We start from the raw sequence: 57,671 nt of genomic DNA, 5'->3' as shown, positions 1-57,671 counted from the left end.
ATGACGGCACCTATTCCATGACCAATAAAATCACGAACAACGGATAAGCCTTCTCCTTCTACATAGGTTTGAATAGCATGACCGATGTCTCCAATCCTATTTCCAGGGACAGCCTGCTCAATTCCTTTATAAAGCGCCTCTTTTGTAACCTTTAATAAATGCTCAGTTTCCTTAGATAGGTTCCCAACAGCATAGGACCATGCTGAATCCGCTAATCCTCCATTATAATTGACGACCATATCTACGGTGACGATATCGCCTTCCTTTAATGGTTCCTTTCTTGGAAACCCATGGCATACTTCGTCGTTAATACTCGCACAAGTGGCGTATTCATAGCCCTTATAGCCCTTTTGCTGTGGAGTGGCATTGTGTTTTAAAAGGTAATCATCAACAAATTCATCAATCTCCCAAGTTGTTATACCTGGTTTAATCATTTTTGCAATTTCTTTATGGCATGAAGCAAGAATTTCCCCTGCTTTTTTCATTGCTTCGATTTCCCGCTGTGATTTAAGAACAATCATGATCTTCCCAACCTTTTTATATTATTTTTATGTATTCTTACAGAATTGGAAACACACTTTAATATTATAGCTATGCTATCATTTTTTCAAAAAATTATCATTTTAAGAAATATTTTTGTCATTATAGGCCGTTCTTAATATGGAACTTTCCCTGCATTTCTGATAAAATTATTATAGTAATAATAAAAACTAGGTGTGTGAGCCCATGATAGGTGATCGTGTAAAGAAACTACGGTTAGAAAAAAAGATGTCATTATCAGAACTTGCCGAGCAAGCAGGGGTTGCTAAATCTTATTTAAGCTCTCTGGAAAGAAACCTGCAAAGAAATCCATCTATTCAATTCCTTGAAAAGATATCTTCTGTATTAAATGTTCCTGTTGATCATTTAATACATGAACACATTAATAAAGAAGAATTAGATAGTGATTGGATGAGCATTGTAAAAGAAGCGATGGATTCAGGTGTCTCAAAAGAACAATTTCGCGATTTTATTGAATTCAATAAGTGGCGAATTGGCCAAAACAATAATAATGAATAATAAAAGAACAAAGCATACTACCTTGTTTGTTGTAGTATGCTTTGTTCTTTTATGTATCTTAGCGATTCTTTAGGACTACCTCTTTGACTTCGTTCTGATGGAGAAAATTTAGGATTGTTTCCTTTGAAATCCCCGCCTCTTTTGCCTCTAAAATAAGAGCTAACCATTCGGCGTCGATACCATTATTCAAACTATCAGCTATTGCCACTCACATTCACTCCCAAAATACATATTCGTATTCCAGGCAGCCCGGCCATCATAGTAAAATCTGTACCTTAGATCCTCGGCTTTGCGTCCCCATTTTTCAATAGGTTTGCCCTTTTCTGCTCCTTATTGCCCATAAACCTTTGATTATTCAGTATATTTGGTGTACAAGTTTTCCTGATTCATAATGACTAAGTTCATTATACCTAGTACTTTTTTAGTAACGTGTTGTATTTTGTCAAAAATTTCATTTTTTTGAACCTTTTTTTCACACAAATTATTCCAATTTTCTACAAAATACCCTTAAAGTATCATGGATAGTGACTAAAGTTTCCAAATCAAGTGGAAATTTATTGGAAAATAGACAGAGTTACAGTCGAAAATAGTTTTTTTACCTAGGGAAGGAATTTGTAAATGAGATGAAAAGACTAGAAGAAACTGTGAAATTTGTCTATTTTGTGACAGTTGACTTCACCTATAAACACCATTACAATATACTAAATATTACAAATATTCAAATAATGGCGGTGAATCTTATCAATGACAACCATTCATGTGTTGAATTACGCTATTCCGATTGTCTTTATTGTATTTTTTGGTTACCTACTTGATCGTATATGCAAACCTGCGGAGTCTGATGAAAAAATAGAAGGTGAATAATACACTAACCTTCTCGTCTTCACTCATAAATTTCCTTCGTTTGGGAATGATACATTCGAAGACGAAAGGAGTGTTTAATTTGGCACGTGGAGAACATTTTAACCATAAAAAGAAAGGTCATCCTGGAGATTTACCAAAAGATAACTTAGTTGAGAGACACTCAAAGGATGCCATTGGAGACGAAGAGTTTATTGTGGTACAAGAAGCATTTAAAAATCGAGTTGAAACGAAAGACGTAGAATAAAAGGCGTGAATTTCACGCCTTTTTTGTTTACTTAACATTATCAAATTTTTGAATGAGTTTTCCTAAGTCCAATTCTTTTAGACCTTCTGCGGCCCTTTCGATATCTTTAGAAAAGATTCGATCCTTTTTTATGGAAGGAACAAGCTCCCTCCCCTTCTCATACACCTTCCTGGTCTGGCTGGCCATTTTTTCTACTCCGCGAATTTCAACCGCCTGCATGGCACAAATTAGTTCAATCGCCAGTACTCTTCGAGCATTCTGGATAATTTGATACGCATGTCTAGAGGCTATGGTTCCCATACTCACATGGTCTTCTTGATTTGCAGAAGAGGGAATGGAATCAACACTTGCAGGGTGAGCAAGTGTTTTATTTTCTGATACTAGTGACGCCGCGGCGTATTGCATAATCATTGCACCAGACTGCAAACCTGGCTCAGGACTTAAGAAAGGCGGCAGATCATTCAACTGTGGATTTACTAATCTCTCAATCCGTCTTTCAGAAATATTCGCAAGCTCGGCAACTGCAATTTTCATAAAGTCCATTGCAAAAGCAATCGGCTGTCCATGAAAATTACCGCCCGAAATAACCTTTTCCCCGTCATCGAATATTAATGGATTATCCGTTGCAGCGTTCATTTCAATTTCCAATTTTTCCTTTACATAATCAAGTGCCTGCCAGGAAGCACCATGAACCTGTGGAATACACCTTAATGAGTAAGCATCTTGGACACGGTATTCCCCTTGGACCGTCATTAATAAACTGTCACTTACGTAGCGGCGGATCCGTGCTGCCGTATCAATCTGCTGCTGGTAGCCTCTTGCTAAATGGACTTCCTCAGCAAACGCATCAATGATTCCGTTCAACCCTTCAAGAGTCATCGCTGCGATCAGTTCACTTTCATATGCCAGCTGCTCTGCCTCTAAATACCCAACAACACCCATTGCTGTCATCGCCTGTGTACCATTTATTAATGCAAGACCTTCTTTTGCTTCTAAGGTAATTGGTTGAATCCCCTCAATTTGCAGGGCATGAATGGAATCCATCCGTGTTCCTTTATAAAAAACCTCTCCCTCACCAATCAACACTAATGCTAAATGGGAGAGCGGGGCTAAATCCCCACTTGCACCAAGTGATCCTTGCTGCGGAATAACCGGGTTAATATCTTTATTCACCAGCTCTAATAAACTGTCGATAACAATCGGCCTGACCCCTGAAAACCCTTTTAAAAGTGCGTTTGCTCGTAAAAGAACCATTGCCTTCGAAACGATTTCCGGAAAAGGCTCACCCACTCCGCAAGCATGGGAGCGGATTAAATTAAGCTGCAAATCCCTTACATGATCCTTATTAATTAGTAAATCACTGAACTTTCCAAACCCAGTATTAATTCCGTAGACCACTTTGTTCTCAGAAACGATTTTCTCAACTGCTTCACGGCTCTTTTTTACAAGATCCATACTTTTCTCCGAAGCAAAAACCTTTTCCTTACGAAATAAAATCTCTTTCATTTGTTCCAACGTTAAACTTTGACCTGTTAGCATAATCATATTTCTCACCTCTACCACTTTAATAGAATAAAGAAAGAGGCTGGATTCCAATTCGATTAGATTTGGAGTCCAGCCTCTTTTTTAAATAATAAATCAGTTTGTGTTTTTGGATGCAGCATTGGTTATCATTCCATTCGATAATTTCTATTAGTTCAATAATTATTGTATGTGATAAAAAGCTTGATTGTCAACATAATTGTCAGAATTTTAGCACGATATCACTTTAGCGAGATAATATATGAAAGGTTGCCTCTGTTTACAATTAAAGGGGTCCGTTTTGAGGTGATTTTCTTAAAATACCCGTCGAAATGACAGTCGTATTGGCTAGCGTTATTGGTATGAGTAACCAGCAAAAAGTAAAATAAACGGAAATTTTCCGGTTAGCTGCAAAATGGAGCTCGTTTCGGGGTAAATAAGCGGAGGTTTTCCGCTTATTCCAAGCAAAATCCCTCATTTTCGAATTTTCCGAGCCAATAGGCGGAATTTCTGATTGAGTCCATATAATTGTGTAAAAAGAAAATGAGTCAAATTAACTCCTCATGGTTACAATGTTAACGGCGAAGAAAACAATGTGGAGGAATTAATTATGACTCAAATACAGTTTAACCTAAATATCAATGATTTAAAAGATTCCGTTATGAACTCTGATATAGACGCTGTGATCAAAGCGTCTATCGTCTTGGTTTTGAATTCTGTGATGGAAAAAGAACGGGATGATTTTTTAAAAGCTGGTTCCTACGAACGTTCCATTGAACGTCGTGACTATCGAAATGGCTACTATGAACGTGATTTATTATTAAGTATTGGAAAAATAACTTTAAGAGTACCTAGAACGCGTAACGGTGATTTTTCGCCATCAGTATTTGAAAGGTATGCACGTTGTGATCAAGCATTTGTCCTCTCTATGCTTGAAATGGTTGTGAATGGGGTTTCCACCCGGAAAGTAAAGAATGTTGTCCAACAGTTATGTGGGGAAACTGTCTCAAAATCGTTCGTTTCCTCTCTAACAGAAAAGCTTGACCCAGTTGTTAATCAGTGGGCTAATAGGCCAATTAATACGATGTATTATCCCTATATTTTTGCAGATGCCATGTATATTAAAGTGAGAGAACATCACCGAGTGGTTTCTAAAGCAGTTTATATTGCAACTGCAATTAATGAAAACAATGACAGAGAAATTCTTGGCTTAAAAGTGGACCACTCTGAAAGCTATGAAGCTTGGCAAAGATTTTTCCAACACTTACAATCACGCGGTTTACAATCGCCAAAATTAATCATTTCTGATGCACATAAGGGCCTAAAAAAGGCAATTGGCAGTGAGTTTGTGGGAACCACTTGGCAACGCTGCACGGTACATTTCAAACGAAATATTTTTAATAAATTGCCGAAAAAAGATATGGAAGAAGTGAAATTAGGTTTAAAAAGGATTTTCGAGGGATTGAAAATTGAGGATGCTCGGAGATTTAAAGAGGAGTTTTTGAATCAATTTGGTGATAATCCAAAGCTACAAAATGCAATAGATATATTAGAAGATGGCTTCGAAGATGCCATTCAATATTTCAATGAACCTCAGAAATATCATCAATTTATTCGTAGTACAAATTCATTGGAGCGGTTAAATCAAGAAGTAAGAAGAAGGGAAAGAGTGATCCGTATTTTTCCTAATACACAATCTGCGTTCAGATTAATTGGAGCGGTCTTAATCGACTTAGCCGAAGAACAAACTACGAGAAAAGTAGTGCAAGAAAAACAATAGGCGCGAAGCGCGCGAAATTTTGATGTTTTGGAAGGGGGGTACCCCCCTTCCAAAACATCAAAATTCTATACTCCTGTTAAACATTGTAATGATGAGGTAATGAATTTACACAATAACATGGACTTGACTGAATTTCTCCGTCTATTTGAAGCTCTTTTTAATACTAATTACGAATTAAGCGGAATTTCTCCGTTTATTTAATAACTCAGGTGCTCAACCTGATCCCCCAACCGATAAGTGCGTACGTCTTTTAAATGAATACACCCAAAAACGGAACCCTTTGTTTACAATATGGGCTTTATATACAAACTAGTATATAGAGCCCAATTTTCTACAGGGGATTGTTATTGATTTTCCTTACTTCAAATTCAACTTCTTTAAGGCATCTGCCAAAGCTGTATTAATCGGTTCTTCTTCCTTGTTTTGGTTTTTCAGATACTTTTGCACCGTACGTTTATCTACTTTACCACCAGATTCTTTTTTGCGACGTGCTTCAAATGCGGATAATTTTTCACGATGTCCACATTTACATGCAAAGACTTGGCCCTCACCTTCACCACGCAATTCCAGTTTTTTATGGCATTGTGGGCATCGCGCATTTGTGACGCGCGAAACGTTTTTACGATGTCCACACTCACGGTCTTGGCAAACAAGCATTTTACCTTTTTTCCCATTTACTTCAAGCATTGGTTTTCCGCAGTCCGGACAACTTTTTGTAGAGATATTGTCGTGCTTATACTTTTTATTACTCGCTTTAATTTCAGCAACAATTTCTTTTGTGTACTTTTTCATTTCACTGATAAAAACATCTTTTTTCAACTTGCCTTTGGCAATTTGATCAAGCTTTTGCTCCCACTCAGCAGTCAATGCAGGAGATTTTAGTTCTTCAGGTACCAAATCTAACAATTGGCGCCCTTTAGAAGTTAGGTAAATGTCTTTGCCTCGCTTTTCGAGTAGAAATGAATTGAAAAGCTTGTCAATAATATCAGCGCGTGTAGCCACAGTTCCTAACCCGCCAGTTGATTTTAATGTCTCTGCCAGTTGTTTATCATTGGTTTCCATATATTTCGTTGGATTTTCCATTGCCGTCAGTAATGTTGCCTCATTAAAACGGGCAGGAGGACTCGTTTGACCAGATGTTTGCGCGATTAATTTCAGGTTAAGGATATCGCCTTTTTCGATACGTGGCAATATCTGTTCCTTTAGATCGTCTGCTCCATCTTCGTCTTCAAAGCGATTCTGGTATACTTCTTTCCATCCAGATGATAAAATCGTTTTTCCCCTTGCAACAAAGTTCTCCTCCCCGATTTTTGCACGAAGCGTAAGCTGCTCATACTCAAATGCTGGGAATAACACGGCTAAGAATCGTTTTATCACTAAGTCATATATTTTCCGCTCTTTATCTGTGAAGGCTGAGAAGTTGACATAACCTTCTGTTGGAATAATCGCATGGTGATCGGATACTTTGCTGTCATCTACAAATGATTTTGAAACTTTTATTGGCTTGCTTAAAATCTTATTTGTTAACGGACGATACTCTCCTACTCCACATGCTCTCAAACGTTCTGCAAGCGTTCCTACAATATCTGAAGAAAGGTAACGTGAGTCTGTACGAGGATAAGTTAAAACTTTATGCTGCTCGTATAGTTTTTGCATGATATTTAACGTTTCCTTAGCAGAATACCCAAAAATTTTATTCGCATCGCGCTGTAGTTCGGTTAGATCATAAAGCCCAGGAGAAAAGGATTTTTTCTGTTTTTTCTCAATTTCTTTTATTAAGGCGTTTTGTTTGCCAAGTTTTTTCACAATCGCGTCGACTTTCTCTTTATCAAAGCTTCGGCTATTTCCGCTTGCGTCCTGCCATGTCAATTTTAAATTCTCTGAGGTTTGCGCTTCGATTCCGTAAAAGTTTAGAGGTTTGAAGTTTTTTATTTCATCCTCACGTGCTGCAATGATTGCAACCGTTGGGGTTTGAACCCTTCCGCAGTTTAGCTGGGCATTAAAACGAGTTGTTAATGCACGGGTTGCATTCAGACCGATATACCAATCCGCTTCTGACCGCGCAACAGCAGATGCAAATAAATTTTCATAGGCTTTGCCGGGCTTCAGGTTGGCAAAGCCATCTTTAATTGCTTTATCCGTAACGGAAGATATCCATAGACGTTTTGTAGGTTTATTAACCTTTGCCTTAGCCATTATCCATCTAGCAACTAGTTCTCCCTCACGGCCACTATCTGTTGCAATAACAATCTCCCCGACATCAGAGCGTTGCAGTTGGCTTTTCACAGCATGAAACTGCTTACTCGTTTGCTTAATGACAACAAGTTTTAACTCGTTTGGAAGCATCGGTAAATCTTCTATTTTCCAGGTTTTATACTTATCGTCATACACTTCCGGATCTGCAAGGGTAACTAAATGTCCTAGTGCCCATGTAATAATATATTTATCTCCTTCTAAAAAACCGTTTCCTTTTTTATGACAATTCAATACTCGTGCTAGATCACGAGCGACAGAAGGTTTTTCTGCTATAACTACACTTTTTTTCATTAATAAACATCCTTTCAGTGAACCATTGAATAATAATATAGCATATTATGACTTGATTTACAGAAATGCATTGCTTAAACCAAGCTTTGAAAGTTAGGACTAAATACCGGATAGGTACATTCATTTTTACCTATCTTTTTTTCTTGTATTTATCTCTTTGGTGATAGTATGATGGAAAAGCGCTATCATACATATTGGCTCCGGAGGTACACATGAGGATTAGAGATTGGGATCCTAACTTAAAGGTTCGCTTATTTAGCGAAGCCATGATGAACATTACGTTTTGGATGTTCTTTCCGTTTTTAACTATTTATTTTGCAGACGAATTCGGTAAAAGTAAAGCCGGTTTTTTGTTGGTATTTTCACAGATATTTTCAGTCCTCGCGAACCTAATGGGTGGCTACTGCGCCGATCGTTTCGGGCGTAAACGGATGATGGTTCTTTCTGCTTTTGGCCAAGGCCTTTCTTTCTTAGCTTTTGCTGTGGCAAGTTCTCCTTGGCTTCAATCACCTTGGTTGGGATTTATCTCGTTCACCATTGCTGGCGTTTTTGGTTCGTTTTATTGGCCAGCCAGTCAAGCCATGGTGGCAGATGTCGTTGACGAAAAGGATAGAAGCAATGTATTTGCCATTTTCTACACCTCGATAAACATTGCGGTCGTGATTGGTCCAATTTTGGGTGCCATTTTTTACGTCAACTATCGTTTTGAAACGTTACTGTTTGCTGGTATTGTTTGTATATTACTAGGCTTAATCTTAGCAAAATGGACTAGGGAAACAGCACCGTTACAAAAGGCCGATCCCTTGGAAGCTGAAGGTAAATGGTATTATTTCCTACAAAACCAGCTGAAGGATTACACCTTAATCATAAAAGATAAAACCTTCCTTCTTTTTATCATTGCGGGTGTCTTAGCTAATCAAACATTTATGCAGTTGGATTTATTATTTCCTGTTTATATGAAAGATGTAATCGACCTTCAAACTCTGTTTTCAATTGGAGACTGGTCATTTACTGTTAAAGGAGAGCAAGCCTTTGGAATTGTGCTTGCTGAAAATGGCTTTCTTGTAGCTTTATTAACGGTTGTCATTACAAAATGGATGGGTAAGTATAAAGAACGGAGTGTATTTGTTTTTTCCTCGGTTATTTATGCAATTTCGATTGTCCTCTTTAGCCAAACTCATTGGATTTGGGGATTTATCATCGCGATGGCGGTGTTTACTTTTGCTGAGTTAATGGGGGCTGGCATTCAACAAAGCTTTGTTTCGAAGCTTGCACCTGAGCATATGCGGGGACAATATTTTGCTGCTGCGAGCTTACGTTTTACAATCAGCCGAACCATTGCTCCATTATCAATCCCACTGACCGTTTTGATTGGGTATGAGTGGACATTTTTCGTTTTATGCCTTTTGGCGCTTGCAAGTGCTGGATTGTATTGGCTCATGTTTTATTCCTTTGAAAAGAAAACTGCATTGGATCCTCATTAGGATCCTTTTTTTGTTCAAAAAATTGTCAATAAATTGTGCTGAATCGTTCACATTTTAGATGTTTACTATTATAATTAATTTGTAATCGTTTTCTAATATAAGGATGGTGATATTAATGGAATTATCCCAATTTATGTCCCCCACTTCATGGTCTGGTTTTATTACATTTTTAGTAATTTTTTCAGCGGGTGTTTATTTTAATATAAAAGTATATGGCAGCAAATTAGAGTAGAGATGTACATCCCTACTTATTTTTTTACCTAATTTCAAAGGGAACAACGGTAAACTGTTATCAGTTTCTTTTTAACATTAAAAGGGCTAAAATTAAAAAGGTAGATTCTGAAAAAGGGAGACTAAACTATGAGTGAATTTCAAAGAAACCTTGAGAAATATGCAGAGCTTGCTATTAAAGTGGGTGTAAATATTCAAAAGGGGCAAATTTTGGTTGTAAATGCGACCATAGACGCAGCAGAATTTGTCCGTCATGTTGTGAAAAGTGCCTATAAGGCAGGTGCAGATAACGTGGTAGTTAACTGGACCGACGATGTTGTATCCAGAACAAAATATGAATTAGCACCAGATCATGCTTTTACTACATATCCTGTATGGCGTGCAAAGGAAATGGAAGACTTTGTTGACCAAGGGGCGGCTTTTATGGCGATTGTTTCTTCCAGCCCAGACTTATTAAAAGGAGTTAATCCAGAACGTATTTCTAATTTCCAAAAAGCTGCAGGGACGGCGCTGGCAAAATATCGTCAAGCAGCACAATCGGATAAAGTCAGCTGGACAGTAATTGCTGCTCCATCTCCTGAATGGGCTAGAAAGGTATTCCCTGACGCACCAAGTGATCAACAAGTTTCATTACTTTGGGACGCCATCTTCAAAGCTGTTCGTGTCGATACTGAAAATCCTGTTGAGGCTTGGAAGAAGCACGATGAAACCTTACATGAAAAGGTTAACTATTTAAATGAAAAACGCTATCAAAAGCTTCACTATACCGCGCCAGGAACTGACTTAACCATCGAACTCCCGCATAACCATCTTTGGGTTGGGGCTGGCAGTATAAATGAAAAAGGCTTTGAATTTATGGCGAATATGCCAACAGAAGAAGTCTTCACTGTTCCTCATCGCGATGGTGTTAACGGTACAGTCGCAAGTACGAAGCCATTAAGCTATGGCGGAAATATTATTGACCGTTTCTCCATAACCTTTGAAAATGGAAGAATTGTTGATTATAAGGCTGAAGAAGGTGAAGAGTTCTTAAAGCGTTTAGTTGAAACGGATGAAGGCTCACATTATCTTGGTGAAGTAGCTCTCGTTCCTTTCAACTCACCAATTTCACAATCTGATGTACTGTTCTATAATACTTTGTTTGATGAAAATGCCTCAAACCACTTAGCAATCGGAAGCGCTTATGCGTTCTGTATTGAAGGCGGTAAGAAAATGTCCGCTGAAGAACTAAAAGAAAATGGTCTTAATGATAGTATTACACATGTTGATTTCATGATAGGCTCTCAAGATATGGACATTGATGGCATTAAAGCCGATGGCACAAGCGAACCGGTATTTAGAAAAGGCAATTGGGCATTTTAATGGTATAATAAATGGAGCAGCTTCTGAATTGGAAGCTGTTCTTTGCTGATTACATGAGGATTTGGAGGTTTTTTTATGTTAAATGAGTTTAAGAAGTTTGCCATGAGAGGGAATGTGATTGATCTCGCTGTTGGGGTTGTCATTGGCGGAGCATTCGGGAAGATTGTTTCCTCACTGGTTGCAGATATTATTATGCCAATCGTTGCCATGCTCGTGGGAAGGGTTAGTGTTGCGGATTTAGCGTTTGGGGAAGTAAGATATGGGGTATTTCTACAATCGATAATCGATTTCTTAATCATTGCATTCTCTATATTTATGTTTATTAGATTCCTTTCTCGTTTTAAAAAGAAAGAAGAAGAAGTTAAAGTGGTGGTTCAAATTGACAAGAAAGAGGAACTACTTGCTGAAATACGAGATTTATTGAAAGCAGAAAAAGATTTTTCTAGATAAATGAAACATCTTGACCTTTCCTTCGTATATTCTAGATATAAACTATTTTCGAGGTGAAGAAAAATTGTATACTCAAACATCTACTGAATTTTTGCCTTCTGTTATTCGGACATTTGCTCTTTCTTTAGCCATCGCCTTCGTTGGGACCATGGCAGGAACCTTTGTACCACCGGCATTATTTTTACCATTAGCAATCCTTGAATTTGTTTTGTTGATGATCGCCTTTTTCTTTAGACGTAAAAAAGCCATTTCTTATACTTTCTTATATATCTTCACATTCATTTCAGGGATTACGTTATATCCAATTGTTTCTTATTATGCAATGACGGCTGGAGCAAATGTGGTCTTGATGGCTTTCGGAACTACCACTGTCGTGTTTACTGGAGTAGCCATTTATGCAACAGTGTCAAAACGAAATTTCTCCTTTTTAGGCGGATTCCTGCTAGCAGCCTTACTTGCGTTAGTTGCCATTTCTATTTTTAATATTTTCATGCCGCTAAGCTCAACAGGTATGCTTGCATTCTCTTTTATTGGCGTATTGGTTTTTAGTGGTTATGTGTTATTTGATTTCAACCGTATGAAGCATTATGGAGTAAGTGCTGAAGAGGTTCCTTTGATGGCATTAAATCTTTACTTAGACTTTATCAATCTGTTTGTTAGTATTTTGAGGATTTTTGGAATTCTTTCATCTAAGGATTAATAATAGAAGCCGGGAGTTCTCTCCCGGCTTTTTATTGTGCAAAGGGTTGGATTCGTTCTAACTTCCTTAATTATTTTTTTGAATAAGCCCTCGCATAAATATAGATACACCTATTTTTTTGCAAATACTTAAGTAATGCATGAGTGCTAATAAGACGGAGCCTGTATTCATCGCAATAATCACGCCGTCCACCCTCCATTCGGGACGCGAGGCAAGGAGAATGATGATAGCAAAGGTAACAATCGTCGACCAAATACCATGAATAAACGTTTCCTTGATTAGTCCTAATCCAATTAAAAATGCCTGCATCGGCATGACAAAAAAATGAAAGAGAAAGAATGGCCATAGCATTTGTAAAAAAACAGCTGCAGTAGATGAGGTAAAGAATATTGATGTAAGAGGCTGGGCAAAAAGATAGAATACCACTACTGCTGGGACCCCATATAGGAAAGTCAGTGTCATTACCTGTGTCAGCATTTTTTGCAGTGTCGAGTAATCTCTCATCGAGTAGGTTTTAGAAACAGCTGGAATTAAGACAGTCATTAAGGAATGAGCAATAAATGCTGGGAAAAATCCAATTGAAACTGCAACCCCCATTAGCATGCCAAAATGCTCGGTTGCGATCGTTTCAGAAAGACCAGACTTGACCAATGCAGCCTTGATTAGAAAGGGTTGTATCGCCCCTGTGAATGCAGAGAATAATCGTAATCCGGTGGTTGGGACAGAGACAGCCATTAAATTTTTCCGAACAGCCTTACGATTTAAATTTGAAAAGGGCATTCGTTTTAGCTGCTGGAATTGAATAATTAACATGTAGCATAAATAAAGAAATACAGCAATTTCACTTCCAATAAAGGAGGCGATTGCAATGAGTACCGAGGCTTCTGAATCAAATTGGAAGAAACGAAATAATGCGAATAACAGCACTAGCTGAATAGATTTTCTTATGAAGTTTGCAATGGCAATCTTACCCATGTGATGCCTGCCCATGAAATAACCGCGAGCTACAGAGGTAAAGGAAATAACCGGAACAAGCAGAATTATGAGCCAGCGGGTATAGGGATGGTATCCATCAAAAACTGAAATAAATGGAATGAGAACCATAGCAAACACCAGCAGAATACATGTAAAAATAATGGTTATTGTAATTGCATGATAAAGGATATTCCGATGAAACTTTTCCTCTTTTTCGGCAACAAACTTTGATATTGAAACTGGCAGCTCAAAGCTCGATAACAGGACTAAGAGATAAATAGATGGAAGGATTGACATATATAAACCTAATCCATGCTTGCCCAATTCTTTCGCTAGAATTAAATTAACTAAGAACTCAACACCTTCCCCTAAAAAGGCGGATAGGGCTAAAAATAAAATACCTTTGTAAAAGATAGCCATTACGAACTCCCCTTTAAAACAATCTCGCTTTTATAAGCTATGAGACAAGTTCTAAGATTAGTAGGGAATTTTAGAAACTAAACATTAAAATAAGCGAACAGTGCAATTCCGTTCGCTGCATGAAAAACTATTTATATTCAAAATTCCACTTCGAACAGTACATTCTTGGTAAATTTTTTGACTGCAACACAAAAACTGGATGAATTTCCAGTATGGTATTTTTCCACACACCATTAATTTTTGCGAAGTTACTCATATCTAGTTTATCCGTCTTATTTGATTAGAACGTCTAAAAAGATTTTATGATGTAGTCTGTTCTTTTCTTATTGTTTTTAATCGCTTCATAGTATCTCTTGTATATTTTCCAAAGTGGTCATATAATGCCGAATATTCACTGTACAAACGATCATATATTTCTTTATTTTCTGGAATTGGATAGTACACCTTATCATCCAATTTCCCCATTACTTTGCCTGCTTCAAAGACATCGTCATAACCGCCTCGATCTGAACCGGCTGCAACAGCACCAAATATTGCACTAGCTAGAGCTGGAGCTTGTGAGGATCCACCGATTTTAACCGGCATATCAAGTACATCGGCATAAATTTGCATCATTAAGGAGTTTTTCCGGGCGATTCCTCCAGCAGCAAAAAATTCATTCACTGGTACACCATTATCCCTAAAAGTTTCAACAATTTTCCTCGTACCATATGCAGCTGATTCGAGTAATGCGCGATAAATTTCTTCCGGTTTTGTTTGAAGTGTCATTCCAACAATCAAACCAGTTAAATCAACATCTACCAAAGTTGAACGGTTGCCATTCCACCAGTCCAAAGCTACTAATCCATTTTCACCTGCATGTAACTGTTGTGCTTTTCTTGTCAAATATTCATATATACCAATTTCTTCATGATGAGCCAGTTTATAATACTCTGCACTTACGCAGTTATCGACAAACCAGCCAAACGTGTCACCAACACAATTCTGACCTGCTTCATATCCGTAAAATCCTGGGCATATACCATCTTCTACAACTCCACAAATACCTGGTACTAACTGTTCTTCCTCGCTAAGGATTAAATGACAACTTGAGGTACCAATGATATTCAGCATTTTACCTGGGCCATCAATTTTAAGTGCTGGGAAGCATACATGGGCATCTGCATGGCCAATTGCTACTGCTGTGCCGACAGTTAACCCGGTCATGTCAGCTGCCCTTTCGGTTATTTCCCCTGCTTTTTCTCCAAGAGGAGTAATTGGCATATTAAGCTTTTCTTCAACAACATTTTCTAAACGGGGATCGAGTTCTTTAAAGAATTCCGGGTCTGGATAACCATCCTGCTTATGCCAAATAGCCTTATAACCTGCCGTACAGGCATTACGTGTATGGTTACCTGTTAGTTGCCAAACCACCCAGTCTGCCGCTTCAATAAAATAATCGGTTTCTTCATAAATATGTGGGGCCTCATCTAAAATTTGCCATACCTTAGGAAATAACCATTCAGAGGAAATTTTTCCTCCATAGCGATCAAGCCATTTCTGCTGATCCATTTTTAAGGCTATCTCATTTAATTGATCTGCCTTATCTTGAGCTGCATGGTGTTTCCATAATTTCACATACGCATGTGGTTCATCTTTATATTCATTCAAAAAGCAAAGCGGGGTTCCATCTGATTTAATAGGAATGATTGTACATGCTGTAAAATCAATGCCTATTCCTATTATATCGTCAGGAGAAACACCGGCTTCTCCTATAACATTCGGTATCGTGGTCGAAAGTACATCGAGGTAGTCTTTTGGGTGCTGTAATGCCCAATCCCGAGGAAGTTTCTTCCCACTTGGTAAAGAATTATCCATAACTGCATGCTTATACTCTAAGGTACTAATCGCTAATTCTTCTCCTGTGTTCACATCAACAAGAATGGCACGCCCAGACAACGTACCAAAATCAATTCCTATTGTATATTTTGACATGAATCATACCTCCAAGCTAAATTTCTCTGTTAAGTTACATATCTTGAACGTCTTCTAGCTCTTTATTTTTTCTCTTTAAAGTATTTCCTACCTTTCCACCTGGATGGATGACAGCAAATTGTTCTTTGGTAAAGCCTCTAAATCTAGTGATGGCAATACAAATTGCATCAAAAACGGCAATCGTTGCTAAAATACTAGACGTAGCCAGCATATTAAAATCATCGGGTTCTTTACTAACCTTTATTTTTAATAGCGCATCAGCTTCTCGTGCAATATATGAACCTTCTGATTCGGTAATAGCGATGATTGTTGCACCTTTAACTTTGCAGCTAGGAATGATATTATTAATTTCTTGAGTTTCCCCACCTTTAGAGAATACAATAACAATATCCTGATTTCGCACTACTCCTAACCCGCCATGGACTGCATCTGAAGGCGATAAAAACAGTGCAGGGCATTCTATGCAACTGAGGGTATGTGCTATTTTTTTAGCCGCTGCTGCAGAAGTTCCACAACCGGTTGTGATAATTTTCCCTTTACAATCCATTACTAGTTCAACAATTTTATTAATTTGCTCTTCATCCAAATTAGCATTAATTTCTTCAATTGCTTCTGATTCTTTAATAAGTGTATCTTTAACAGAATCTATAATTCTTGAAAACAATTTAATCACTTACCTTTCGTCTGGTATCAAATGATAGTTAAAGGTCTTTTAAAGTTATGCCGTTACCATAAACTATCTCCCAATCACTTTTAAAGTTACTAACGGCCTCTTCAATAGCAGGCATTTTAAGCGAATTACTAAGCAAGCTAGGGTCAACGGTTGCACAATGTGCACCACTCTCATACGCACGCATTACTTGTCCGATATTCTTAAAACTAGCTGCTAATATCTTTGTTTCCATATTATATTCTTTAATTAGGTTACTAAAATGGTTAATAACGGAGGTTGGGTTAATGTTAATATTCTCCATTCTATTGAAATATGGAGCTATGTAATCTGATCCAGCCATGATGGCAAAATCACCTTGAGCCATAGTGTAAATCGCAGTTGCTGTTATTTTTAGTTGCTCCCTTTTGAGAATCCGTATCGCTTTTAGACCTTCCTCATTAACAGGAACTTTAATATATATATCTTTACCAAGTCTCTCAGCTATTGTGTACCCTTCTTTCACCATTTCATCACTTGTATTAGTTGTAACCTGGACATGTAAGGACCTATTGGTTCCTATGATGTTTTTGATTTTCTCCAGATGATTAAATACGTCTAAGCGACCTTCCTTTTTAAGGATACTTGGATTCGAAGTTACCCCTTTTATCGGAAAAATTTTTGAATAATATTCAATCTCATTTAAATTTGCAGTGTCAAACATTAATTCCATTTGAAATCATCCTCTTCCACTACTTTTATAATTTCATTTGAAGATTCCTATTTTGTAACTTCATAGAAATTTTCATAAGCTTGACTACATGCTTTCAATAAATCGTCGTCCAAATTGAACAATCCAGAGGAGCCAAGGACAAAAACATCTGCTCCAGCATCTTTTAACCTTTTAAATGTTGTTTTATTAACAGCTCCGTCTACCTGAATTTTATAGGTATATCCGTTCTCTTCCCTTAATTTTGCAGCAGCTCTTATCTTATCAAGCATTTCACTGATAAATGGCTGCCCAGCAAATCCAGGGTCAACGGTTAGAATCGTTAATAACTCAACCCTGCCTAAATATGTTTCCACAAAATTTATTGGTGTTGCTGGATTTAATACAACACCCACTTTACAACCCGCACTCTCTATCATGTTGAATATACGGAAAGCATTATTACTAATTGTTTCCGCATGGGGGGAAATATAGGTCGCTCCTGCCTTTGCACAAGGTTGAATCCAATTCTCAGGATTAGTCGTTGCCAAATGAGCATCCATCGGTTTATTTACTACTTTAGAAAAAGCTTGAATAAGATCAGGTGATAAAGAAAGGTTTTTGCTGTAATGACCGTCAATTATATCAATATGAAAATAATCTACATAATCATTTAATATTTCTATTTGTTCCTTCACATGTAAAAAATCCATACACATTAGCGAAGCTGAAAATCGTGGTTTCATTTTCTTCCTCCTCGAAAGAAACTAACAATAATTATAAAATAGATAAAAAATTATTCGAGATTTGCATGGCATTGCCATAAATCGTCCAATACAATTTGCTTATCTTCTAAAATCATGGCGGCAGTAATATCGCCGAAAAGTAAAAGCGATTGTTCAAACAAAGAAGTCATCGGTTGCTTGGATTGAACTTCATCTAAATTTTTCAATTTACTTGCCACAGGGATTCTTAGGAAAAAATCTGTATATTCCTTTATACTACCCTCTGGGTTGCTTCCGATATGAATGACTGTTGCCCCAATTTTCTTTGCTTTCTTGGCAATTTCTAAAGGGATTAAGGTATTCCCACTTCCAGATCCAACTACTAAGACATCTTTGGCTGTTATAGCGGGCTCCGTTATGTCCCCTACAACAACAGAATGAATGCCGATATGGGCATATCTCTTACAGATCGCTTTTAACGATAGTAATACCCTGCCAACGCCAATAAAGAAAACTTTTTCTGCCTTTTCAATCATCGTTATATACTTAACAACGCTTTCTGAATCTATCGATTTTAGTGCTTGCATACATTCATTAAGGGCAATCTCTCTTTTTTCCTCATACATCTGCACATTTACCATATGAGATCCCTCCTGGTATTCTTCTTTTATCTGACTAAACTAACAATTGTTTTATCATTTTAGCCGTTTTTCTTCTATCATCTTGGCCAGTAATACCATTGCCTACTATCATAATTTCAGGTTTGAATGGGATAACTTTATCTACTGAATGAATATTTATACCTCCCGCTATCGCACTATGCTGCGATCCAACCATGTTCTGAACTTTAGATAGGGAATCAAAGGGACTTTGCTTGTCTTGAACATCAAAGGCAGTATGGACACAAATATAATCAACGCCTAGTTCTACCAATTCTTTCGCTCTTTCTTCTAAATTCTGGACGCACATCATATCTGCAAGTATTTTTCCATTTCCATTTTTAGCGGCTTTGACAGCACCTTTAATCGTTTCATCATGAGTAATCCCCATAACGGTTACGATTTGTGCACCTGCCTTAAAGGCTATGTCCGCTTCATATTCACCTGCATCCATAATTTTCGTATCAGCCAATACTAATTTATTGGGAAACTCCTTTGAAATAGCCCTTACAGGTTCCATTCCATACTCAATAATCATCGGGGTTCCAACTTCGATAACGTCTATAAAATCTGCTACATCATGAAGAATAGCTAGAGCCTCTTTTTGATTACATGTATCTAATGCAATTTGTAGTTTCATAACAATCCCCTCATGAATAGATGATTTCCCTAAATTTATGACAATTCTCAATAATCGAGGATTCCTTGTGAAAAATGCTGGAGGATCCTCCGACGTAAATATTCGCTCCTTTTTCATGCATAAGCTTGGCGTTCTCAAAACTTACATTCCCATCTACTTCTATTAAAATGTTTTGATAACCACTTTCGTCTAACATATTTCGAAGTCTAGCAATCTTATCTAGTGTACTAGGGATTAATTTCTGTCCAGCGAATCCTGGATTTACCGTCATAATGAGAACCGAATCCAAATCAGGCAACAAATCTTCTATCACGCCAATTGGTGTCCCAGGATTCAACGCAATACCAACCTGTGCACCTAAATCCTTTATCATTCCCAGTGCTCTATGTACATGCGTTGTCGCTTCATAATGAATGCAAATGATATCTTCTGGATTGCAATTCTTTAGATAATGAAAGCTGTTCTCAGGATTATTGATCATTAAATGTATATCTAATGGAATCGATGTAATTTTCCTAAGTCCATGAATAAAATCAAAACTAAGCGTAATATTAGGTACAAAGTGGTTATCCATAATATCTATATGGAGATAATCTACTTTAGCCTTTTCCAATAAGCGCAGATCATGCTCAATGTTCATTAAATCGATACACATTAAAGATGGTGCCATCTTCCTTTCCATACCAACACCTCCAGGATAGTATTAAAAAATAATTATTTTTAATCAATTAATTCAAATTAGCACTTCTATTGATTTCATTTAAAAAGACCTGAACTTCTTCCGCATCAGGTATAGAGCTTTGAGCTCCATTACGAGAGACACAAATGGCTGCAGCTGCCTGTGCAGATTTAATACTCATTTCCATTGGATAACCCTGACATAGTTTTATCGCTAATGTCGCATTAAAAGTGTCTCCCGCTCCTGTAGAATCAACAGCATCAACTTTGAACGAGGCATACATTTTACCCTCTATGCCATCGTATACATAAGCCCCTCGACTTCCCATCTTTAAAATGACAAACTTTGGGTTGACCCTCTTATAAAGTTGCTTAGCTGCTTTAAACGCTTGTTCTTCACTATCAATAGATATCCCTGTTAAGGCTTCCGTTTCAGCTTCATTCGGTGAAATAATATAAATCCCTTTTAAGCGATCCAACGGGATATTCATAGCAGGACCCGCATCTAGGAATACTGGAATGTTGTTCTCTTTAGCAATTTCATACGTTCGATAAACGGTTTCTAAAGGCATTTCTAATTGCATTAAAACCATATCATAATCCTTTGCTGCAATTGCTTTCATTACATCATCTGCAATCAAATGATTATTTGCTCCCAGCACCGTTAAAGAAAAGTATTTGCCTTCTTCATCAACCATAATCGGTGCAAGACCCGTTTGCGCTTCTTGATCAGTAACAACAAAAGTTGTATCAATACCAACCTTTTTTAATTCCATTTCAATCGTATGACCATTGGTATCATCGCCTATTCTTCCTACCATACTTACGTTTGCTCCTTGCAATGCCGCGGCATATGCTTGATTAGCACCTTTACCCCCTGTGGCATAGTGATAACTGCCGCAAGCAATTGATTCTCCAAATTTAGGTATTTTAGGAACACCATAAACGATTAGGTCCATGTTAATACTTCCAACGACAAGAATGTTCGTTTGTTTCATATCAGTCACCTTTTTCCTATTGACTCATTCTGATTAACTTTGCTTCTTTCTTCTTATCCAAAACATAGTTGACAATTAAAATAGCAATCAGCGCAATACCAAAAATCATATCTCGGTAGAAATTGCTGATTTGTGGGAACATATTTAAGTAAGAAGAAATAAGTTGGACAATGACTGTAGCAAGGAAAATACCGTATATCTTTCCTTTCCCTCCGTCGGGATTAACCCCACCTAACACGGCAATCAAAATTGTCAGCATGACAAAACTAGACCCAAAGTCTGCCTTTGCCGAATTTATTCTTGCCAAACTTAATAATCCAGCAGTGGCTCCTAACATACCTGATAGCATATAAGCTTTAACGATGATGTTATTATTTTTTATTCCTGCAAACTTAGCTGCTTTGCTATTGGTTCCTAATAAATAGACACGCATTCCGAATTTTGTTTTGGCGATCATATAGGCAACAACGATTACAGCTAAAATATAAATAACAAATGATAGAGGGAAAATTCCAAATACAATCGTCGACCCTAACAGAGTAAAAGGTCTTGGCAAACCACTTACAATCCCTCCACCAGTAATAACAATCGCAATCCCCATATATAATTGCATAGTTCCTAATGTTGCTAACATTGCTGGTATACGGAGGCGGGCGATTAAGAATCCATTAAATGCGCCACATAGAATGCCAGTTAGTATGCCTAGCAAAATGGCGATTACGATAAAAAATACCTGTTCCGGTCCAGTTGCCATTAATGCGAACTTTTGCATAAACATTCCAGATAAGATGGCACTTAGATTAGCAATATAAACAACAGAAAGATCAATCCCTCCTGCAATCATAGCTATACTTACTCCGATTGCCATCAACCCATATTCAACCAGCTGTTTTTCCATTGATAGAAAATTAGCTAAAGATAGAAAGCTGTCGGGTTTGGTCATACTAGCAATCACAAAAATAGCAAGCATGATAGTTACTAATCTGACAATATTTCCATCTAAACCAGTAAGAATAAATGGTTCCCTTTTTTTCAGATAAGGTGTTCTTTTTAATTCAGTATTCATCCTAAGCAACCCCCATCTTCTTCCGTTTTATTCTATTGAAACCCTTTACGTTATAAACTTGAATGACTGAAATGGCAGTACCAATAATAATGATTGCTCCGATAATAAATTTTTGCCAATAAATGGGGACTCCAATAAGAATTAAACTATTCGTAACAATCGTTAGCAATAAAGTACCTAAAACACAACCTGTCAGTGTTCCTACACCACCCATTAACCGGGTACCACCAAGAATAACCGCAGCAATCACGATCATTTCTTCCCCTGCAAACTCAGTAGGTAAAAAATAAGAGGATTCAACGGAGTAACAGACACCTGCGATAGCTGCAAGTCCGCCGTTAATCGTAAACACACCGAACCTAGTTCGCTTAACATTAAAACCGGCCCTTTCTGCTGACGTTGCATCCCCCCCCACGGCAAATACTCCGCGGCCTGCCATCGTATAGTTTAGAATAAGGTACGTAATCAGGTACAATCCAACAGCAATAAGAAATGTTACTGGAAGTGATGATCCTAAACCAGTTTTTGCATTTGTAACGGTTATGAGCGATTGTTGTCCGAATTCAATCATAGAGCTTGGAAGTTTAATACGACCGGCTTCAAAGACGCCTAATAATATTCCACTAAATATGGATGTAGTCCCTAATGTTACAATCAAGCTTGGAAAATTATACTTCGCGATAATAAAGCCATTAATAGCACCCATCATTAAGCCAAAGAAGATGGCTACCAAGAATACCACAACGATTGGACCGCTATATCCAGTCTGAAAAACAAACTCAGTTGCTAAGTATCCACTCAATGCTGCAATTAAAGGAAATGATACATCCGGACCTGTACTAATAAAGCCAAGATAGGCACAAATTGCATAAATTAATGGAACGGTCATGGAACGCAAGAGATCAACGATATTATTATTTGAAAAGAAAAGGCCCGATTTAGCCTGGATAATCATGCTCAACATAATAATAATTAAGAAAACATAGAATTCAGGTCTTGTTGAAATCTTTTTCATGTTCTTTCTGGAGAATACACTCATAATTCACACCCCTTGTTCACTAAATATAGTTAGCTAATACATCTGCATGTAAATTTACACCGGCAATTTCACCTGTTATTTTTCCATTTTGCATAGCAATGACCCGGTCACAAGTAGTTAGTATTTCAGATATGTCATCAGATGCGACGATAATCCCCATACCCTCATTGGCTAATTTACGCAATAATTTATGGATATCATACTTAGCCCCTATATCTACTCCTACAGTGGGGCCATTCAATATTAATACTCTAGGACCAACAGCAATCCAGCGAGCTAAGACCACTTTCTGTTGGTTTCCTCCTGATAAAGTAGATACCGGAAACTCATCATTTTTGGTTGCAACACCAAGATCTTTTACCCCTTTGCGTGATTCTTCATTAAAAGCATGATTATTTATTACCCCTAGGGAATTGGAAAGGTCCTCTAATTTGGTGACGGCTATATTTTGCTTGATAGATTGTGGTAAAAATAGTCCTTCTGTTAATCGATCCTCTGGAACTAAGGCAATCCCAAGCTCTTGAGCTTTTGTAGGATTATGTATATCGACCTGTTTATTTTCGACCAAAATTTCCCCCTCATAGGGTCGTTGTAAGCCAAATAATGCCAATGTTAATTCAGTTCTACCGGAACCGAGCTGTCCAGTAAGTCCAAGAATTTCACCCTTTCGTAATTGGAAACTAACATTCTCAAACCCTTCGGAAGAAAGATTCTTCGCTTCTAGTACTGTTTCTCCAATACTCGTACTTTTACTCAATCCTTCTCCATCAAAATGACGACCAGTCATATGATAACTGAATTTCTCTTCATCCATCTCTGTAACGGGACAAGAGATCACATTTTCACCACTTCTTAAAATCGTAACACTGTCACAAATTTCGAAAACCTCATCTAATTTGTGTGAAACAAAAAGAATTGTAACTCCCTCTTTTTTGAGCCTGTTGATTATTTCAAATAATCGTTTTACTTCCTTCTTTGTTAATGCGGTGGTCGGTTCGTCCATAATAATTAGTTTTGAATCATCAAGTAATGCTCTGGAAATGGCTATTAATTGTTTGTCAGCAACCGGAAGGGTTTCGACTAACGCATCTAAATCAACGTCAAAATTAATTTTACTGACTGCTTCCTCAGCAATTCTCCTAAACTCTTTTCTATTCACAAATTTCTTTTTTCTTGCTAAAACCTGATTAAAAGCTAAGTTTTCGACAACTGTTAGGTTCGGAAATACAGAAAAATCTTGATAAATAATTTGAATGCCTTGCTTTATAGCTTCAGCCGGTGTCATATTGGTAAATTCTTTTCCATTTATTTCAATTACACCTGAATCTGGTTGGTGTACACCAGAAATAACTTTAATAATGGTAGATTTACCACAACCATTTTCTCCAGCTAAGCAGTGTACTTCACCCTTCTTTATTTGTAAGTCAACACCTTTTAAAGCATGAACTCCTCCAAAAGATTTTTGGATGCCTTTTAAAGATAAAATATCTTCTGCCATGTTACCCCTCCTTCAAGCATAGAACGTAATAAAAGCAACTTTTTCTATAAAGAAATACCGTATCCACCTTCTTAAAACAAATAACAAAGGATACGGCACTTCTTTATAGCTCATTATTTAAAATAGAAGATTATGTTTTATGGAATCTTTTTTTAGAAATCGTATTGATCAATGTTTTCTTTTGTAATTTCGAGTGGTGCATTACCGATAAGGGTTTTATTAGCGCCTTTAACGATTTTTACACTTTCATAACCTTTAATGCCTAAGTCTGCGCCTTCAGTAATTTCCTCACCTGCTAGAATCTTGGCAGCGACGGAAACCATTGCATAACCAGCGTCTGCAGGATCCCATAGTAATAGTTTATTAATGGTGCCGGCCTTTACATAATTAGAGAATTCATTTGGTGTTCCTACACCTACAATACTAACTTTTCCGGATAAACCTAACTCCTCTACCGCATTCGCTATCCCAGGACTGTCAGTAGAAGCTACTCCTGTAAAACCTTTCAAATCTGGGTTCGCTTTTAAGATTTGTTTTGCTTTTTCATAAGCTACATCGACACTTTCCTCTGATTCTGCACTTGGAACTTCACCATTATTAATAAGTTCCATGTCCTTAAATGCTTCTTCTTGACGGGCTTTTTGAGCATTTGCATACTCCATGTGTGTGGTACTTGTCGTATAACCTACCATCACGGCATACTTGCCTGCCTCACCCATAGCTTCTGCAAGAGAGTCCATTATCTTTGCACCAAAATCTTCAGATGTAAAGGCTTCAACATCGAATAATGTATTTTTTTGGTTAGAAGCTTCATGTGTCACAACAACGATACCCTTTGATAAAGCGTTTTCTAAAGATGCTTCAATTGCACCTGGATCAATTGGTACAACAGCAAGAGCATCTACACCCTGTGCAATAAGATCGTCAATTACTTGTACTTGGGAAGCTGCGTCAGCATTAGCTGGCCCTTTCTGAATGACCTTAATATTCATTTCCTTACCATATCTATCGACTCCAACTTTCATACGTTTAAACCAAGCTGCCGTGTTATCTTTTGTGACTACACCAATTGTCCATTCTGATTTATCTTTATCTGATTTGTAGTTAGCTGGATCTAATAAATCTCCATTCCCACTTGATGTTGAACCATTTCCTGTTCCGCTTGTTTCTTCATTGGAACACGCTACCATGGCGAACATCATCACCACCATCAGAACCATTGCAAAAAACTTTTTCATTTTAACCCCTCCTGCTAGATTTTATATTTAATTTCAGTTGCCGTTAATTTAACCGCAACTGCCCGTAAAGGCTTCACTCAAGGTTTGCATGATTTTGAAACATATGATTTGCATCTTTCATTTTTTCTGCCATTAGTTCCATAATTAATCCATCCAAACAAATCAATAACGATTGTTCAAACAGTGCACCCATTGGTTGAATAGAAGTAATATCGCTCGTTTTATCAGACTTTGGAGTTGGTGCGGGTATTTGCAGCGTAGTATCTGCCAAATTTCCTAAGGTAGAATCTACGAAGCTAGTTAGAGTAATGACATTTAATCCTAACCTCTTTGCTTTATTGGCATAAGTTATTAAACTTCCCGTTTCTCCAGATCCAGTACCTAAAATTAATAAGTCCTCTGCCCTAGAATTTGGGGTGGTAGCGCCTCCAACCACATGCACATCAAAGCCCAAGTGCATTAACCTCATAGAGAACGCTTTCATCATTAGCCCAGATCGTCCTGCTCCGGCAACAAAAATACGGGGAGCGTTATGAATATAGCTAACAACCTCAGCTACTCTTTCTTGGTCTATTTTGTCAAATACATCAGATAATTCTAGCGCTATTGACTTTAAATTGGATTTAAACATATCAGAAGCCTCCTAAGTACTTTTATTACTGTTAGCGTTTACATCAACTTGGATTAATTCGATTATAGATGGAATATGTCCCTGTTCCTAGGAGGTGATATTCAGATTGGGGGGATAGTATTCGGAATGTTTAAAAGAAGTAAACAAAAAAAAGACCCCCATTAATCGGGAATCTCATGAAATCATTATTTATACAGATAGGTTGTGGTACTTCTCCCGATATTGCGATGGAGACTGACTTGTCCATTGTTTAAAAAGACGGCTAAAATATTTCGTATCTTGATATCCAACACTTACAGAAACATCATAAATTTTCAGGTCCGTTTTTTCCAGCAGTTCCATCGCCCTTTTTAATCGGGTTTTGGTTACATAACTCAATACTGTTTCGCCAGTCTGGGTCTTAAAGTACTCACAAAAATAAGTAGGGTTTAAATACACATGGTCCGCCACTTTTTTTATGGTAATACTTTCACTAAGATTGTGAAGAATCCATTCCTTTGCCTTTGAAATGGGGTCTGAATGACTAGCTTCCATTTCCATCAACCTATTTACGAGGCTTGTCACCCATTCCTTGATCCCTTCTTTTAATTGAGATAAATTAGCTGACTTTTTTGTTATTTGAATCGCTTTCATTAGCAAATTAATCTCTTCCCCGAATCCATCGTTTTCCATCCAACATTTAATAATACGAATACATAAATATTGGATAGATTCCTGAATTAATAAAGGAGATTTCAACGTCTCAAGCTCATGGAAAAAGCCAGTTATAGCCTGGATTACTTCCCGTTCATTTTTTTCACGGACAGCATTGACGGTCTTCTCTGTATATTTATACACAAAGGATGGCATCATTAACGTTTTTTCATTTGAAAGATTGTTCAAGGTGCTTAGATGAAAGATTTTATTACCACCTTCGATGATTCTAAATTTCATTAATGACAGTAATTGATCTCTCATTGCAGGCAAAAGGGACAGGTCTTCAAATTCATTTCCGAATGCGATGGACACTGTAAATGGAAAATCCCGTTGGATTTTCTTTTTTAACTTTAATAAGTATTCTTCCATTAATAGATTAAAAGAAGTTCCTTCTCTCTCTGGTTCTTCATGTAACAGCAATAACCAAAAACTTACATTCCCTTTTTTCCAGATCCAATATTGTACCTCTTGATTACCGAATCCATCCACCAGCAACTCATTCATCATCTTTTCAACGGCAAAATGCCAATCCCTTAACCCTGATGGTGAAACCCCTTTTACTTTTGACAACATTTGATCAATATCGATGTGCACTAGTTTATAATGACCTTTTGGAAACTGGAAAGTCCAGTCCATTAAGGAGAAGTCTGTCTCATCATTCCATGTCAATTCACTTAAATGGTGAATTTGTTTGGCATACGTAAGTTGTAGTGCCCTTTCCTCGATGTCTTTCCGTCTTTCTTCTTCTTTTTGTTTATTCCTAATTCTTTCTTTTACTTCATCTAATTGTAATTGAAATTTGTCCCTATCGATTGGTTTTAAAATATAATCGATTGCCCCTTCGCGGATGGCTTCTTGTAAATACTTGAAGTCATCATAGCCACTAATAAACATGGTAAAAAAATCATGTGACTCGCTGTTTAATTTTTTGATCAAAGTTAAGCCATCCATAATAGGCATTTGAACGTCCGTTATTAATAAATCAATCGATTCAAATTGATTCACAATCGCTTCATACGCTGCCTGTCCATCCGAAAATACACCTATTACTTCCCACTCTTCCCCATTTGAAACAACCAGTCTTTCAATTCCATTCCTAATTCTTGGCTCGTCATCTACAATTACCGTTTTAATTCCTCTCACTGTGCGCTCCCCCTCGCGAAATTAGCTATATTAGCTTCAATAGTTTTAGGAATTCTTATTACGACTTCCGTTCCTTTATCTATTTCACTCTTGAGCAGCAAACCGTAGTTTTCTCCAAACATCATCGCAATCCTTGCATATACATTAATAATACCAAAACCGGAATCTCTCCTTTTCATTGGATCAGAAGATAACAATTTTCTAAGCTTGACCAATGTAGCCTCATCAACACCTGGTCCATTATCTCTAATAATAAAAAGTATAGCTGTGGGTCCTTCTTCAAGTTGTTCTTCCACGACTTCTATCTCAATAACCAGTTCTTTTCTTCTCTCTAAACCATATTTGATAGCATTTTCAATGATTGGCTGCAGTAAAAATTTTGGGGTATAGTACTTGCTACTATCGACATCTTCACGAATTATAAAGGATAACCGATCTTCAAACCTGAACTTTTGTATATTCAAATAGTCTTGAATATGCTGAACTTCACTAGAAATAGGAATGAGACTGTCTTTATTGCTAATCGAAAACCTCATCATTCTTCCTAAAATAGTAATCATTCGAACGACCTGCTCCCGCTCCCCATCTTCAACCGCCATCCCAATTGTTTCTAATGTATTGTACATAAAGTGGGGATTAATCTGGGATTGCAAAGCGTATAATTCCGCGTTTTTTTGACGAATCTCAATCAGGTAGTTTTTTTGAATCAATTCCCGTATTTTTGTAAGCATCGTGCGAAAACTAGTTGCAAGCATTCCCACCTCATCACCTGAATGAATTGGTACTTCTACGCTAAAATTTCCTGTCTCAACATCTTTCATGATTCTACTTAATTGTTTAATAGGTCTTGTCACGGTCCATGCTAAAAAAATTGAAATAAGTGTTGTGATACAAATAACGATAATAAAGAGGAACACGGTCACATTCCGAACACTGCCCGTTTGTTCTTTTAAATTTTTCAATGGAATACTGTGTGCGAGAATCCAAGGAAATTCCTTTGCTTCCCCTAAACTAATCAGGGTTTTCTGACCATAACTATTCATACGGAAACTGCCATTCAATAGTGGATATTCATGTATGGCTTCCACCTTTTTCCCGATTTCCTGGTTATTAGTGTGATAAATTATATCCCCTTGTTGATCCATGAGCCACATCGTGGTATTTTCTTTCCTTTGCAAGTCTTCAAGAAATTTCTCGAAAAAGGTCACATTAACAGCTACATATAAGGTGCCTAAATTCTTTCTATTATCAAAATCTGTTATTTGTTTAGCTAGTAAAAAATAAGATGGGTTGTTTTTAAATGTTAAATTAAGCTGAGATGGGAGCAGTAACTCCATACCTTCCGCTTGTGGAAAATCTATTTGGTATTCATAAGAACGGTCTTTAAAACTGAATCCCTCATAAGAAGTTCGTGTGCTGGCAAATAACCGATTATTTGATACTAAAAAGGCGCCCAAAATATCAGGATTATTGGAATTTAGATAAATGTTCGTCAAATAACTTTGGACCGTATACTGTCCTTGCCGAAGTGACGATTTATTTTGATCACGATTATTCCTTAGTACTTCCATAACTTCCCCTGAGCTATAGATAAGTTCAGATAAGTTTTCAAGTTTCCCAATCTCGTTTTCTATATTATTATTGGCTTGACTTAATAATTGTGGAATATATTCTCCGACCTGAACCTCGATCGACTTGGAATATTGGTTATACATGACTATTCCTAATAACGCCATCGGAATGACCGTTAGTAAGACATACGTAATAATCAATTTGGTCGATAATCTTATATTATTAATTTGTATTTGTTTATTATGTTTAAAAATCATACTGATCAACATTTTCCTTTGTAATATCAATAGGCTGATCCATTATAACTATATTGTTGTCAAACTCAATTACCCCAATTTTCCGAATCTTTTGTCCGCTATAAGGTGTTTCCCCATCCAGTAAATCTTTTGCCAACCTAACCGTTAAATACCCCAATTTTTGAGGACTCCATAGTGTGACCGTTTGGGCAGCTCCATCTTTTAAGGCAGATTTCATTAATTGGGGTGATGATACGCCCACCACCTTTATTTTACCGATCTTTCCGGCCTCTTTTACAGCATACGCAGCCGCAGGCGGATTAAGGGTGGAAACTCCAATAATCCCTTTTAAATCCGGGTACTTTTGTAATAAGTTTTTTGCAACTAAATAGGCTTTGTCTTTATCTTCATTTGTAGGTACTATTTCAACCAAATTCATATTCGGGTAGTATTCCGCATTATGGATTTTAATCCACTTAATCCAATCATTTAAATTTGCTGCAGTGGGCGAACCCGTCATAATCGCATAGTTTCCCTGCTCATTGACCTCCCATGCAAGCGTGTCCAAAATATGCCGGCCTAATATTTCGGGGTCAACCATATTAATAAAGAAACTTCGGTACTCCGGATTCGTATCTGAATCCCACGTGATCACTTTTATTCCACTATCTCTTGCCCTTTGCAATACTGTGCCTAATTTTTCAGGATCGTTAGCAGCAACCGCAATACAATCTACATTTTGCCCAATCCATTCTTCTATAATTTGTTCCTGCTCCTCCCAGCTAGACGTCGAAGGACCTTTAAAAAGAACATTTACGCCTAGGTCTTCTCCCGCTTCTAGTGCACCAATTTTCGCAGCATTGAAGTAAGGCGCTCCCTCGATTTTAGTTACAAGTGCAATTGTGTATGCTCCATCTTTTCTTGGTTCCTTATGTTCAACTGTCTTCTTTTGGCTATTTACTTCTCCATTATAAACAATTTCATACTTTGCTGATTTATTCCCAATTTCGCCACAACCGCTTAAAATGAAAAGGATTAAAAGGAAAAGAAAATATTTATTTGGCACAGTATTACCCCCATCGACTAGTAAATATTTTAGAAAAATAAGAGGTACAAATACGCTTTTCAATATTATACAAGATTTTATATATTATTATCTTTTTCTACAAAAAATTGTGTAATATACCATAATACGATTATACTATATCTATCATAAGTACTTATAGAGCTGATTCAATAAAAAAAAGGACTTAATCAGTCCTTTTTAGCTTTATTTTATTAACGAATGTTTGAATGCGTATATGACTGCCTGTGTTCGGTCTTGGACGTTTAGTTTACTTAAAATGTTACTGACATGGGTTTTTACGGTTTTTAATGCGATATATAGTTCGTCAGCGATGTCTTGGTTGGTTTTTCCCTCTGCCATTAGCATTAATATTTCCATTTCCCGGCTGGTGAGTTCTTCATGTGGCAGATGCTGCTGTTTCTGGCGCATTTTCACCATCATTTTTCCTGTTACTTCAGGCTCAAGGACAGACTGACCATGATATGTAGCACGAACTGCATTTGCAATTTCATCTGCTTTTGATGTTTTTAGCATATAACTAGTTGCACCTGCTTCTAGTGCAGGATAAACTTTTTCATCGTCCAAAAAGCTTGTGACGATGATCACTTTTGCCTCAGGCCAATTTTCAATGATTTGCTTTGTTGCTTCAATCCCGTCCATTTCCTTCATGACTAAATCCATTAAAATAATATCCGGTCTTAGCTCAAGTGCCAGTTCCACACCTTTTTTTCCATCAGCTGCCTCACCTACGACTTCGATGTCTGGCTGTGCTGATAAATAAGCAGAAACTCCAATTCTTACCATCTCATGATCATCGACAAATACTACTCTAATCATTTACACCATCTCCATTTGTCATAACAGGTACCTTTACTTCCAGCCTTGTACCTTTACTCTGTACACTAATGACCTTGAATGTGCCTCCAACTTCAAGGGCCCGCTCGTGCATATTCTGCATACCATAAGAACCGGCCTTTTTTGTTTCGACTTCAAACCCAACTCCATCATCAACAATTCTTAATATGACTAGATCATCCCGCTTAATCAATAACACTTCAAGTTTATTCGCCTTTGAATGCCTTAGTGTATTGGATACCGACTCCTGAAGGATACGGAATAGATGATCCTCAATTCCTTTATCAAGTGGAAATGCTTCAACCTTCCACTTAATTTCCATTGTTACTTTCTGTGATAATTCGATTAGTAACTCTTCCATTCCTTCTTGCAGTGTTTTATTTTTTAATGCAACTGGCCGCAAATGAAGAAGCAGGGCACGCATTTCAAGTTGTGATTGATGAATCATCCCTTCCACCATTTTCAACTGTTTCGCTTCCCTATCCTCTTCATTCGCACCTTGTCTTGTTGTATTGATGGCCGACATCATCATTGAAGCAGCAAATAATTGCTGACTGACGGAATCATGTAATTCACGGGCGAGACGGTTTCGTTCCTGTTCAATTATTTCTTGAATCCTCGCTTCCTGATTTTCAACCTTCTCTGTAGCCAATCGTTGTGAAAGCTTGGCTTGTTCAGACATTTGCCTGCTTATCTTATCAATTTGATCTGCTATACTTTCCATTTCTGAAATGGCCTGTTTTCCATCAGAACCAATTTGTTTCCCCTGTTCTAACTGATGTAATGAATGTTCTACAGCCTGGAACTGTCTTCTCCAGAATATACCTGAAAAAACGCCCAATAGGATACCAAACGCAATACTGAATGCCGGAATAAATATGATAAATGGGATATCCATAAAATGCCGATTCCATAGTTCAGACCAATCCGAAATTGGAAAAACAATGATAAAGACAGCGGACACCACGAGAGCAATCATGACTGAAGAAGCGATATTCCATACAACCTGCCTTTGGATCGTGCTCATATCCGGCTCACCTCTAAATTGCCCACCAACAAGGAGGTAAAGATTTTAACCTTTTGCTCCGCCTGGTCATAGCCCGCAGTCTTAAGGTGGAAAGCTTGGTTAAAAACCTGAGCCTGATGATTTTCAAAAACAGTAGTAGAACCAACAATACAAGAATGCTGAACGCTTACTTCTACTTCATAAGGTATTTGGATTTGTATATTGCCAATGACATTTCGGATAAAGATAATGGTTTCACCCTTCGGCAAAACAGTATAACTTAAATCTATGATGGTATCTCCAATACCAGATTGAATGTTAATGTCATTCCATTCATAAACACTGCCAGGAGTTTTTTGCTGTCCCAAAAATATATTTTCGAAGAGCGGCTTGGTCTTAATCAGCGTTTCTTCTTTCTGAGCCTGCTCTGATTCTTTGATATCTAATGTAATTTTATTTGGATTCTTTTTAGAGTTAAAATATTGAATAATAAAATGTAAGAGAATAGCCAGTAATAAAAACTTAAAGGTCATCATGCTAAATACTTGGATGATTAATAAAATGATACCAGCGAAGAAAAGAAACTTACCAAATTTTTTTCCTGTTCTTTTTCGACCTAAATAAATCATTCCACAAGATAATAAAAGGGAGAAAACAAGACCACTGCTAAAAAACAAAACCTCTAGCAAGAGAACGACAACCCCAATGATAACTAACCATTCTGTATAATTATTCTTTGTATTTTTAAACATCTGGCCACCCCTCCCCTTCACTTTAATCTGTTTGATAGTTAGGCCAAAAGGTGCAGCATGCTGCACCTTTTTAGAATACCATGTTTTGGTTATTAAATGGACTTGCTTTCTTCCAATTTCATTTCTTTTTCTAACTGGGCAATTCTTGCATCAATGGTATCGCGGTAATATGAACTTTTCACTTGATGATCTAAACGATCTAAGTAAGAATCAATTTCTTGGAAACGTGCGTTTACATTGTTAGACGTATGATTTGAGTCCATCACTTGATTCATGCGATGATTGGCACGGGTAACATTTTCACGGCCCATTAATTCCAAGCGGCGGATTTGCATATCTTTTAACTTATGTTTCATTTCCTCATATTTTCTTTCTAATTGACTAAGCTGTTCTTTCACATGCTCTAGTGAAGTCCCAAGACGTTCAACACGGCTTGAGAATTGCTGATGTTCTGCTGTTGCAAATTCATACAGCTCGGTTTCACCTGCTTTAGAGGCGATTTCCGCCTGATATTTCCTCTTTTCAGCCAATTCCACTGCTTGAGAATATTCTCTAGTAAATTCATCTTTCAGTGCGTATTGACGTTCCACAAGCTTTCTCACTTTTTCAGTCTCTTGCTCACATTGACGAAGATATTGGTTAAGAAGGGAAATTGGATTTTGCTTTTCTTTTTGATCCACTGCAGCATGTAAATCTGCCATAATCGTATCTTTAATTCGTGTTAATAGGTTTGTCATCTTTATCTCTCCTTAAATTTAGTTGTTTATTTCATTCCATTGCCTTTCAAAATTTACAAACGGGTCTGTATCCTCTTTTACAAATTTCTTTTTGCTGCTATTCCAGTTTTTATAAACAAGATAAAGTACATAGGCAGCAACAACACCAATAATAGCCGGTGCGTTATGAATAGAGGCGATTAAGACAAAAAATCCGATAATCCCCAAAACAACCTTTCTTCCAGTGGAATCAGCCTTTAGGAACTGTTTGAAAATGAAGTACAGAATCGCAAGACCAATTAGTAATCCTATCATCGGACCTATAGATGAAAGTAAAATAATCGCTGCAATTCCACCTGCAAGTAATAATCCAAATTTTTTCATTGTTTATTTCCTCCTTTCTTTATCTTGATTTCATCTTACCTCTATTCTAAATTCCTCATAACGAACCAGCGCTTTATTTTCATATCGGTCTTAAGACGTAGAAAGGGTCAGTCCCTTGTCAGGAACTGACCCTTCTTGTGATTATTTTGAGATAAACATTTGTGTCCAATAATGTCTTTGTGATCCGCCTTGTGCGTATCCAACACCTATATGCGTATAATTTCCACTTAGTATATTGGCGCGATGGCCCGGGCTGTTCATCCAAGCTCGAACAACTTCCTGAGCAGTTGTTTGACCTGCTGCAATATTTTCGCCTGCGGAGCGATAGGTGATTCCGAAATTCTTCATCATGGTAAATGGACTGCCGTAAGTCGGACTAGTATGACTGAAATAGTTTTTATCCCTCATGTCCATCGACTTATAACGTGCCACTCTGGAGAGTTCCCAATCTTGAGTTAAGGCCTTTAATCCATTTTTTGCCCGCTCTTGATTCGTTAATTGGACAACTTGGCTTTCAATGCTTTTTGTTGCGTCATAGTTAGGAATATTCACCTTATTTCCTGGATAAATAAGATTTGGATTCCTAAATTGTGGATTTGCTGAAATGATTTCCGAAATCCCGACTTGGTAACGAACAGCGATTTTCCATAGTGAATCGCCAGGCTGTACAGTATAAATCTGCTGGGCAAATGACATGCTTGGAATACTCAATAGTGATAGTAAAAACAGTAAACTTAACCAAAATGATTTTTTCATTTTTACGCCTCCTCCGATATATATTTTTGATTTCAGGTTCAAAATATACAGAGTGTCAAAATAAAATTTTTTATGTAAAGTGTGGAGGAAAAAGTGTGAGAGACATTTCATGGATTACCTATGTCATGTTAATTTTGGCTAGCTATCGATTAACCCATTTAATTGTTTTTGATAAGATTACTGAATTTATACGTAAGCCATTTATGAAGAAAGTGAAAGTAGAAACCAATCATGGAATTGAAACAAAGGAAGTACCAAAAGGCATGTTTGGGTATTTACTGAAATGTTATTGGTGTGCCGGCGTTTGGAGTGCGATATTTCTTGGAGGCGGATATCTTCTTTTTCCCCGGGTAACGTTTGTGATCATTTTGATTTTTTCAATCGCAGGCGGGCAATCCATTATTGAAACGTTTGTCGGGGTAAATATTAAGAAGGTAGATTATTATGCAGACTTAGAAAAGAAAAAATAAATAATAGAATGCTCCCCCTTTCGCATACACATTAGGAAAGCGGAAGGCGCCTGCTTATCGGCGACAAGCATAAGACGAGCCGGCATGAAGGTTGCTCTTTAACCTTCTTGACGGATTGGCTTATGACCTCGAGCCGATGGCGCCTGTAGCTGGACAATGAAAGGGGGGATTTGAATGGCTGAATGGTGGGTCACTGCCATTGGGTTTATCATTTGTCTTGGTTTTGTTGGGGGTACAATGGTTTATTTTTTAAGAGAAACACTTAACTCTGAAGACTCCACCCGTATTGACCCGGTTAAAAAGGATATGGATTGATCTATTATGCAAAGAACCCTGGTTTCTCCAGGGTTCTTATTTATTATATTAATTCTTTGATAACCATTACATGATTTCAATCTAATTGGAAAAATTAATCATATGAATATAATACTGGAGGAAGACATATGAGTTCATCTGAAAGCACCAACCAATTTCCCAGAACGTATTGGCGTGAAATAGACTTACCAACATTTGAAAAATTGAATGAGGATACTACAGTTGACGTTGCGATTGTCGGTGCAGGTATAACAGGTATTACTGCTGCTTATTTGCTAGCAAAAGAAGGTGTTAAAGTTGCAATAATTGAAGCTGGAGGAGTGTTAAACGGGACTACGGGACATACAACCGCAAAGCTCACTGCTCAGCATGGATTGATATACGATGAATTAATCAGCCATTTCTGCGAAGAAAAGGCTAAGTTATATTTTGAATCCACTTCTAATGCCATCAAATTCGTTGAGAATACCTCAAACGAAAAAGGAATAGATTGTGATTTTAGCAAGCAAGATGCTTTTGTTTATGCAACAAGTGATCAATATGATAAGAAACTTGAAACGGAAATGTCTGCTTATCAAAGGCTCGGGATTGATGGTGACTTAGTTGGAAATATTCCATTTGATATTCAAATAAAATCTGCGCTATTAATGCGCAATCAGGCTCAATATCATCCGCTGAAATTCTTAAAGGGACTTTTAGAAGAGGCGGTTAAAGCTGGGTGTCAGGTTTATGAAAATTCAGTTGCAGCAGGGATTGAGGATGTTGAAACTGCGCAGCCAAAAGTTAAGATAAAGGGCGGACATAAAGTGGCATGCAAACAGGTCATTATTGCCTCCCATTTCCCATTCTATGATAAACCAGGTCTCTATTTTGCAAGGATGTATGCGGAAAGATCTTACGCCATCGGAATAAAAACTAATCAGGAATACCCTGGCGGAATGTATATTAGCGCTGACAGTCCGTCACGCTCCATTCGCTATACACCTATTGAGGGGGGTAATCTCCTTATTCTTGGCGGCGAAAATCACAAAACAGGTCAGGGTGTTGATACGCTCAGCCATTATGTTGCACTTGAGTCATTTGCAAAAGATGTGTTTGGCCTTTCCGAATATCACTACCGTTGGTCAGCACAAGATATGATGACATTGGACAAGGTACCATACATCGGTCCATTGACACGAGATAAAGAAAATATTTTAGTAGCAACAGGCTATAAAAAATGGGGAATGACTACGGGAATTTTGGCTGGCCATCTTCTTACTGATTATGTTTTAAATCGCGATAACCCATATAAGGAACTATATAATCCATCACGTTTTGATGCTGACCCAGATATTAAATCGTTTATTTCAACCAATGCAGATGTGGCCAAACACCTAATTAAAGGAAAACTTGAGTTTGTACCAAAGGATCCTGGGGATTTAGTGAATGGTGAAGGTTCTGTTGTCATGCATAAAGGGCAGCGTGCAGGCGCCTATAAGGATGAAAACGGGAAGCTTTATATTGTTGATACCACTTGTACACATTTGGGCTGTGAATGTGAATGGAATCATGCAGAAAAATCATGGGACTGCCCATGTCACGGTTCGCGGTTTGCTTATAATGGAGAAGTAATCGAAGGACCAGCAAAAAAGGCACTCAAGTCTGTTGGCAACGAGTAAAAAGAATAATAAAACGCCTCCTGTACGGGAGGCGTTTCCTTTATTTGCCATGTGGACGGTTACGTTTTAATTTTTCTCCAGTTTCAAATTCAACCAGTTCTTCAGGCGTTCTCATTGCCTCTTTACGATTGTTATTCCGCTGAGCATTGGCGTTACCGAGTTTTTGTCTACCCATACTATCATCTCCTTTTTAGAGAATACATAAATAGTATGAGTGAAAATAAATGAAGTTATTCTCCCACTAGAACTGGTGCTTTACGGAACTTTGTTAATTGTTCGAACGCAAAAGCCGATTCAATCAACGTTGGTTCACTAAAAGCGCTTCCGGCAAAAGTAATACCAACAGGTTCTCCGACAGATGTATAACCAGCAGGAACTGCAATGGTCGGGTAGCCAGCTTTCGCACTAATATGTGAGGCCTCTTCACTAGGAAACAGAATAACATCTAATTGATACTTCTCAAGCGCATAATCAATTCCTTGCTCAGTGGAATGATACAGATCAAATTCCAACGAATTCACATAATCCGCTTCCGTTAAAGAACCACTTGTTGAATCGGATTGAATCAGGACTTCCTGTCCATACTTAAGCATTGATTCCTCATTTTCCTTATTAAATTGAATTAAATCATTCAATGTTCTAATTGGTATAGATGGATGAAGTTTGTTTAAATATGCGTTTAAGTCAGGTTTAAATTCATAAGTTAATACGTCATACCGCCATTTGCCATTCGCAGATGGAATGTCTATATGTTCAATAATCTCTGCACCAGCTGCCTCCAAAACCGCGACAGCGTCATGGAAAATCTTAAGTATTTCTTCATTTAAATGTTCTGTGAAACCATCTAAGGCAATGCCAATCCGTTTGCCCTTGAGTCCGTCTTTACGTAAATGTTCGGTAAAGTCTTTCTCAGCTAGTGGATTCGTTTTTGTTATTGGATCTTCTTCATCCCTTCCTGTCAATGCATTCAAAAGAATGGCCGCATCTCTGACATTCCTAGCCATTGGTCCGGCTGTATCCTGGGTATGAGCAATCGGTATGATCCCTCTCCTGCTGATTAGACCAACTGTCGGTTTGATTCCGACGAGTGAGTTTTGGCAGGATGGATTTAAAATCGATCCAGACGTTTCCGTTCCAATCGCAGCAGCTGCTAAATTCGCAGCTATGGCCGCACCAGAACCCGAGCTTGAGCCGCCAACATCGAATTGTCCAGGGCCATAAGGATTTAATACCTGACCACCGCGTGAGCTATAGCCGCTTTTCATCCCATAGGCCATAAAGTTAGCCCACTCTGTCATATTCGTTTTACCAAGGATTACTGCTCCTGCAGCGCGAAGCTGTTCCGCCACATAAGAATCTCTTTGCGCAACGGAATCCTTTAATGCTAAAGAACCGGCGCTAGTATGCATTTTATCAGCAGTATCAATATTGTCTTTTATCAAAATGGGAATACCGTGCAATGCACTGCGCGGTCCCGTTTCTTTCCGTTCAGCATCAAGTGCAGACGCGATATACAGCGCATCTGGGTTGACCTCCAGGATTGAGTGGATGGTTTTATCATAAACAGAAATTCTATGTAGATACATCAATACAAGTTCTTTAGATGTAAGCTCTCCCGATGCCATTTGCTCCTGCATTTGAGTGATGGTCGCTTCCTCAATCCAATGATCGATGTATTTAGTTAACTTCGGATTTTCCATATTTCTTCCCCCCCAATATGATAAATTTTATAATAGAATGAAAAATCCAGCAATTATAAAAAAGGCAGAGGATATTCCCCTGCCTTTTAACGACGAGCCTTTTGTTCTGGTTCAGCAATTTGCCCTTTAAAGAATATTCTTTTACTAGGCGTAACGTTTAATTCTTGACAGTAACGCTTTAATTCACGTTCTTCCCGCTCCGTTACTAAGGAAATAACGGTACCATTTGCTCCCATTCTTCCTGTTCTGCCAGCTCTATGCACATATTGAGCAATATCTCTAGGGAAATCCACATGGACAACATGAGTAACCCCTTGAATATCTAAACCACGTGCCGCTACATCTGTAGCAATCAGCATTTTTGTTTTGCCATCACGGAAAGCCTTGAGCTCCGCCTGGCGTTCTAACTTCTTCATATCACTATGTAGAATTCCTGTTGATAACTCTTTAAAATTGAACTTTTCTTTAAAAACTTGAATTTCCCCAATATCATTAATAAATGCTAAGGCTTTGATGTTATCTAAACGAGCAATTTTTTCCAATAACTTAATCTTATCTCTAGGCTCGGCAGAAAAATAAATATGCTCCACCTCTCCAGAGGAAGCAAGCTCATCCTTTTCTATTCGAAGTATTTCGGGCTCCTTCGTTATTTCCTTTGCTAATTTCTCTGTTCCAGCTTTCATCGTTGCCGAGAATAAGACCACCTGGCGGTCACCCATCGTCGATTTAACAATATTATTCACTGTGTTGAGATGTTCTGGAATGAGCAGCTGATCTCCCTCATCTAAAACGACTAGCTTCACTTCGTGCATTTTTACTTTTTTCTGTTTGATTAATTCAAATAATCTACCTGGTGTAGCAAAAATGACATGAGGCCGCTTTTTCAATTTTTCAAGCTGGCGTTTTACGTTAGCTCCGCCAATTATGGAGGTGCCTCTTATTCCACTGCCTTCTGACCACTTTTGAAATTCTTGATAAACCTGCATAACTAATTCCTGCGATGACGCTAAAACTACAGCTTGTAAGGACTGTGAATTAGGTTCAACTTTATTTAATAATGGCAGTAAATAAGCAAGTGTCTTGCCCGTACCAGTTGGAGATTCAGCAATTAAATCTTTTCCTTCAAGAATCAGTGGAATTGCTGTATCTTGAATAGAAGTGGGTTGTTGAAATCCGGACTTTTCCCAGTTTTCCTGTAAAAAAGGGTGTAAGGTATTTAACATTTTGGACTCCTTTTGTTTATCTCATTTCTTCATATTATATCCAGTCATTCCTCTGATACTAACCTATTTAGTAAATTGTGTCCATAAAAAACCCATTCCTAAGGACGGAATGGGTTTTCGCTTCAAATCACATATTAATCAAATGTTCGGACCGCCAATTTATGAATGGTAGAATTTATTTCTTCCGATTCTATGATTGATTCATTATAGTTAATTTCAATTTTTCCACTTCCAGCTAAAATCCTTACCTTTTCTATCCCGTTATATCTCTTTATTTTCCTTTTTATTTTCCCAATACATCCAGAGCAGGCAACATCATTTAGAGATAACTGAATCATACTCACTTTGAATATCCCCTTTCCATAATGGCAATTCTAAATTTATCTAAATTTCATTCATTTTAATGGCCATCAATCGGAAGTGTGCAAGTTCGACTTCGTTGACGATTGCATTCATGCCTAGAGATTGAAAAGTAGCAACCAACGGTTCTCCTCGGTGAGGTAAATGAATTTTAAATATAGTCCCAACCGGAGCTGTTTTCACAAAATTTAAGATCTCTCTGCGTGGATGTTCCCCCTTTAAGACTCTCTCACGAATATCTATGACCGCTCTTTGTCCTTCTATTTGAAAGCTGCTCATTATTTCATCTCCCAAGTTTTTTACCAAGTGTAACATCCTTTTCATTTTAAAGAATTGATTTAAATCACGCACCGAGCATGTTTTTAAATAGGGTTGGTTGATAAATACCTTAACTGTAGAAAAAATACTATTTTTGAACGTATTGTGAACATTATCTTGAATTTGATATAAGCGCTTTGATTTAATGGTAGAATGAAGAACAGTAAGATAACAATATATCGGAGTTGAAAATGATGTTAAATAAAATTGCTCTTCTGTCCTCATTGTTGTTCTTTATTTTTGGGGCAAATGTATTTGCACATTCGCATTTGGAAGACTCTTCCCCAAAAAATGGAGAAATTGTAACTGAGTCACTTAAAGCCATCACGCTAACGTTTGAAACAGCAATTGAACCTACTAGCTCTTTTACCTTAAATGATAAAAAAAATAACTCTATTCCACTTTCTGAAGTATCCATTAGTGGAAATCAGTTAATCGCCAATGTAGAAGACAACCTTACTAATGGAGCGTATACGATTAATTGGAAAATAATTGGAGAAGATGGTCATCCTCTTGAGGGCGAAATTCCTTTCACTATACAGCTTCCTGAGAGTGCAGGAGTTCCGGAACAAAGCGAGACAGAACCACCATCTGCTGAGGTGACGACTGCAGAAACGACATCTGCTGCAGACACAGAGACGGTAATGAAAGATCAAGCAACAGAAGTAAAAGAAGCAGCTTTAGATGAACCTAAAGTCATGAATTATTTACTTCCAGCGCTTATTGGGTTGATTATTGTTTTGGGCTTCGGAAGCTATTGGTTGATATTTAGGAGGAAACAAGTCTAGATGTTTATTGCAGGTATTGTAAGTGAGGCATTACTTTATAGTTGTTTTTCGTTATTACTAGGAAGCTTTATTCTTAATCTTGTACCCAAATCGGTACGGCCTGAAATTAAAATCCCCAAAATTGTACTATTGGGTGCTAGCTTAGGGATAGCACTATTTTCATTTTTACCGGTTTTAAAAATTGTTCTTTATTTATATGAAGACCTAGGTTTAGCCTATACTCTTGAGTCTGTGTTAACAAATTTCGAGGTTGGTAAGACATGGATTAGTACGGGGATTATTTCGTTGATACTATTCATTTATCTAATTCCGATTAAACTTGAACAAAAACCGTTATTCTCTTTGACCGGTCTAGCATTTACACTTATTTTAATCGCATCTCTTGGCTGGTCCAGTCATGCAGCCTCATTATCCAAAATGGCCGGTTTCCTTATACACACCGCCCATTTTTTGGCGATAACGACTTGGGTTGGTATTCTGTTAGTGGTGAGCTGGTTTTCACAGAACCATGATCATTGGTTAAAATTCTTAAAGTGGTTTTCACCTGTTGCTATATTATGTTTCGTTACCACAACCATAACAGGGATATCCTTAATGACTTTTCATATGGAATTGTCCGATTATGTTAGTGTAACGGCGATTTCCTATGGTCAGACATTATTAATCAAACATATCGCCATTTTGCCATTACTAGCATTCGCCTTTATCAATAGCTTTTTGATTCGGAAGAGACTCAAAAATGATCCTTTCTATAATCCACTTCCATGGGCAAAGCTGGAAAGTATAATTGTATTAGTGGTTTTTTCTATTACTGGTGCATTAGGACAAGCCTCACCACCTCATGAACTTAGTTCGATGCTTAGAGCCGAAGGTGCTTCCAAACTGTTTTCCTTTTTCCACCCAGGTCAAATAAAATTCCCAATTGAATTTACCCCTGGAATTATTTCAATAACGCTATTTCTACTCGCTATCTTTTTCCTGGCGTTAGTCATAGTAACTTTTATAAAAAAAGCTCCAAAAGCTTTGGCACTATTAATGAGCTTATTATTTATCCTTACAGGCTATATAGGTTTTATGTTAAGTATTTCATGAAAAGAAGCAGCGGAAATTAACTCCCGCTGCTTTTTTAAATTGGACGTAATATTGCCCTTACCGGACTTCCATCGCCTTCAACCAATGGCAGCGGCAATGCAATTAATTCATAATCACCTGGTTCCACTTCATCTAAAAGAACCGATTCAAGAATGTGAATCCCATTTTCATTCAAACTATGATGAGCATGCAGGTCTTTGCTATCAATAGGGTCTACGGATGGAACATCTACCCCAATGAGCCGTATTCCACTCTTCGCTAAAAATGGACCAAGGTCCGCTTCCAAATGGGGTATTTTTTCTGGAAATTCCGCATCGTTTTTCCATGATAACGTTCGAAACAACACTCTTTGGATACCTTCTAAATCTACATTCTCTAAATCCTTAGCTCCTATACTATCCTTCCCAGTCATATCGAGAACCCTTGCAGGTCCAATGTATAATTCGAGATCCAATTCAATGATTCTTTTTCCAGCATCATCAAAATGAAAAGGTGCATCGACATGCGTCCCCGTATGGGCGCTCAGTGAAAGGCTCCCTACGTTTACAGACCCGCTTTCTGCTTTCGACCATGACACCTCATAATGAAAAGGTGTATCTCCAGGCCAAACTGGCATTCCATTTTCAAGCCTTCTGGAAATATCAATTATTTTCATCCATTCCACTCCCTAGACAGCATTTTATTAGCCTATGTTAAAAATATATCGCTATCCTGGTGTTGTCAATTAATGAAAGGAACGCCAAAAGTCTCCATTTTTATTGATGATGCTGTTTATTTCTTCAAAAGATATGGTGAAGGTTGGAAACCCTGCTGCATAAGGGGCGATTTCATAAGGTTCAAAGTATAGGTTTACTGCTCCTTCGCTAATAAAAAAGGGCTGGTCTGTTTTTATTCCTTTATAGGCATCCGGGAAAACATATGAATATTGATTATCATTTTTTAGTTTGTCTCCAATAATCTCACTGATTTCTTTTACATAATCTGCCCCTGACATAAACAAATCTTTAAGTTCGTAAAACCTTCCCGTTTTTAGGTCAATATGGGCATACTTTTTTACAGGCATCCCATGCGCTGCGCCAAAAGGATAATCATAGCCGTTTATCTCAATGACAACCAGGTTATTCTTATAAAAGCTTACGTCGAAATCGCCTGCGTAGCTTGATTCCAACTGCGTATGTTGAGGGACTGGCTTCACACCAGAAAGTTCCTTCAATTTTTGATTAACACTCTCAAGATTTTCAATACCCTTTAACTGTGGATAGTAGACTAAATAATCTTTATTGGGTTTGAATTTGTTTTCAATAACAGAATAATCGTCGTTTAAAGGAATAATAGTATTTTGTTTCCAAATTAACTCGCCTTTTTTATCGAAGTAAAGAACACGAAGATCGATATCTCCCTTTATTAAAGATTTAACAAATGCTAATGATCCGCTGCCTTGCACCTTTGGAAGGTGACCCAATCTCTGACCACGCTTATCAATAAGGAAAGTCATTTCGTCATTATAGGCTGATGCTATTCCATCCTTGTAATGGGAAACATCGTTGTAAATAAACCCTGTATAAATGTGACCATTAGAATCGGCTATTGCATACTTTTGAAAAAGATATGGCCTTTCTGGATCTTGCGCTTTGCCAAGTGCATATCGATTTTCTCCTAGATTTATCAAACTAGCATACTGGGGTTTGATGATAAATTTTCCCTGTCTATCTATCAGGCCATAATAATTATTTTCAACATTTACAATTGCTTTCTCTTCAATAAACGGCTGTGTTCCCGTAAACTGCGGTTCAATTAGTACTGTACCTGATTCGTCCATGTACCCCCATTTTCCATCATTACTTCTACGAAATGCCAGCATGCCCTCTCGATAATCACCCACAAATGGATAAGAGTAAGAATTCAACACTTTTCCTGTTAGATCAATAAGTGCATAGCTGCCCTCCTTTAATTTAACAAGGGCTTTACCATCCTGAAAGTCACTAGCAGTTTCATAGGACAGCGGAATGACTTCATTTCCTCTTCTATTTAAATAACCATATACATACTTACCATTCTCGGTCGTATTGGCTGCAACTGCTCTGCCTTCCTTATAATCCCCGATAAAGGAATATGCCTTTGAGGTAATTTCCTTCCCACTTTCATCTAATACTGTAAAGCCTTCGCCATCGATGGCTGTGGCACGACCTTCCGAAAAAGGACTGATTGTTTCATATTTTGGTTTCACAATGAAATACCCGTTGTTATCGATAATACCTGTACGATTGTTTAATTGAACAATGGCTAAACCATTTTCCTGAAAATCACCTGCCGATTCATATTGTGGCGGAAGAACAAGATTCCCCTTATCATTGATATATCCCCACTTACTTCCGCCAATTTCTTTGACTTCTGCTGGATAAAGATAAACCATTCTGGATAAGGAAAGCAGGTAGGTAATCCAATTTTCCTGTTCCGTATTTCTTCTAGACATCCGTACTACCCCATTTTATTTTTAGTTATATATATGAAAAAATGGGCGGGATGCAACTTATCTGTTATTAGAAACAAAAAAAGAATCTATTTTCGCACAAATGCTTGAAAATAGATTCTTACGAAATTGATTATATAAAAACATAATTTGTTGCAGCTCTCTGAGCTTTTTGCCTATTAATCTATATATTTTGCTTCTGGTATGAGGATTTTCCATTCCTCATAGCTGATGAAGGTTTCCCAGTGCCCTGTTAGTTTTGCAAAGCCGATAATTAAGAAGAAGGCCACAAAGAATGACACTGGTATAAACCATTTACTTACCTTTTTATTTGCAACGGTCATGTTCAAGGTGTCCTTCACTGGACATGCTTCTACACAGGCCATACATGCCGTACAATTTAAGTTATTTACCGTTTCGACCTTGTGCACTTTTACTCTTGAGGGGCATACCTTGGTGCACATTTCACAGTTTGTACAGGTCTCTTCATTTCTACTGACCTTTGATATTCTAAATATCGAGCCCAACCCGATGAACGCTCCATATGGGCAAAGGAATCGGCACCAGAAGTTCCTATAGAATAGGGAAAGCATAAACATTATGATAAGAAACCCTAAGCCAAAACCACTGATATCTAAGAAAAATGTCAGCATTTTTATATCAGAGATTTTGTTATATGGCTCATTGAGAAAAGCAATCGCACCATAAGTAGGGATGGCGATAACCATCCCTAAGAAAAACAGCAATAATAAGTATTTAATGGGGGTTAGCAGCCAAACGAGCCATGTGGGTACTTCGAAGTTTCTTTTAAACAGTTTTTTCCCTAATCTTGCAATCCACTCACTGAATGTTCCAATGGGACAAATCCAGCTGCAAAAAGATCTTCGGAAAATGACAGCACCGCCAACAAAAAAACTTAACAAAACAAGTCCTGCAGGATGAATGGCATCAAAATCTCCAGTAGCAAGCCAAACCTTTAAGGCCATTAGGGCACTAATCGGCAGGAATCCTTCCACTGCAGCTGGTCTCTCAACAAAAGGTGTTGCCCCAAGGGTTTCAAAATGCATATAAAATTGATAAAAACGGACACCGACATATAGTAAAAATAACAAGAATATCCCTTGAACTACGTATCGTGTTATTTGAACCGGCTTTCTTTTCAACTGTTTCTTGTACCAGTTCATCGACTTCATTGCGATTCCTCCAATCTTCTTCACCCTTAATATAAGGAACGAAGGAAATTGGGGTATGTGATAAAAGTCATCAAGAATAACGTTTTCATAAAGAATTCACAACCGTATTCTTAAAACAGACAAAATTGTTTTGTTTATTTTTTAGATATCTACACACTATTAAAATTTATCTACAAAGTCTAGCGTTCTACTCCAAATACTATATTGTTCTTTTTCCTTGCTTCTTCGGTTACTCTTAGCACAATCTTACTCATTTCCTTTAACTTCTCATATTGATGAACGTCTTTTGTTTCAATAATCTCGGCGATATTTATGCATTCATAGACCATGTCTTTATCTTCTTGAGCAACGCTAAAGATTTCGCTCTCTTTTGTGTGGCTGTCGATGAATTTTATTTCGGTTATCGGTGCCGCATCCTCGAGGACGAAGGTACCCTTTTCTCCATGGATTTCACATGGCATGATCGAATGAGATATCTTAGAACATAGAATTGTACAGATAAAGTCTTGATACTCTAATACCAGGGTACCGCTGCCATCGATACCGCTTGAAAGGATAACTGGTTGATAAGTAACCTTCTTTGGTTCCCCAAATAGCCCAACAGCCAAATAAAGCGGATAAACCCCTAAATCAACCAGGGCGCCGCCTGAAAAAGTACTAGAGAAAATATTTGGGTTCTCTCCTCTTAAAAATGCATCGTATCTAGATGAATACTGTATATAGGGAAGCATGGCACTTCTTAGATTGCCTGCCAGATGAATTTTTTCCTTTAGTATCCGAAAGTTAGGAGTGTGAATATTTCGTATGGCTTCAAATAAATAAACCCCATTCTCCTCAGCCGTTTTATACGCCTTTTCTAGTTCGGCAGAATTTGAAAATATCGGTTTTTCACAAATAACATGCTTTTTATTTTTTAAAAAAGTAAGTGCTTGTTCGAAATGGACTGAATTGGGTGAAGCTATGTAAACAGCCTTAATTTCAGAGCTTTTTGCCATTTCCTCTAGATTAGAATAATAGTGTGCTGCGTTATATGTATCGGCAAGTTCTTTTGCCTTTTCTTCTGTCCGGGAATAGACCGCCGTTAACTTTAGTTTCCCGCTCAGTTTTGCTGCCTCGATAAAGGACGCTGTAATCCACCCAGTTCCTACTGTACCTAAATTAATCATATAATATCCCCTTTCATTCCCTCTATAAGCATTTATTGTAGCCTTTTTGCTTTCTTTTTGCCAATTTCACATTAGTTGGGTACAATGGAAAAATATCAATATTTATGTTATTTATATATGTAGTATATATAGATGAAAGAGAGGTTGAATAGAGTGGACAATCTAGGTTCTAATTTTATAAAAGATGTTATGATCAAGGATTTGGAATCAGGTAAGCATGATAAAATTATCACTCGTTTCCCTCCAGAGCCAAATGGATATTTACATATCGGCCATGCTAAATCGATTATCATTAACTTTGGATTGGCGGATGAATTTAACGGAAAAACCAACTTACGATTTGATGACACCAATCCGTTAAAGGAAGATGTCGAATATGTAAACTCGATTAAAGAAGATGTGAAATGGCTTGGATTTGAGTGGGATAACTTATTCTTTGCTTCTGATTATTTTGAAGAAATGTACAAACGTGCAGTGCTCTTAATAAAAAAGGGATTGGCATATGTCGATGACCTGTCCGCTGACGAAATTCGTGAATACCGCGGTACATTGACCTCTCCTGGTAAAGAAAGCCCTTATCGTGATCGTTCCATTGAGGAAAATCTAGATTTATTTCAACGGATGCGCAACGGAGAATTTGCAAATGGAGAAAAAGTTCTTCGCGCCAAAATTGATATGAAGTCTCCTAATATCAATTTACGTGATCCTGTTATTTATCGAATTTCTCACGCTACACACCATAACACGGGTGATAAGTGGTGTATCTATCCGATGTATGCATTTGCACACCCTCTAGAGGATGCGATTGAAGACGTCACCCATTCCATTTGTACGGTTGAGTTTGAAGACCAACGTCCACTTTATAACTGGGTAGTGGAACAATGCGAAATGGCAAGTAAGCCGCAGCAAATTGAATTTGGCCGCTTAAACGTGACCAACACGGTAATGAGCAAGCGTAAACTGAAGCAGCTCGTTGACGAAGGGTTTGTTGACGGCTGGGACGACCCGCGGATGCCAACTATTTCCGGCATGAGACGCAAAGGATTTACCCCTGAATCCATCCGTAATTTTGTCCGCGAAACAGGTGTATCGAAAGGTTCGGGAGCTGTTGATTCTCAAATGCTCGAACACTTTGTCAGAGAAGACCTAAAGCTAAAGGCACCGCGGACAATGGGAATTCTAAATCCTTTAAAAGTCGTCATTACGAATTATCCAGAAGGTCAAATTGAGTTACTTGACGCCGAGATTAATCCTGAGGTTCCAGAAATGGGCATGAGGAAAATTCCATTTTCACGTGAGATTTATATTGAAAAAGACGATTTCATGGAAAATCCTCCGGCTAAATATTTCCGCCTCTTCCCTGGTAATGAAGTTCGCCTAAAACACGCTTATTTTATTAAGTGTGAAGAGGTAATTAAGGATATTAACGGAGAAGTAGTTGAACTGCGCTGTACCTATGACCCACTAACCAAAAGTGGCACAGGCTTTACCGGCCGTAAAGTAAAGGGCACCATTCATTGGGTGGAAGCTAACAATTCTGTTGCTGCAGAATTTCGTTTATACGAACCATTGATTCTTGATAGTACGGAAGAGGAGAATGCGGAGGAGGAAAAGACTTTCCTCGACAAGGTAAATCCAGATTCACTTGTTGTATTACAGGGATTTGTTGAGCCTAATATGAGAGAAAGTATGCCGCATGATAAATTTCAATTCTTTAGACATGGTTATTTCAATGTAGATCCTAAACATACTACCGTTGATAAGCTGGTCTTTAACCGAATTGTATCCTTAAAAAGTTCATTTAAAATATAGTTAGAAATGCTTTAACGCTTAAGCGCTGAAGCTAGATAATAAAAATAGAACCAGGCATGAATGCTTGGTTCTATTTTTATTGTTTCGGGGTTGATGGGACTTCTAGAATGATCCTTGTTCCCTTACCCGGTAAAGAGTTGATTGTAAGTTCTCCGCCAACAGCCCGTGCTCTTTCATCCATACTAAATAAACCCACACCACGGGTTTGGGAATCCAGTTCAAATCCTTTTCCTTTATCCTCAATCATCACCCTAACAATTTCATCAGATTCTCTAATTGTGACACTTGCATCGGAAACTTCCGCATACTTGCGAATATTCGTTAATGCTTCTTGTATGATACGATAAATCGTTATTTCAATGCTGATGTCTAAGCGACGATTGAGTACGCACTCGAAAAAAACATCGATATGATAGTTTTCTGAAAAACGAGACAGAAAAGAGCGGATTGCAGGAACAAGTCCGAGATCATCTAATACAGAAGGACGTAGTTCCCATGAAATATCTCGTATTTCCTCAATAAGTTGGGTGGCTTCTTTCTGCATTTGATTCAGCAGAGGATGATCTATTTCAGATAGCAGTCGATTGATAGTAATGAGATGACAATATAAATTTTGACCGATTCCGTCATGTAAGTTCCGGGACAAACGCTTTCGTTCTTCCTCCTGAACATCGATAATCGTTGTCATCATTTTTTGCAATTCTTGTTCTACCCGCTTTCGTTCGGTAATTTCATAGCGGATTGCTAAATATTGATATGGTTTTCCCTTATCAGTCATAAACGGAACAATGGTGGTATCGACCCAGTAAAATGTTCCATCTTTCGCACGGTTGCATATTTCGCCCTTCCAAACCTTCCCCGATCCAATTGTTTTCCACATTTCTTTAAAAAAACGGTTTGAGTGGTACCCGGAATTCAATATTCGGTGATCCTGACCTAGAAGTTCTTCTTTTGAATACTTAGATATTTGGCTAAATTGATCATTAATATATGTAATTGTACCCTTTGAATCTGTTATTGCCACAATCGAAGATTCATCTAGAGCAAACTTTATATCGATCAATTCCTGCATTGATTTTTTTAATTCTAACTCAAGGTTTGCAAACTCGCTCTGCTGCCGGTCTCTGTCCATACATATCCTCCTTTAGCCTATTATCTGGTTTTGTAATATCTGCTCTAATTCCAAGGCAGCATCCTGAACCATTTCTTGATCGTCTTCGGAGAATGTGTATGTTTCCCTTTTTCCAACTAGCAGTACACCTTTTGGTAAGGAATTAAAAAATAAAGGCACCGCATAGCAGGAAACAAGTTTCTCTGCAAGCATAATAGGATGATCTGTAACCTTTCCATAAATATCATTCGGAAAATCTATTAGCATCATTGGACTGCCGCTTGAAATAATTTTCCCAGCAATACCTTTTCCAAACCGGACGGTGATTCTTTTATATTTATCATTTAAATTACCTGAAGCATAATGCCACCTTACATCAGGTCCTACCTCATTTTGAAGTGCTAAAGCCACAAATTCACAGCATTTTCTTTTCCTTAATCCCTCACAGACTTCATTTACCCGTGATATTCCCTTAATTTCGGTCATCCTTGAAAATACTCCTTAAATACCATAACCTAATAACCCCTTTTTAACAGCAAATGCGACCAATTCCGGTCTCGTTTTCATCTGCAGTTTTTCCATTAGGTTTCCTTTATGGGTTTCCACCGTTTTTACGCTGATCACTAATTGTTCAGCAATTTCTTTATTAGAATATCCTTTTGCAATAAGTGTAAGGACTTCTTTTTCTCGATCTGATAAAAGATTATAGGTATCATTACTGCCATGTTTGAGGCTGCCCAGGTATTCTTCCATTAATCGCTTTGTTGCAGCAGGATGGAGGTAGGCATTACCGTTAGCAACGGATTCGATTGCAGACATTAACTCATCATGTGGAGCACTTTTTAAAATACAGCCAGAGGCTCCAGCCTGAACTGCGCGGAATAAGTATTCCTCATCATCATGCATCGTTAAAATGAGGATATTAACTTCAGGCATTTGCTTTTTTAATTCTCCGGTCGCTGTTAAACCATCTTTACCATGCGGCATGCTTAAATCCATTACAACTACATTTGGTTTAAGCTTTAACGCCTTTTTGATTCCTTCATTTCCTTCAGAAGCTTCTCCGATCACTTCCATCTCAGGATTTGTATTTAACAGCATCTTTAATCCGCTTCTTACCACAGCATGGTCATCAACTAATAAGATTTTGATCAAATGGCAACTCCCCTTTGCTCCCTAAATAGGAAGAGATATTTCAATAGACGTACCTTCTCCTATTTTAGAGGAAATTTCACACTGTCCGCCAGTTAGAAGCATTCTCTCCTTCATTGTAGCAATTCCAAGTGCATAAGGGTTCTTTTCTAGATATTCTTTTTGAAAGCCTCTGCCGAAATCGAAAATAGTAATTTTTAATTCACTGTTACTCCAAGTCAATTCCATCTTTACATTCGATGTATCAGCATATTTGGCAATGTTTGCAAGCGCCTCCTGACAAACCCGGAACACCGCAATACTTTTTTGTTCTATAATATGCTTTTCTTCTCCTGTGGAGGAAAGCTCAACTAAGATTCCAAAAGTAGAAGTGTAAACCTTAATATAACTCTTTATGGCTGGAAGTAATCCAAGAGTAGTAAGGGCAGGAGGGTATAGTTCAACAGAAAGTAATCGAATTTCCTGCATTGTTTTCTCAATCAGCTGAGTCATTTCATGTAAATAATTTTTATAATGTTCCCCGTTAATCCCGGATTCAACCAATTTTAACCCCGTCAGAATGCTGAATAAGTTTTGTCCTACACCTTCATGAAGTTCCAAGGAAATTCGCTTAATTTCCTCCTCCTGGGTTTGAATGATATAGGAACCAATTTGGTTTCTTTGTGCGGAGTACTCCATTACTTTCCCTCCTTTACCCCTTTTCTATGACATTGATAAACTAAATGATTCTAAATGTGTAGGTTAAACCACTTTCAGTGCCGGACGCAGAAAACAACGTCTTGGATTGAGCCATATCGCTGGCAAGCGGAACAGCTATAAAATTGAAACGATCAAAATAGAAGCGGATATGCGTACGGTCAGGACAATACTCTATTTTTTCTATCTTCTTATTTATAGCTGGTGCTTGATCTCCACCCTGTTGGTCATGAACACTTACTTCAACAGAAGCCCCGACAAATCCCTGCAGTTTCTCTAGATTAATGGGTTCCACAGCTATTACACCCTCTCTTTACGGGGTAGATAAACATTTTATAGCCTTGAAGATATTCCCAAAACTTATCGCCTGCATTTTCCTCAAGGAAAAGAATCGTTTCCTCTTCTGAAGTCCAATTACTCATCCCTTTTACTTCGGCAATCACCATCTCCGCACCCTCAATGGTCTTTTCCTCGAGAAACCAATTTAAACGTTTCTTTCCAAATATCTCTTTTAATATTTCATCTATTTCAATGGAAAATCCACCTGATTGCCCTCGCATAAAACAAAAATCAAGATACGTTTCACTAGTCATTAACATTCACACCTTTTTTATAGATGAGAAACGCAAGTGGAAATAATACGACATTCATGACCGCGGCCACGATGGTATTTACATAATTTTGGTAAAAATACTGATGGACCATATATTGTGTAATGATAATATTCAGCATTAGCACAGCAAGAAGGAGGGCAACAGGAAGGTAACTACGCTTCATATCGTTTCACCCCCACGGCATAAACTTGGCCGTTTTCAACTTTTACATAGATTTCAGGAAGCGGTCTTCTAGGCGGTCCTGCAGTAGGTGCACCTGTTTCGACATCAAATTTGCCGTGGTGACATGGGCAAAGCATTTCACCCTCATCCTTTTTCCAAAAAACCGGGCAGCGGAGATGTGTACAGGCATTTTGATAGGCCACATATTTATTTTCGGATAGCCTAATTAAAATCGCACTATCATGCTCACCAGGGAAATGAAAATCAACTGAATCACCGACAGGAATTGATTTTACATCGGTAATTTTTTGTTTCGGATATTTCTTATCTCCTAAACCAATCAGTTCTTTTGCGGCAACTGCTCCCCATGGAAGTGAGGAAACAGCGAATACACCAGCTGCACCGACTAAAGTCTTCATAAATCCGCGGCGGTCCAGTTTCCTTTCATTGTTGCGGTTTATATTATGTGTATAGTTATCTTCATTGAATGGGATTTTATTATTTTTATCTGTCATGAGTTAATCCCTCCTAAAACAATTTCGTGACACCCTGCAAGATACCAGGGAGATTCACTCTAACATTTGTTTCGCCTTCCAAATAAGGCATACTTGTTACCCATTTACCATTATCTAAATTAAACTGCTTTTGCTTTGCTTCAATTTCTTCATCTGTTAACCACTGTAATGTATTAGATGGACATACACTCGCACACATCGGAGGAATTCCGTCCTTTGTACGGTCGATACAGAGATCGCACTTATACATTAAATTTTGCTCGGTATCGAATTTTGGAATTCCGTATGGACAGGCAATCGTACAGTTTTGACAGCCAATGCATTTCTCCACTAAAGCCGAAAGAACGGCTCCTGTTTCATGAATTTGGATTGCTTGAGCCGGACAGCTTCTCGCACATGCAGGATTCACGCAGTGAAGGCACATAAGAGGCATCGTCTGACGGTTAACAAGCGGGTTAACATCGTATACATAGTTACGGTTGCGCTCCTCATGCCCGCCGCACTGTGTACATGCAGCCAAACAAGAGCGGCAGCCTATACAGTTTTCAAGTTCTAAATATAGCCTCTTTTTCATTTACTGCACCTTCTTTAGTTCTAGTTTTTCAATCTGAGCTGCGCACGCTTTGAATTCTGGCATCCTTGACATTGGATCTAATGCGCCAATGGTTAAGAGATTAATAGATTTATCGTGCCCAAAATGATATGGCACAAATACCGTATCTTTACGGATTGCCTCCGTGATTTTCACTTTATATTCAGCTTCTCCTCTGCGTGTAAAGAGGCGAACAAATTCTTCATGTTTAATGTTATATTTTTCAGCTGTTTCTGGGTGTACTTCTACGTACGGCTCAGGACACATATCGCGTAAGAAGTTGATTCTTCTAGTTTGGTTCCCAGATAAATAGTGATAAACTACACGTCCTGTTGTTAAACGTAATGGATATTCTTCATCAGGCTCTTCCGCTGGCGGACGGTATGGAAGTGCACAAATTTTTGCTTTTCCATCTGGATGATAGAATTTTTTATCTAAGAACATATGTGGTGTCCCAGGGTCATTTTCATCTTTACATGGCCAGAAAACACCGTCTTGTTTTTCAATTTTATCCCAGGTAATTCCGTAGTAATCTGCATAGCCACCTTTTGAAGCTAAACGGAATTCATCACCAACATCTTTCGCTGTTTTTAAATGGGAGAAGTATTTGCCTCTGCCAAGACGTTCACATAATTCAACTTGAATTTGCCAATCTGGTTTAGATTCCCCAAGCGGTTCTTGTGCCTTGTTAATTTTTATACAACGACCTTCAAGATTTGTAACGGTTCCCTCATCTTCAGACCATGTTGTAGTTGGAAGAATAACATCCGCAAATTCTGCTGATTCTGACAGGTAGAAATCAGAACATACCATGAAATCAAGATTTTTTAACTGTTCACGTACGTAATTTAAGTTTGGAGCAGAAACGGCTGGATTCGAGCATAATAAGTACAATCCTCGGATAATCTTTTGCTCCATTAATCCAAACATTTCATAAGCAGAAACGCCCTCTTTTGGCATTTCTTCTGGTTCAATTCCCCAAACCTTCGCAACTGCCTTCACGTGCTCAGGATTAGCAATTTTACGGTAACCTGGAAGTGCGTCGGCTTTTTGACCGTGTTCACGTCCGCCTTGACCATTACCTTGACCTGTAAAAGTAGCGACACCTGCTTTAGGACGGCCGATTTTTCCAGTTATCAATGCCATGTTCGTATATCCAGAAACATTATCTACACCTTTAACCTGCTGCTCAATTCCGCGGGCAAACATGACGATCGCATTTGGTGCTTTTCCGTAAATTTCAGCAGCAAGAATAATTTTCTCTGGCGCAACACCTGTAAGTTCGCTTGTATATTCTGGCGTGAATTCTTTCACTAGTTCCTTTGTTTCTTCAAATCCGTTTGTATGGTTGTTAACAAATTCCTCATCTACATGACCATTTTGAATCAAAAGATTTAAAATTCCGTTTGCAAGCGCCAGGTCTGTACCCGGTCTTAAATCTAAGTGGACATCCGCTCTTCTTGCAATTGGCGTTTCCCGAGGATCGGCGACAATTAAATAACCGCCGCGTTCTTGAACAGCCCATACACGGAACATGGATGTAGGGTGACACTCTGCTGTATTGCTTCCCGCAATGAACAAGCAATCTGTTTCATGAATATCTGTCCAAGGAAGGGTTGACCCCCTGTCAACTCCAAATGATCTCATAAATCCACCGGCAGCACTTGCCATACAAAAACGGCCATTGTAATCAATGTAACGTGTTTGTAAGCCAACACGTGCAAACTTTCCAGTTAAATAACACTTTTCATTTGTCATCGATACACCGCTATAAACACTCAGTGAATCCTTACCATAATTACGTTGAAGCTGTTGGAAATTTTTCACGATTAAATTATATGCCTCGTCCCAAGTCGCTTCACGGAAGCCTTCTTTTGTTCCTTTAAGAGAAGCATCATCTCTGATTAACGGTTTTAATATACGATCATCATGGTTGGTTTGCTGATAAGCAGTAACCCCTTTTGGACACATCTTTCCAACAGTTACCGGCCAATCATAACGAGGCTCAACCCCGATGATTTTATTTGTTTTTGTATTTACACGTAAATTCATCCCGCATTGCATACCACAGTAGCTGCAATGTGTTTTAACAAGCGTTTCATTCGGATGAATAACATTTTCTATTTCTTTAAAAAATTTATCCCTTTGCATTCTGATTTGCCTCCTTGACTTTCAATTGGTGCGTTGCGATTCCTGAGAATCTTGAAATTCGATATTTTCTACGGCATGGCAGGCACAATTCAGCAAGATTAAAGCCATCTTCCATGTTAAATTCGATCGCATTGACTCCCAAAACTTGAATAACATCATTTGACTGTTCAACAGATACGAAATGATCTCCACAAACCTTACACTTTTTCTCTTCCTGCTCTGCGTAGTGCTCACGGTAGTTCCTAGCAAATACACTTACCGGACGGAAAGGTATATGAGCGAGTTTTCCAAATGGTAAATAAATTAACGTGACAATGACTGAAAACTGGTGAATTAATGACATTTGCGGTTGCATCCAGCCATGTAAAAATACATTTTGAACGGTTAATAAAAGACCTGTGATTGAAATAAATAACAATAAATAAAGTGGCAGGAAGTCGTAGATAAACTTTTGTTCTGCTCTTGCCTGCATGTTTTTTAAACGGCGGCGTAAAGCCATACAAACACCCGCTGTCACCATAATCGCTGCGATATTTAAGGCATTGTAGGAGAACCAAGCAATGATTCCATCCGCTTTTACCTCCATCAAGTTCATTCCCATTAAGACGATGGTGTAGTAGCCGTTCTCATCCATTGTGAAGTACATCCAGCCAAACACGAGCGGGAAGGTAACCAAACAAGCAAGTACACAGCCCCAGCCGATTAAAATATGCTGCACCCAGCGGTACAAGCCGCGGTTTTTAATAAATTCATAGATGGCAAGATGATTAACAGCCGTTTTAGGGGT

60 protein-coding genes and 1 riboswitch (2 of these 61 cut by a window edge) are annotated in these 57,671 nt (G+C 38.0%); of the genes, 13 read left to right on the top strand and 47 right to left on the bottom strand.

The window, feature by feature from the left end; all coding sequences use genetic code 11:
• Positions 1-521: the 5' portion of a type I methionyl aminopeptidase gene (map, locus tag QFZ28_RS26665; protein ID WP_307197647.1), read on the bottom strand. The gene continues 226 nt to the left of window position 1, outside the view; 521 of the gene's 747 nt are visible here — the first part of the coding sequence; its start codon is at positions 519-521; its stop codon lies off the left edge, out of view.
• A 205-nt stretch (positions 522-726) separates the two neighbouring features.
• Between map and QFZ28_RS26660 the strand changes: the two genes are divergently transcribed.
• The gene (locus QFZ28_RS26660) at positions 727-1,059 is read left to right on the top strand and encodes a helix-turn-helix domain-containing protein (protein ID WP_307197646.1); all 333 of its coding nucleotides are present in this window, start codon (positions 727-729) and stop codon (positions 1,057-1,059) included.
• Positions 1,060-1,117: 58 nt separating this feature from the next.
• Here QFZ28_RS26660 and QFZ28_RS26655 read toward each other — a convergent pair whose 3' ends face one another.
• Positions 1,118-1,267: an anti-repressor SinI family protein gene (locus QFZ28_RS26655; protein ID WP_307197645.1), complete on the bottom strand. Its 150-nt coding sequence runs from the start codon at positions 1,265-1,267 to the stop codon at positions 1,118-1,120.
• Positions 1,268-1,299: 32 nt separating this feature from the next.
• Positions 1,300-1,387: riboswitch (cyclic di-GMP riboswitch) on the bottom strand.
• A 615-nt stretch (positions 1,388-2,002) separates the two neighbouring features.
• Here QFZ28_RS26655 and QFZ28_RS26650 point away from each other — a divergent pair.
• On the top strand, positions 2,003-2,167 hold the full coding sequence (locus QFZ28_RS26650; protein ID WP_307197644.1) for a hypothetical protein: 165 nt from the start codon (positions 2,003-2,005) through the stop codon (positions 2,165-2,167).
• 27 nt (positions 2,168-2,194) lie between these two features.
• Here QFZ28_RS26650 and hutH read toward each other — a convergent pair whose 3' ends face one another.
• Entirely contained in the window at positions 2,195-3,712 is a 1,518-nt protein-coding gene (hutH, locus tag QFZ28_RS26645; protein ID WP_307197643.1) for a histidine ammonia-lyase, read from the bottom strand.
• A gap of 586 nt (positions 3,713-4,298) precedes the next feature.
• Here hutH and QFZ28_RS26640 point away from each other — a divergent pair.
• The gene (locus QFZ28_RS26640) at positions 4,299-5,468 is read left to right on the top strand and encodes an IS256 family transposase (protein ID WP_307195258.1); all 1,170 of its coding nucleotides are present in this window, start codon (positions 4,299-4,301) and stop codon (positions 5,466-5,468) included.
• Between the two features lie 357 nt (positions 5,469-5,825).
• On the opposite strand, the gene QFZ28_RS26635 is transcribed toward QFZ28_RS26640, so the two are convergent.
• On the bottom strand, positions 5,826-8,015 hold the full coding sequence (locus QFZ28_RS26635) for a DNA topoisomerase III (protein WP_307197642.1): 2,190 nt from the start codon (positions 8,013-8,015) through the stop codon (positions 5,826-5,828).
• 212 nt (positions 8,016-8,227) lie between these two features.
• Here QFZ28_RS26635 and QFZ28_RS26630 point away from each other — a divergent pair, with 212 nt between their 5' ends.
• The 4 genes from QFZ28_RS26630 (at position 8,228) to QFZ28_RS26615 (ending at position 12,242) form a co-directional block, all read left to right on the top strand.
• Positions 8,228-9,499 (top strand): MDR family MFS transporter, encoded by a 1,272-nt coding sequence (locus QFZ28_RS26630; RefSeq protein WP_307197641.1) that lies wholly within the window; start codon positions 8,228-8,230, stop codon positions 9,497-9,499.
• Between the two features lie 360 nt (positions 9,500-9,859).
• The gene (locus tag QFZ28_RS26625) at positions 9,860-11,092 is read left to right on the top strand and encodes an aminopeptidase (RefSeq protein WP_307197640.1); all 1,233 of its coding nucleotides are present in this window, start codon (positions 9,860-9,862) and stop codon (positions 11,090-11,092) included.
• A gap of 75 nt (positions 11,093-11,167) precedes the next feature.
• Positions 11,168-11,542 carry a large conductance mechanosensitive channel protein MscL gene (mscL, locus tag QFZ28_RS26620; RefSeq protein WP_307197639.1) on the top strand — a complete coding sequence of 125 codons (375 nt, stop codon included), beginning with the start codon at positions 11,168-11,170 and terminating at the stop codon, positions 11,540-11,542.
• A 64-nt stretch (positions 11,543-11,606) separates the two neighbouring features.
• On the top strand, positions 11,607-12,242 hold the full coding sequence (locus QFZ28_RS26615; RefSeq protein WP_307197638.1) for a Bax inhibitor-1/YccA family protein: 636 nt from the start codon (positions 11,607-11,609) through the stop codon (positions 12,240-12,242).
• Between the two features lie 66 nt (positions 12,243-12,308).
• Here the strand turns inward: QFZ28_RS26615 and QFZ28_RS26610 are convergent, their stop codons facing one another.
• The 23 genes from QFZ28_RS26610 to safA all read right to left on the bottom strand — a co-directional run bounded on the left by QFZ28_RS26610 (position 12,309) and on the right by safA (position 35,323).
• Positions 12,309-13,637 carry an oligosaccharide flippase family protein gene (locus tag QFZ28_RS26610; protein WP_307197637.1) on the bottom strand — a complete coding sequence of 443 codons (1,329 nt, stop codon included), beginning with the start codon at positions 13,635-13,637 and terminating at the stop codon, positions 12,309-12,311.
• Between the two features lie 300 nt (positions 13,638-13,937).
• Positions 13,938-15,611, bottom strand: a complete 1,674-nt coding sequence (gene araB, locus QFZ28_RS26605; protein ID WP_307197636.1) for a ribulokinase — start codon at positions 15,609-15,611, stop codon at positions 13,938-13,940.
• A 34-nt stretch (positions 15,612-15,645) separates the two neighbouring features.
• Entirely contained in the window at positions 15,646-16,275 is a 630-nt protein-coding gene (locus tag QFZ28_RS26600; RefSeq protein ID WP_307197635.1) for a KpsF/GutQ family sugar-phosphate isomerase, read from the bottom strand.
• Between the two features lie 37 nt (positions 16,276-16,312).
• A complete protein-coding gene (locus QFZ28_RS26595; protein ID WP_307197634.1) occupies positions 16,313-16,993 on the bottom strand; it encodes a fructose-6-phosphate aldolase in 681 nt (226 codons plus the stop codon).
• A 47-nt stretch (positions 16,994-17,040) separates the two neighbouring features.
• Positions 17,041-17,715: a D-allulose 6-phosphate 3-epimerase gene (gene alsE / locus QFZ28_RS26590; RefSeq protein ID WP_307197633.1), complete on the bottom strand. Its 675-nt coding sequence runs from the start codon at positions 17,713-17,715 to the stop codon at positions 17,041-17,043.
• Between the two features lie 50 nt (positions 17,716-17,765).
• Positions 17,766-18,335 carry a 6-phospho-3-hexuloisomerase gene (gene hxlB / locus QFZ28_RS26585; RefSeq protein WP_307197632.1) on the bottom strand — a complete coding sequence of 190 codons (570 nt, stop codon included), beginning with the start codon at positions 18,333-18,335 and terminating at the stop codon, positions 17,766-17,768.
• 34 nt (positions 18,336-18,369) lie between these two features.
• A complete protein-coding gene (gene hxlA, locus QFZ28_RS26580) occupies positions 18,370-18,993 on the bottom strand; it encodes a 3-hexulose-6-phosphate synthase (RefSeq protein ID WP_307197631.1) in 624 nt (207 codons plus the stop codon).
• Positions 18,994-19,003: 10 nt separating this feature from the next.
• Positions 19,004-19,675: a ribulose-phosphate 3-epimerase gene (rpe, locus tag QFZ28_RS26575; RefSeq protein WP_307197630.1), complete on the bottom strand. Its 672-nt coding sequence runs from the start codon at positions 19,673-19,675 to the stop codon at positions 19,004-19,006.
• 46 nt (positions 19,676-19,721) lie between these two features.
• A complete protein-coding gene (locus QFZ28_RS26570) occupies positions 19,722-20,669 on the bottom strand; it encodes a ribokinase (protein ID WP_307197629.1) in 948 nt (315 codons plus the stop codon).
• A gap of 16 nt (positions 20,670-20,685) precedes the next feature.
• The gene (locus QFZ28_RS26565; protein ID WP_307197628.1) at positions 20,686-21,735 is read right to left on the bottom strand and encodes an ABC transporter permease; all 1,050 of its coding nucleotides are present in this window, start codon (positions 21,733-21,735) and stop codon (positions 20,686-20,688) included.
• 1 nt (position 21,736) lies between these two features.
• Positions 21,737-22,774 carry an ABC transporter permease gene (locus QFZ28_RS26560; RefSeq protein ID WP_307197627.1) on the bottom strand — a complete coding sequence of 346 codons (1,038 nt, stop codon included), beginning with the start codon at positions 22,772-22,774 and terminating at the stop codon, positions 21,737-21,739.
• 19 nt (positions 22,775-22,793) lie between these two features.
• A complete protein-coding gene (locus QFZ28_RS26555; protein ID WP_307197626.1) occupies positions 22,794-24,272 on the bottom strand; it encodes a sugar ABC transporter ATP-binding protein in 1,479 nt (492 codons plus the stop codon).
• A gap of 152 nt (positions 24,273-24,424) precedes the next feature.
• Positions 24,425-25,510 carry an autoinducer 2 ABC transporter substrate-binding protein gene (locus QFZ28_RS26550; protein ID WP_307197625.1) on the bottom strand — a complete coding sequence of 362 codons (1,086 nt, stop codon included), beginning with the start codon at positions 25,508-25,510 and terminating at the stop codon, positions 24,425-24,427.
• 73 nt (positions 25,511-25,583) lie between these two features.
• On the bottom strand, positions 25,584-26,141 hold the full coding sequence (hxlB, locus tag QFZ28_RS26545) for a 6-phospho-3-hexuloisomerase (protein WP_307197624.1): 558 nt from the start codon (positions 26,139-26,141) through the stop codon (positions 25,584-25,586).
• Between the two features lie 189 nt (positions 26,142-26,330).
• Positions 26,331-27,980, bottom strand: a complete 1,650-nt coding sequence (locus QFZ28_RS26540; RefSeq protein WP_307197623.1) for a response regulator transcription factor — start codon at positions 27,978-27,980, stop codon at positions 26,331-26,333.
• The gene (locus tag QFZ28_RS26535) at positions 27,977-29,809 is read right to left on the bottom strand and encodes a cache domain-containing sensor histidine kinase (protein WP_307197622.1); all 1,833 of its coding nucleotides are present in this window, start codon (positions 29,807-29,809) and stop codon (positions 27,977-27,979) included. The genes QFZ28_RS26540 and QFZ28_RS26535 overlap by 4 nt, the downstream gene beginning before the upstream one ends.
• Positions 29,799-30,854: an autoinducer 2 ABC transporter substrate-binding protein gene (locus tag QFZ28_RS26530; RefSeq protein ID WP_307197621.1), complete on the bottom strand. Its 1,056-nt coding sequence runs from the start codon at positions 30,852-30,854 to the stop codon at positions 29,799-29,801. Before QFZ28_RS26530 ends, QFZ28_RS26535 begins: the two co-directional genes overlap by 11 nt.
• A 204-nt stretch (positions 30,855-31,058) precedes the next feature.
• The gene (locus tag QFZ28_RS26525) at positions 31,059-31,691 is read right to left on the bottom strand and encodes a response regulator transcription factor (RefSeq protein ID WP_307197620.1); all 633 of its coding nucleotides are present in this window, start codon (positions 31,689-31,691) and stop codon (positions 31,059-31,061) included.
• Entirely contained in the window at positions 31,684-32,736 is a 1,053-nt protein-coding gene (locus QFZ28_RS26520) for a sensor histidine kinase (RefSeq protein WP_307197619.1), read from the bottom strand. The genes QFZ28_RS26525 and QFZ28_RS26520 overlap by 8 nt, the downstream gene beginning before the upstream one ends.
• The gene (gene liaF / locus QFZ28_RS26515; RefSeq protein ID WP_307197618.1) at positions 32,733-33,467 is read right to left on the bottom strand and encodes a cell wall-active antibiotics response protein LiaF; all 735 of its coding nucleotides are present in this window, start codon (positions 33,465-33,467) and stop codon (positions 32,733-32,735) included. The genes QFZ28_RS26520 and liaF overlap by 4 nt, the downstream gene beginning before the upstream one ends.
• A 92-nt stretch (positions 33,468-33,559) precedes the next feature.
• On the bottom strand, positions 33,560-34,204 hold the full coding sequence (locus QFZ28_RS26510; protein ID WP_307197617.1) for a PspA/IM30 family protein: 645 nt from the start codon (positions 34,202-34,204) through the stop codon (positions 33,560-33,562).
• Positions 34,205-34,222: 18 nt separating this feature from the next.
• Positions 34,223-34,567 (bottom strand): lmo0954 family membrane protein, encoded by a 345-nt coding sequence (locus QFZ28_RS26505; protein ID WP_307197616.1) that lies wholly within the window; start codon positions 34,565-34,567, stop codon positions 34,223-34,225.
• 141 nt (positions 34,568-34,708) lie between these two features.
• A complete protein-coding gene (gene safA, locus QFZ28_RS26500; RefSeq protein ID WP_307197615.1) occupies positions 34,709-35,323 on the bottom strand; it encodes a SafA/ExsA family spore coat assembly protein in 615 nt (204 codons plus the stop codon).
• Between the two features lie 95 nt (positions 35,324-35,418).
• Here safA and QFZ28_RS26495 point away from each other — a divergent pair, with 95 nt between their 5' ends.
• From QFZ28_RS26495 to QFZ28_RS26485, 3 genes are all read left to right on the top strand, one after another.
• Positions 35,419-35,793 carry a DUF1360 domain-containing protein gene (locus QFZ28_RS26495; RefSeq protein WP_307197614.1) on the top strand — a complete coding sequence of 125 codons (375 nt, stop codon included), beginning with the start codon at positions 35,419-35,421 and terminating at the stop codon, positions 35,791-35,793.
• A 174-nt stretch (positions 35,794-35,967) separates the two neighbouring features.
• Positions 35,968-36,108, top strand: coding sequence for a hypothetical protein (locus QFZ28_RS26490; protein WP_307197613.1), 141 nt, complete (start codon positions 35,968-35,970; stop codon positions 36,106-36,108).
• Positions 36,109-36,236: 128 nt separating this feature from the next.
• Positions 36,237-37,769 (top strand): FAD-dependent oxidoreductase, encoded by a 1,533-nt coding sequence (locus QFZ28_RS26485; RefSeq protein WP_307197612.1) that lies wholly within the window; start codon positions 36,237-36,239, stop codon positions 37,767-37,769.
• A gap of 40 nt (positions 37,770-37,809) precedes the next feature.
• Here QFZ28_RS26485 and QFZ28_RS26480 read toward each other — a convergent pair whose 3' ends face one another.
• From QFZ28_RS26480 to QFZ28_RS26460, 5 genes are all read right to left on the bottom strand, one after another.
• Positions 37,810-37,944 carry a hypothetical protein gene (locus QFZ28_RS26480; protein ID WP_283863792.1) on the bottom strand — a complete coding sequence of 45 codons (135 nt, stop codon included), beginning with the start codon at positions 37,942-37,944 and terminating at the stop codon, positions 37,810-37,812.
• A gap of 55 nt (positions 37,945-37,999) precedes the next feature.
• Positions 38,000-39,469: an amidase family protein gene (locus QFZ28_RS26475; RefSeq protein ID WP_307197611.1), complete on the bottom strand. Its 1,470-nt coding sequence runs from the start codon at positions 39,467-39,469 to the stop codon at positions 38,000-38,002.
• 86 nt (positions 39,470-39,555) lie between these two features.
• Entirely contained in the window at positions 39,556-40,692 is a 1,137-nt protein-coding gene (locus QFZ28_RS26470) for a DEAD/DEAH box helicase (protein WP_307197610.1), read from the bottom strand.
• Positions 40,693-40,826: 134 nt separating this feature from the next.
• Positions 40,827-41,030: a heavy-metal-associated domain-containing protein gene (locus QFZ28_RS26465; RefSeq protein ID WP_307197769.1), complete on the bottom strand. Its 204-nt coding sequence runs from the start codon at positions 41,028-41,030 to the stop codon at positions 40,827-40,829.
• Between the two features lie 46 nt (positions 41,031-41,076).
• Entirely contained in the window at positions 41,077-41,331 is a 255-nt protein-coding gene (locus QFZ28_RS26460; protein WP_307197609.1) for an amino acid decarboxylase, read from the bottom strand.
• A 233-nt stretch (positions 41,332-41,564) separates the two neighbouring features.
• Here QFZ28_RS26460 and QFZ28_RS26455 point away from each other — a divergent pair, with 233 nt between their 5' ends.
• Complete coding sequence (locus QFZ28_RS26455) at positions 41,565-42,158, top strand: copper resistance CopC family protein (protein ID WP_307197608.1); 594 nt, start codon at positions 41,565-41,567, stop codon at positions 42,156-42,158.
• Positions 42,159-43,250, top strand: a complete 1,092-nt coding sequence (locus QFZ28_RS26450; RefSeq protein ID WP_307197607.1) for a copper resistance D family protein — start codon at positions 42,159-42,161, stop codon at positions 43,248-43,250. It abuts the gene before it with no gap.
• 34 nt (positions 43,251-43,284) lie between these two features.
• On the opposite strand, the gene kynB is transcribed toward QFZ28_RS26450, so the two are convergent.
• From kynB to QFZ28_RS26430, 4 genes are all read right to left on the bottom strand, one after another.
• Complete coding sequence (gene kynB / locus QFZ28_RS26445) at positions 43,285-43,905, bottom strand: arylformamidase (protein WP_373428164.1); 621 nt, start codon at positions 43,903-43,905, stop codon at positions 43,285-43,287.
• 69 nt (positions 43,906-43,974) lie between these two features.
• Positions 43,975-45,723, bottom strand: a complete 1,749-nt coding sequence (locus QFZ28_RS26440; RefSeq protein WP_307197605.1) for a WG repeat-containing protein — start codon at positions 45,721-45,723, stop codon at positions 43,975-43,977.
• A gap of 176 nt (positions 45,724-45,899) precedes the next feature.
• Entirely contained in the window at positions 45,900-46,913 is a 1,014-nt protein-coding gene (locus QFZ28_RS26435; RefSeq protein WP_307197604.1) for a 4Fe-4S binding protein, read from the bottom strand.
• A 179-nt stretch (positions 46,914-47,092) separates the two neighbouring features.
• Positions 47,093-48,076, bottom strand: a complete 984-nt coding sequence (locus tag QFZ28_RS26430; RefSeq protein ID WP_307197768.1) for a Gfo/Idh/MocA family protein — start codon at positions 48,074-48,076, stop codon at positions 47,093-47,095.
• Positions 48,077-48,211: 135 nt separating this feature from the next.
• Here QFZ28_RS26430 and QFZ28_RS26425 point away from each other — a divergent pair, with 135 nt between their 5' ends.
• Positions 48,212-49,891 (top strand): glutamine--tRNA ligase/YqeY domain fusion protein, encoded by a 1,680-nt coding sequence (locus QFZ28_RS26425; RefSeq protein WP_373428163.1) that lies wholly within the window; start codon positions 48,212-48,214, stop codon positions 49,889-49,891.
• A gap of 76 nt (positions 49,892-49,967) precedes the next feature.
• Here QFZ28_RS26425 and QFZ28_RS26420 read toward each other — a convergent pair whose 3' ends face one another.
• The 11 genes in view from QFZ28_RS26420 to QFZ28_RS26370 are tightly spaced (at most 40 nt apart) and all read right to left on the bottom strand, a layout consistent with a single transcriptional unit that may run on beyond the window.
• On the bottom strand, positions 49,968-51,023 hold the full coding sequence (locus QFZ28_RS26420) for a PAS domain-containing sensor histidine kinase (protein WP_307197602.1): 1,056 nt from the start codon (positions 51,021-51,023) through the stop codon (positions 49,968-49,970).
• 12 nt (positions 51,024-51,035) lie between these two features.
• Positions 51,036-51,488 carry a GAF domain-containing protein gene (locus tag QFZ28_RS26415; RefSeq protein ID WP_307197601.1) on the bottom strand — a complete coding sequence of 151 codons (453 nt, stop codon included), beginning with the start codon at positions 51,486-51,488 and terminating at the stop codon, positions 51,036-51,038.
• 15 nt (positions 51,489-51,503) lie between these two features.
• Positions 51,504-52,157, bottom strand: a complete 654-nt coding sequence (locus QFZ28_RS26410) for a response regulator (protein WP_307197600.1) — start codon at positions 52,155-52,157, stop codon at positions 51,504-51,506.
• Between the two features lie 21 nt (positions 52,158-52,178).
• Positions 52,179-52,832: a sensor histidine kinase gene (locus tag QFZ28_RS26405; RefSeq protein WP_307197599.1), complete on the bottom strand. Its 654-nt coding sequence runs from the start codon at positions 52,830-52,832 to the stop codon at positions 52,179-52,181.
• A 40-nt stretch (positions 52,833-52,872) separates the two neighbouring features.
• Entirely contained in the window at positions 52,873-53,145 is a 273-nt protein-coding gene (locus QFZ28_RS26400) for a hypothetical protein (RefSeq protein ID WP_307197598.1), read from the bottom strand.
• Complete coding sequence (locus QFZ28_RS26395) at positions 53,132-53,443, bottom strand: hypothetical protein (protein WP_307197597.1); 312 nt, start codon at positions 53,441-53,443, stop codon at positions 53,132-53,134. Before QFZ28_RS26395 ends, QFZ28_RS26400 begins: the two co-directional genes overlap by 14 nt.
• Positions 53,436-53,627, bottom strand: coding sequence for a hypothetical protein (locus QFZ28_RS26390; protein WP_307197596.1), 192 nt, complete (start codon positions 53,625-53,627; stop codon positions 53,436-53,438). Before QFZ28_RS26390 ends, QFZ28_RS26395 begins: the two co-directional genes overlap by 8 nt.
• Complete coding sequence (locus tag QFZ28_RS26385) at positions 53,617-54,141, bottom strand: QcrA and Rieske domain-containing protein (protein ID WP_307197595.1); 525 nt, start codon at positions 54,139-54,141, stop codon at positions 53,617-53,619. Before QFZ28_RS26385 ends, QFZ28_RS26390 begins: the two co-directional genes overlap by 11 nt.
• A gap of 13 nt (positions 54,142-54,154) precedes the next feature.
• Positions 54,155-54,715: a 4Fe-4S dicluster domain-containing protein gene (locus QFZ28_RS26380; protein ID WP_063253156.1), complete on the bottom strand. Its 561-nt coding sequence runs from the start codon at positions 54,713-54,715 to the stop codon at positions 54,155-54,157.
• Positions 54,716-56,884 carry a molybdopterin oxidoreductase family protein gene (locus QFZ28_RS26375; RefSeq protein ID WP_307197594.1) on the bottom strand — a complete coding sequence of 723 codons (2,169 nt, stop codon included), beginning with the start codon at positions 56,882-56,884 and terminating at the stop codon, positions 54,716-54,718.
• A protein-coding gene (locus QFZ28_RS26370; RefSeq protein ID WP_307197593.1) for a hypothetical protein crosses the window boundary here: on the bottom strand, positions 56,871-57,671 show its 3' portion. 282 nt of this gene lie beyond the right edge of the window; 801 of the gene's 1,083 nt are visible here — the last part of the coding sequence; the start codon falls outside the window, past its right edge; it ends in the stop codon at positions 56,871-56,873. The genes QFZ28_RS26375 and QFZ28_RS26370 overlap by 14 nt, the downstream gene beginning before the upstream one ends.

This window comes from Neobacillus niacini, assembly GCF_030817695.1.
In the GTDB taxonomy this organism is placed as follows: domain Bacteria; phylum Bacillota; class Bacilli; order Bacillales; family Cytobacillaceae; genus Neobacillus; species Neobacillus niacini_F.
Note: the sequence above shows the minus strand (reverse complement) of the source record. Positions and strands in the feature narration are given on the sequence as shown.

Coding starts and splice junctions, on each gene's coding strand:
- QFZ28_RS26435 (WP_307197604.1), bottom strand. CDS start 46,913: ATGAAGTCGATGAACTGGTACAAGAAACAGTTGAAAAGAAAGCCGGTT.
- QFZ28_RS26380 (WP_063253156.1), bottom strand. CDS start 54,715: ATGAAAAAGAGGCTATATTTAGAACTTGAAAACTGTATAGGCTGCCGC.
- QFZ28_RS26505 (WP_307197616.1), bottom strand. CDS start 34,567: ATGAAAAAATTTGGATTATTACTTGCAGGTGGAATTGCAGCGATTATT.
- QFZ28_RS26490 (WP_307197613.1), top strand. CDS start 35,968: ATGGCTGAATGGTGGGTCACTGCCATTGGGTTTATCATTTGTCTTGGT.
- QFZ28_RS26440 (WP_307197605.1), bottom strand. CDS start 45,723: ATGTCTAGAAGAAATACGGAACAGGAAAATTGGATTACCTACCTGCTT.
- QFZ28_RS26485 (WP_307197612.1), top strand. CDS start 36,237: ATGAGTTCATCTGAAAGCACCAACCAATTTCCCAGAACGTATTGGCGT.
- QFZ28_RS26510 (WP_307197617.1), bottom strand. CDS start 34,204: ATGACAAACCTATTAACACGAATTAAAGATACGATTATGGCAGATTTA.
- hxlB (WP_307197632.1), bottom strand. CDS start 18,335: ATGGTAAATGTGCAGATGTATGAGGAAAAAAGAGAGATTGCCCTTAAT.
- QFZ28_RS26525 (WP_307197620.1), bottom strand. CDS start 31,691: ATGATTAGAGTAGTATTTGTCGATGATCATGAGATGGTAAGAATTGGA.
- QFZ28_RS26555 (WP_307197626.1), bottom strand. CDS start 24,272: ATGGCAGAAGATATTTTATCTTTAAAAGGCATCCAAAAATCTTTTGGA.
- rpe (WP_307197630.1), bottom strand. CDS start 19,675: ATGGAAAGGAAGATGGCACCATCTTTAATGTGTATCGATTTAATGAAC.
- araB (WP_307197636.1), bottom strand. CDS start 15,611: ATGTCAAAATATACAATAGGAATTGATTTTGGTACGTTGTCTGGGCGT.
- QFZ28_RS26375 (WP_307197594.1), bottom strand. CDS start 56,884: ATGCAAAGGGATAAATTTTTTAAAGAAATAGAAAATGTTATTCATCCG.
- QFZ28_RS26565 (WP_307197628.1), bottom strand. CDS start 21,735: ATGAATACTGAATTAAAAAGAACACCTTATCTGAAAAAAAGGGAACCA.
- QFZ28_RS26415 (WP_307197601.1), bottom strand. CDS start 51,488: ATGACCGAAATTAAGGGAATATCACGGGTAAATGAAGTCTGTGAGGGA.
- QFZ28_RS26465 (WP_307197769.1), bottom strand. CDS start 41,030: ATGATTCAGTTATCTCTAAATGATGTTGCCTGCTCTGGATGTATTGGG.
- hxlB (WP_307197624.1), bottom strand. CDS start 26,141: ATGTTTAAATCCAATTTAAAGTCAATAGCGCTAGAATTATCTGATGTA.
- mscL (WP_307197639.1), top strand. CDS start 11,168: ATGTTAAATGAGTTTAAGAAGTTTGCCATGAGAGGGAATGTGATTGAT.
- alsE (WP_307197633.1), bottom strand. CDS start 17,715: ATGAAACCACGATTTTCAGCTTCGCTAATGTGTATGGATTTTTTACAT.
- QFZ28_RS26570 (WP_307197629.1), bottom strand. CDS start 20,669: ATGAAACAAACGAACATTCTTGTCGTTGGAAGTATTAACATGGACCTA.
- QFZ28_RS26535 (WP_307197622.1), bottom strand. CDS start 29,809: ATGATTTTTAAACATAATAAACAAATACAAATTAATAATATAAGATTA.
- QFZ28_RS26395 (WP_307197597.1), bottom strand. CDS start 53,443: ATGACTAGTGAAACGTATCTTGATTTTTGTTTTATGCGAGGGCAATCA.
- QFZ28_RS26595 (WP_307197634.1), bottom strand. CDS start 16,993: ATGGAATTAATGTTTGACACTGCAAATTTAAATGAGATTGAATATTAT.
- QFZ28_RS26640 (WP_307195258.1), top strand. CDS start 4,299: ATGACTCAAATACAGTTTAACCTAAATATCAATGATTTAAAAGATTCC.
- QFZ28_RS26625 (WP_307197640.1), top strand. CDS start 9,860: ATGAGTGAATTTCAAAGAAACCTTGAGAAATATGCAGAGCTTGCTATT.
- kynB (WP_373428164.1), bottom strand. CDS start 43,905: ATGAAAATAATTGATATTTCCAGAAGGCTTGAAAATGGAATGCCAGTT.
- QFZ28_RS26635 (WP_307197642.1), bottom strand. CDS start 8,015: ATGAAAAAAAGTGTAGTTATAGCAGAAAAACCTTCTGTCGCTCGTGAT.
- QFZ28_RS26425 (WP_373428163.1), top strand. CDS start 48,212: ATGAAAGAGAGGTTGAATAGAGTGGACAATCTAGGTTCTAATTTTATA.
- QFZ28_RS26385 (WP_307197595.1), bottom strand. CDS start 54,141: ATGACAGATAAAAATAATAAAATCCCATTCAATGAAGATAACTATACA.
- QFZ28_RS26475 (WP_307197611.1), bottom strand. CDS start 39,469: ATGGAAAATCCGAAGTTAACTAAATACATCGATCATTGGATTGAGGAA.
- hxlA (WP_307197631.1), bottom strand. CDS start 18,993: ATGAAACTACAAATTGCATTAGATACATGTAATCAAAAAGAGGCTCTA.
- QFZ28_RS26405 (WP_307197599.1), bottom strand. CDS start 52,832: ATGGAGTACTCCGCACAAAGAAACCAAATTGGTTCCTATATCATTCAA.
- QFZ28_RS26550 (WP_307197625.1), bottom strand. CDS start 25,510: ATGAAAAAGTTTTTTGCAATGGTTCTGATGGTGGTGATGATGTTCGCC.
- QFZ28_RS26480 (WP_283863792.1), bottom strand. CDS start 37,944: ATGGGTAGACAAAAACTCGGTAACGCCAATGCTCAGCGGAATAACAAT.
- QFZ28_RS26610 (WP_307197637.1), bottom strand. CDS start 13,637: ATGGCTATCTTTTACAAAGGTATTTTATTTTTAGCCCTATCCGCCTTT.
- QFZ28_RS26420 (WP_307197602.1), bottom strand. CDS start 51,023: ATGGACAGAGACCGGCAGCAGAGCGAGTTTGCAAACCTTGAGTTAGAA.
- liaF (WP_307197618.1), bottom strand. CDS start 33,467: ATGTTTAAAAATACAAAGAATAATTATACAGAATGGTTAGTTATCATT.
- QFZ28_RS26560 (WP_307197627.1), bottom strand. CDS start 22,774: ATGAGTGTATTCTCCAGAAAGAACATGAAAAAGATTTCAACAAGACCT.
- QFZ28_RS26390 (WP_307197596.1), bottom strand. CDS start 53,627: ATGAAGCGTAGTTACCTTCCTGTTGCCCTCCTTCTTGCTGTGCTAATG.
- QFZ28_RS26455 (WP_307197608.1), top strand. CDS start 41,565: ATGTTAAATAAAATTGCTCTTCTGTCCTCATTGTTGTTCTTTATTTTT.
- hutH (WP_307197643.1), bottom strand. CDS start 3,712: ATGATTATGCTAACAGGTCAAAGTTTAACGTTGGAACAAATGAAAGAG.
- QFZ28_RS26630 (WP_307197641.1), top strand. CDS start 8,228: ATGAGGATTAGAGATTGGGATCCTAACTTAAAGGTTCGCTTATTTAGC.
- QFZ28_RS26470 (WP_307197610.1), bottom strand. CDS start 40,692: ATGTTAAATACCTTACACCCTTTTTTACAGGAAAACTGGGAAAAGTCC.
- QFZ28_RS26660 (WP_307197646.1), top strand. CDS start 727: ATGATAGGTGATCGTGTAAAGAAACTACGGTTAGAAAAAAAGATGTCA.
- QFZ28_RS26520 (WP_307197619.1), bottom strand. CDS start 32,736: ATGAGCACGATCCAAAGGCAGGTTGTATGGAATATCGCTTCTTCAGTC.
- safA (WP_307197615.1), bottom strand. CDS start 35,323: ATGAAAAAATCATTTTGGTTAAGTTTACTGTTTTTACTATCACTATTG.
- QFZ28_RS26450 (WP_307197607.1), top strand. CDS start 42,159: ATGTTTATTGCAGGTATTGTAAGTGAGGCATTACTTTATAGTTGTTTT.
- QFZ28_RS26460 (WP_307197609.1), bottom strand. CDS start 41,331: ATGAGCAGCTTTCAAATAGAAGGACAAAGAGCGGTCATAGATATTCGT.